43 protein-coding genes and 1 tRNA gene (1 of these 44 running past the window's edge) are annotated in these 44,287 nt (G+C 61.8%); 20 read left to right on the top strand and 24 right to left on the bottom strand.

The genetic code is table 11. The features are described from left to right. Positions 1–340: 340 nt before the first annotated feature. Positions 341–2,284, top strand: coding sequence for a M23 family metallopeptidase (locus tag FAA97_RS14730; RefSeq protein WP_136599291.1), 1,944 nt, complete (start codon positions 341–343; stop codon positions 2,282–2,284). Between the two features lie 138 nt (positions 2,285–2,422). Further along, on the top strand, positions 2,423–2,992 hold the full coding sequence (locus tag FAA97_RS14725; protein WP_246041500.1) for a DUF805 domain-containing protein: 570 nt from the start codon (positions 2,423–2,425) through the stop codon (positions 2,990–2,992). Between the two features lie 99 nt (positions 2,993–3,091). Here FAA97_RS14725 and clpB read toward each other — a convergent pair whose 3' ends face one another. From clpB to FAA97_RS14690, 7 genes are all read right to left on the bottom strand, one after another. Then, positions 3,092–5,695 carry an ATP-dependent chaperone ClpB gene (gene clpB / locus FAA97_RS14720; protein ID WP_136599289.1) on the bottom strand — a complete coding sequence of 868 codons (2,604 nt, stop codon included), beginning with the start codon at positions 5,693–5,695 and terminating at the stop codon, positions 3,092–3,094. Between the two features lie 200 nt (positions 5,696–5,895). Beyond that, complete coding sequence (locus FAA97_RS14715) at positions 5,896–6,498, bottom strand: DUF4167 domain-containing protein (RefSeq protein ID WP_136599288.1); 603 nt, start codon at positions 6,496–6,498, stop codon at positions 5,896–5,898. Between the two features lie 333 nt (positions 6,499–6,831). Then, a complete protein-coding gene (prmC, locus tag FAA97_RS14710; protein WP_136599287.1) occupies positions 6,832–7,701 on the bottom strand; it encodes a peptide chain release factor N(5)-glutamine methyltransferase in 870 nt (289 codons plus the stop codon). Then, the gene (prfA, locus tag FAA97_RS14705) at positions 7,698–8,780 is read right to left on the bottom strand and encodes a peptide chain release factor 1 (protein WP_136599286.1); all 1,083 of its coding nucleotides are present in this window, start codon (positions 8,778–8,780) and stop codon (positions 7,698–7,700) included. The genes prmC and prfA overlap by 4 nt, the downstream gene beginning before the upstream one ends. 26 nt (positions 8,781–8,806) lie before the next feature. Further along, positions 8,807–11,074 carry a phosphoenolpyruvate--protein phosphotransferase gene (gene ptsP, locus FAA97_RS14700; protein ID WP_136599285.1) on the bottom strand — a complete coding sequence of 756 codons (2,268 nt, stop codon included), beginning with the start codon at positions 11,072–11,074 and terminating at the stop codon, positions 8,807–8,809. Positions 11,075–11,162: 88 nt separating this feature from the next. Beyond that, positions 11,163–12,437: an aspartate kinase gene (locus FAA97_RS14695; RefSeq protein WP_136599284.1), complete on the bottom strand. Its 1,275-nt coding sequence runs from the start codon at positions 12,435–12,437 to the stop codon at positions 11,163–11,165. Positions 12,438–12,697: 260 nt separating this feature from the next. Further along, positions 12,698–13,423: an SH3 domain-containing protein gene (locus FAA97_RS14690; RefSeq protein WP_136599283.1), complete on the bottom strand. Its 726-nt coding sequence runs from the start codon at positions 13,421–13,423 to the stop codon at positions 12,698–12,700. A gap of 172 nt (positions 13,424–13,595) precedes the next feature. Between FAA97_RS14690 and ubiG the strand changes: the two genes are divergently transcribed. After that, on the top strand, positions 13,596–14,351 hold the full coding sequence (ubiG, locus tag FAA97_RS14685) for a bifunctional 2-polyprenyl-6-hydroxyphenol methylase/3-demethylubiquinol 3-O-methyltransferase UbiG (protein WP_136599282.1): 756 nt from the start codon (positions 13,596–13,598) through the stop codon (positions 14,349–14,351). Next, complete coding sequence (locus FAA97_RS14680; protein WP_136599281.1) at positions 14,348–14,899, top strand: DUF924 family protein; 552 nt, start codon at positions 14,348–14,350, stop codon at positions 14,897–14,899. Before ubiG ends, FAA97_RS14680 begins: the two co-directional genes overlap by 4 nt. A 5-nt stretch (positions 14,900–14,904) precedes the next feature. Here the strand turns inward: FAA97_RS14680 and FAA97_RS14675 are convergent, their stop codons facing one another. From FAA97_RS14675 to FAA97_RS14655, 5 genes are read right to left on the bottom strand one after another with little or no spacing between them, the layout of a single operon-like run. Further along, the gene (locus FAA97_RS14675; RefSeq protein WP_136599280.1) at positions 14,905–15,486 is read right to left on the bottom strand and encodes a DUF3291 domain-containing protein; all 582 of its coding nucleotides are present in this window, start codon (positions 15,484–15,486) and stop codon (positions 14,905–14,907) included. Continuing rightward, the gene (locus FAA97_RS14670; RefSeq protein WP_136599279.1) at positions 15,486–15,914 is read right to left on the bottom strand and encodes a DUF1178 family protein; all 429 of its coding nucleotides are present in this window, start codon (positions 15,912–15,914) and stop codon (positions 15,486–15,488) included. Before FAA97_RS14670 ends, FAA97_RS14675 begins: the two co-directional genes overlap by 1 nt. Beyond that, positions 15,911–16,768, bottom strand: a complete 858-nt coding sequence (locus tag FAA97_RS14665) for a carbon-nitrogen hydrolase family protein (RefSeq protein WP_136599278.1) — start codon at positions 16,766–16,768, stop codon at positions 15,911–15,913. Before FAA97_RS14665 ends, FAA97_RS14670 begins: the two co-directional genes overlap by 4 nt. 11 nt (positions 16,769–16,779) lie before the next feature. Next, a complete protein-coding gene (grxC, locus tag FAA97_RS14660; protein WP_136599277.1) occupies positions 16,780–17,037 on the bottom strand; it encodes a glutaredoxin 3 in 258 nt (85 codons plus the stop codon). A gap of 46 nt (positions 17,038–17,083) precedes the next feature. Continuing rightward, on the bottom strand, positions 17,084–17,860 hold the full coding sequence (locus FAA97_RS14655; protein WP_136599276.1) for a ComF family protein: 777 nt from the start codon (positions 17,858–17,860) through the stop codon (positions 17,084–17,086). Between the two features lie 58 nt (positions 17,861–17,918). On the opposite strand from FAA97_RS14655, the gene FAA97_RS14650 reads away from it, so the two are divergent. Next, positions 17,919–18,806: a methyltransferase domain-containing protein gene (locus FAA97_RS14650; protein WP_136599275.1), complete on the top strand. Its 888-nt coding sequence runs from the start codon at positions 17,919–17,921 to the stop codon at positions 18,804–18,806. Between the two features lie 6 nt (positions 18,807–18,812). Here the strand turns inward: FAA97_RS14650 and FAA97_RS14645 are convergent, their stop codons facing one another. The 6 genes from FAA97_RS14645 to FAA97_RS14620 all read right to left on the bottom strand — a co-directional run bounded on the left by FAA97_RS14645 (position 18,813) and on the right by FAA97_RS14620 (position 22,840). Beyond that, entirely contained in the window at positions 18,813–18,995 is a 183-nt protein-coding gene (locus FAA97_RS14645) for a Flp family type IVb pilin (RefSeq protein WP_136599274.1), read from the bottom strand. A 57-nt stretch (positions 18,996–19,052) separates the two neighbouring features. Continuing rightward, positions 19,053–19,379 (bottom strand): hypothetical protein, encoded by a 327-nt coding sequence (locus FAA97_RS14640; protein ID WP_246041480.1) that lies wholly within the window; start codon positions 19,377–19,379, stop codon positions 19,053–19,055. Positions 19,380–19,476: 97 nt separating this feature from the next. Next, positions 19,477–19,899: an 8-oxo-dGTP diphosphatase MutT gene (gene mutT / locus FAA97_RS14635; protein ID WP_136599273.1), complete on the bottom strand. Its 423-nt coding sequence runs from the start codon at positions 19,897–19,899 to the stop codon at positions 19,477–19,479. Then, positions 19,899–20,699, bottom strand: coding sequence for a GNAT family N-acetyltransferase (locus tag FAA97_RS14630; protein ID WP_136599272.1), 801 nt, complete (start codon positions 20,697–20,699; stop codon positions 19,899–19,901). The genes mutT and FAA97_RS14630 overlap by 1 nt, the downstream gene beginning before the upstream one ends. After that, positions 20,680–21,921, bottom strand: coding sequence for a bifunctional glutamate N-acetyltransferase/amino-acid acetyltransferase ArgJ (argJ, locus tag FAA97_RS14625; protein ID WP_136599271.1), 1,242 nt, complete (start codon positions 21,919–21,921; stop codon positions 20,680–20,682). Before argJ ends, FAA97_RS14630 begins: the two co-directional genes overlap by 20 nt. A gap of 67 nt (positions 21,922–21,988) precedes the next feature. Then, positions 21,989–22,840, bottom strand: coding sequence for a peptidylprolyl isomerase (locus tag FAA97_RS14620; protein WP_136599270.1), 852 nt, complete (start codon positions 22,838–22,840; stop codon positions 21,989–21,991). 245 nt (positions 22,841–23,085) lie between these two features. Here FAA97_RS14620 and secA point away from each other — a divergent pair, with 245 nt between their 5' ends. The 3 genes from secA (at position 23,086) to FAA97_RS14605 (ending at position 28,517) form a co-directional block, all read left to right on the top strand. Next, positions 23,086–25,767 (top strand): preprotein translocase subunit SecA, encoded by a 2,682-nt coding sequence (gene secA / locus FAA97_RS14615; protein WP_136599328.1) that lies wholly within the window; start codon positions 23,086–23,088, stop codon positions 25,765–25,767. Between the two features lie 108 nt (positions 25,768–25,875). After that, positions 25,876–27,060 (top strand): acyltransferase family protein, encoded by a 1,185-nt coding sequence (locus FAA97_RS14610; protein WP_168801008.1) that lies wholly within the window; start codon positions 25,876–25,878, stop codon positions 27,058–27,060. A gap of 212 nt (positions 27,061–27,272) precedes the next feature. Next, positions 27,273–28,517: a GNAT family N-acetyltransferase gene (locus tag FAA97_RS14605; RefSeq protein ID WP_136599327.1), complete on the top strand. Its 1,245-nt coding sequence runs from the start codon at positions 27,273–27,275 to the stop codon at positions 28,515–28,517. Here the strand turns inward: FAA97_RS14605 and FAA97_RS14600 are convergent, their stop codons facing one another. The 3 genes from FAA97_RS14600 to FAA97_RS14590 form a co-directional block, all read right to left on the bottom strand. Continuing rightward, positions 28,518–30,152 (bottom strand): AMP-binding protein, encoded by a 1,635-nt coding sequence (locus FAA97_RS14600; protein ID WP_136599268.1) that lies wholly within the window; start codon positions 30,150–30,152, stop codon positions 28,518–28,520. Positions 30,153–30,386: 234 nt separating this feature from the next. Further along, positions 30,387–30,827, bottom strand: coding sequence for a hypothetical protein (locus FAA97_RS14595; RefSeq protein ID WP_136599267.1), 441 nt, complete (start codon positions 30,825–30,827; stop codon positions 30,387–30,389). Between the two features lie 25 nt (positions 30,828–30,852). Next, a tRNA-Leu gene (locus FAA97_RS14590) sits at positions 30,853–30,937 on the bottom strand. Between the two features lie 174 nt (positions 30,938–31,111). Between FAA97_RS14590 and FAA97_RS14585 the strand changes: the two genes are divergently transcribed. Together FAA97_RS14585 and FAA97_RS14580 are read left to right on the top strand one after the other, a co-directional pair. Beyond that, positions 31,112–31,693: a YqaA family protein gene (locus FAA97_RS14585; protein ID WP_136599266.1), complete on the top strand. Its 582-nt coding sequence runs from the start codon at positions 31,112–31,114 to the stop codon at positions 31,691–31,693. A gap of 8 nt (positions 31,694–31,701) precedes the next feature. After that, positions 31,702–32,217, top strand: a complete 516-nt coding sequence (locus FAA97_RS14580; protein ID WP_136599265.1) for a disulfide bond formation protein B — start codon at positions 31,702–31,704, stop codon at positions 32,215–32,217. Positions 32,218–32,271: 54 nt separating this feature from the next. Here the strand turns inward: FAA97_RS14580 and FAA97_RS14575 are convergent, their stop codons facing one another. After that, positions 32,272–32,829, bottom strand: a complete 558-nt coding sequence (locus FAA97_RS14575) for an HNH endonuclease (protein ID WP_136599264.1) — start codon at positions 32,827–32,829, stop codon at positions 32,272–32,274. 95 nt (positions 32,830–32,924) lie between these two features. Further along, a complete protein-coding gene (locus FAA97_RS14570; protein WP_136599263.1) occupies positions 32,925–33,566 on the bottom strand; it encodes a DNA-3-methyladenine glycosylase family protein in 642 nt (213 codons plus the stop codon). A 48-nt stretch (positions 33,567–33,614) separates the two neighbouring features. On the opposite strand from FAA97_RS14570, the gene gluQRS reads away from it, so the two are divergent. After that, the gene (gene gluQRS / locus FAA97_RS14565; RefSeq protein ID WP_136599262.1) at positions 33,615–34,508 is read left to right on the top strand and encodes a tRNA glutamyl-Q(34) synthetase GluQRS; all 894 of its coding nucleotides are present in this window, start codon (positions 33,615–33,617) and stop codon (positions 34,506–34,508) included. Here gluQRS and FAA97_RS14560 read toward each other — a convergent pair. After that, the gene (locus FAA97_RS14560; RefSeq protein ID WP_136599261.1) at positions 34,479–35,372 is read right to left on the bottom strand and encodes a YihY/virulence factor BrkB family protein; all 894 of its coding nucleotides are present in this window, start codon (positions 35,370–35,372) and stop codon (positions 34,479–34,481) included. The genes gluQRS and FAA97_RS14560 overlap by 30 nt on opposite strands. A gap of 87 nt (positions 35,373–35,459) precedes the next feature. Between FAA97_RS14560 and FAA97_RS14555 the strand changes: the two genes are divergently transcribed. The 9 genes from FAA97_RS14555 to cysT all read left to right on the top strand — a co-directional run. Beyond that, complete coding sequence (locus FAA97_RS14555) at positions 35,460–36,284, top strand: SDR family oxidoreductase (protein WP_425467423.1); 825 nt, start codon at positions 35,460–35,462, stop codon at positions 36,282–36,284. A gap of 55 nt (positions 36,285–36,339) precedes the next feature. Next, positions 36,340–36,537: a twin transmembrane helix small protein gene (locus FAA97_RS14550; protein ID WP_136599259.1), complete on the top strand. Its 198-nt coding sequence runs from the start codon at positions 36,340–36,342 to the stop codon at positions 36,535–36,537. A 10-nt stretch (positions 36,538–36,547) separates the two neighbouring features. Beyond that, positions 36,548–37,126, top strand: coding sequence for a cob(I)yrinic acid a,c-diamide adenosyltransferase (locus tag FAA97_RS14545; protein ID WP_136599258.1), 579 nt, complete (start codon positions 36,548–36,550; stop codon positions 37,124–37,126). Between the two features lie 1,499 nt (positions 37,127–38,625). Continuing rightward, positions 38,626–39,537 (top strand): rhomboid family intramembrane serine protease, encoded by a 912-nt coding sequence (locus FAA97_RS14540; RefSeq protein ID WP_246041478.1) that lies wholly within the window; start codon positions 38,626–38,628, stop codon positions 39,535–39,537. 219 nt (positions 39,538–39,756) lie between these two features. Next, complete coding sequence (locus tag FAA97_RS14535) at positions 39,757–40,506, top strand: electron transfer flavoprotein subunit beta/FixA family protein (protein WP_136599257.1); 750 nt, start codon at positions 39,757–39,759, stop codon at positions 40,504–40,506. A 148-nt stretch (positions 40,507–40,654) separates the two neighbouring features. Then, on the top strand, positions 40,655–41,584 hold the full coding sequence (locus FAA97_RS14530; protein WP_136599256.1) for an electron transfer flavoprotein subunit alpha/FixB family protein: 930 nt from the start codon (positions 40,655–40,657) through the stop codon (positions 41,582–41,584). A 129-nt stretch (positions 41,585–41,713) separates the two neighbouring features. Beyond that, complete coding sequence (locus FAA97_RS14525; protein WP_136599255.1) at positions 41,714–42,595, top strand: 3-hydroxybutyryl-CoA dehydrogenase; 882 nt, start codon at positions 41,714–41,716, stop codon at positions 42,593–42,595. A 151-nt stretch (positions 42,596–42,746) separates the two neighbouring features. Next, on the top strand, positions 42,747–43,730 hold the full coding sequence (gene cysP, locus FAA97_RS14520; RefSeq protein WP_136599254.1) for a thiosulfate ABC transporter substrate-binding protein CysP: 984 nt from the start codon (positions 42,747–42,749) through the stop codon (positions 43,728–43,730). 69 nt (positions 43,731–43,799) lie between these two features. Next, positions 43,800–44,287 carry the 5' portion of a sulfate ABC transporter permease subunit CysT gene (gene cysT, locus FAA97_RS14515; RefSeq protein ID WP_136599253.1) on the top strand. The gene runs 334 nt beyond the window's last position, so the window shows 488 of its 822 coding nt (coding positions 1–488); its start codon is at positions 43,800–43,802; its stop codon lies beyond the right edge, outside the window.

Below are 44,287 nucleotides of genomic sequence, written 5' to 3'. Positions count from 1 at the left end.
CGCAACCGGCTGAAATTGTTGGGTGTTTTGAGTGGTTCGTGAAAATGCCCAGAAAATGCAGCTGCGAACGTGTTGAGATCGGCGTGCTTTTCCCCTGCCTCTTCAGCCCCTTATTGGCAAAGGCCATAGATGCCCTGCAATCTCCATAATCCGGTGATGTAGGTGACATCCCCTCCATGCCGTCCGGACCATCTCGGCCGGGCACCGATCAGGAGGATGCTTGGGGTCTCCTGCTGTAATCGCGTCAGGTTTGACGAACAGTCGCTGACATGAGACATGAGGGCGGGGGTCCCGACAGGGACAGACTATTGGATTTGAGCCAGGGGGTGGACAGCATTCTATGACGCCGGACCGGAACATGATCCGCTCGCTTGGTAGCGAAGCGCCGATCCTGGCGGATGGCTTTCGCGCCCCTGACCGCCGCGAGATCTCCCTGCGTTGGCTGTCCGGGACCTTTCTTACCGGCATCACCTCCTGCATTCTCATGGGCGTTGCGCTGTTTGCCGCCCTCGATGGCCGCCAGCAGCTCGCCATTCCCGCGGAAGCCTTTGCGGCCCTGCCCGATCAGTCGGAAGCAGACACCAACGAAGAAGCAGTCCGCGGATCGCGCCTTATCGCGCCGAAGATTGCGGCACGTCCCGTCGACAAGGCCATTCTCGACGTGCCCACCGTCTTCAAGGACGGCACCCGGGAAATCGTCAAGAAGCTGCCCTTCGCCCATGTGAAGATGGCGCTTGCCGCGGACTATGCCGTGCAGGAGCGCTATCCCGCCTTTGACCCGATGACCATATTTGCCGTTCCCGAGCAGGAGCAGCAACTCGCGCCGCGGGCGGGCACGCTCTACGGTTCCGACGTCGAGTCCGAGGTTACACTCTCCCTGCGGCCCTTCCCGACAAGTCCCGACAAACCGTTGGTCGGCGACATGAGCTTCGATGAGGTCGAAGAGAATGTACGCTCCAACGGATCGGTTCTGACCTCCGGCGACAACCAGGTCGCGGCCCTCTACTATATCGACCCGCGCCGCTTCGATGCCGACGACAGTGAACTCGGGCTCGATGCCGCCCTCTCGGCGCGCGTCGTCGAGCAGAACATGAGCGTTTCGGAACCGGAAGCCATCACACCCGACACGCCTGAATATGCCGAGGATGTTTTGCCGGTTCGCCAGCAACAGAGCGTATCGGCGCTGATGCTCGCTTCCGGTTATCCGGAATCACGTGCCGAAAGCGTGGAGAGGGCCTTGGCTCCCTATGTTCGCGAGAGCGGTCTGTCTCAGGGCGACGTGCTGCGCATCGGGCTGATCCAACGCGGCGAAGAGGTTCGGCTCGTCCGTTTCTCGCTCTATAGTGGCGCACGCCATGTCGCCTCCATGGCTGTCACAGACAATGGCCGGCTGATCCGTGCCGCCGAGCCGCCCCATCTCGATGCCGTGGCCGGCGCCTTCGATACGGCCCGCCCCATCCTGACCTCCGGACGCGATCTGCCCAAGGTCTATGACGGCATCTACCGCGCAGCACTCTCCTATGGGATGGGACCGGACCTGACCGCGCTCGTGGTTCGGCTATTGGCTGCAAGCGTCGATTTTCAGGCGCAGCTCAAGCCCTCCGATACGCTGGAGGCCTTCTTCTCCGTTGCGGATGAAGAGGGACTTGCGACGGAAAACTCCGAGCTTCTCTATGTCCGGGCGCGCTTCGGCGACACGATCACCCAGTTCTACCGCTTCCAGGATCCGGATGACGGCTCGGTCGACTACTACAACGAAGACGGCAAATCGATCCGGCAATTCCTGCTGCGCAACCCCGTCCCAAGCGGACGCTTCACCTCATCCTTCGGGATGCGCAAACACCCGATCCTTGGCTATTCCCGCATGCATACCGGTGTCGACTGGGCGGCCCCGCGCGGCACACCGATCCTTGCCTCGGGCAATGGTGTGGTCGAAAAGGCCGGATGGGCCTCGGGCTATGGCAATCAGACACTGGTGCGCCATGCCAATGGCTATGTGTCGTCCTACAATCACCAGAGCGCCATCGCCAAGGGCATGAAGCCGGGAGCCAAGGTTTCACAGGGCCAGATCATCGGCTATGTCGGTTCAACCGGTGCATCGACAGGTTCGCACCTGCATTACGAGCTGATCGTCAACGGCACCAAGGTTGATCCGATGAAGGTCCGTCTTCCCGGCGGCAAGGCCCTGGAGGGCCAGTCGCTCGCCAGTTTCCAAACGGAACGCGAGCGCATCGATGCGCTGCTGGAGACAGGCGGCCGACCGGCACAGGTCGCCAGCCGATAAGCAATCGGGACGCGGACGGGCAAATCGGCCCGCCAAAATTGTTCTAATCCGAGCCTTTTGATTTACTCGTTATCATAGGTTGCATGATTTGATCCCTTCAATTGAAAGCGGGGGTGGCTCGTGCTCGAAGCAGTTTTCATGTTCAGGGGCCGTGTGAATCGGCTCCAGTATTTTTTAGCCGGCATTTTCTTTTGTCTTCTGGGCGTCGGGTTGTGGGTTCTTGGTATCCTCGCCATCGACCCAGCTGAGGAGGCCGAAGGCATTCTACCGCTTCTGCTGCTCGGCGTGGTATTGCTCTGGATTGGCCTCAGCCTGCAGGCGGCGCGGATCCGCGACATCGGCCTCAGCCCCCTGCTGGTCATTCTCGGGCTCGGCGTCGCCTATTTCCTGCTCGGTATCGGTGAGCAGGTCGCAGGCGATGCAAGCCTTAAGAGCTTGTTCTCGGCGGGGTCAATCGGATTGCAGATCGTGTCCAGCCTGTTCTTGCTTCTGATGCCCGGGACGGGAACCACCCCTGACGATCCGATGCTGGAGCCCTATGGTCGCGAAGCCCTGAGTTCTCAAACGCGGATGACTCAGATGGATCTACCGGCGCGGTCGAGCCAGAGTGTCACGAGCCAGCGCTACTCACCGCCTCCAGCCTCTGCAGTTGCCAGCGCCAGATCTCAGGCAGGCGCCCGAGCGAGTTTTGGCCGTAGAGGCCTTTGACGGAGATGCTGCTCAGGCAGCGACACGATCGCTCCGCGGCAAAGCAAAAAGGGCGGCTCGGTCAGCCGCCCTTTTCATTTGTCCTCAAAGCCAGCCCTATCAGGCGGCCTGGCTCATCGAAGCATCGGGACCAATCAACAACCGGTCACTGCCCGCCTCAACCTTCACCCGGCTGCCATCCAGCACCTTGCCGGAAAGGATCTGCTCGGCCAGCGGATCCTGAAGGTACTTCTGGATCACCCGCTTCAGCGGCCTTGCGCCATAGACCGGATCATAGCCCTTGTCGGCCAGCCAGTCGCGAGCACCAGCTTCGAGCGAGATGACGATCTTGCGCTCGGCCAGCAGCGATACCAGCCGCTTCATCTGGATATCGACGATCGCCCCCATTTCGCTGCGCTGCAGGCGGTGGAACAGGATGATCTCGTCGACGCGGTTGAGGAATTCCGGCCGGAAGGAGGCCTTTACCACATCCATCACCTGGTCACGAACGCTGTCGGTGTCCTGACCTTCCGGCAGAGCGGTCAGATACTCGGCGCCGAGGTTCGAGGTCATGATGATCATCGTATTGCGGAAGTCGACCGTGCGGCCCTGGCCATCGGTCAACCGTCCGTCGTCGAGCACCTGCAGGAGCACGTTGAACACGTCGGGATGCGCCTTTTCGATCTCGTCGAACAGCACCACCTGGTAGGGCTTGCGCCGCACCGCTTCGGTAAGGGCGCCGCCCTCCTCGTAGCCGACATAGCCCGGAGGTGCGCCGATCAGACGCGCGACCGAATGCTTCTCCATGTATTCCGACATGTCGAGGCGCACCATGGCCGTTTCGTCGTCGAACAGGAAGCGGGCAAGCGACTTGGTAAGCTCCGTCTTGCCCACACCTGTCGGCCCGAGGAAGATGAACGAGCCGATCGGCCGGTTCGGATCCTGCAGGCCAGCGCGTGCCCGGCGGACGGCGCGCGACACGGCCTGAACTGCATCACCCTGCCCGACCACGGACTTGGCCAGCTCGTCGTCCATCCGCAGCAGCTTTTCGCGCTCGCCTTCCAGCATCTTGTCAACCGGGATCCCGGTCCAGCGGGAAACGACATGCGCGATATTGTCCGGCGTCACGACCTCCTGCACCATGCTGTCAGCACCGCTGCCATCCTGGGCTTCGGCATTTGCAAGCTGCTTTTCCAGATCCGGGATCACCCCATAGGTCAGCTCGCCGGCCCGCTGGAATTCGCCCTTGCGCTGGGCGATGGCCAATTCGTTGCGCGCATCATCGAGCTGCTTCTTGAGATCAGCGGCCAGGCCCAGTTTCTGCTTTTCCGCCTGCCAGCGCGCCGTCAGCGCATCGGCCTGCTCTTCCAGCGACGTCACCTCTGTTTCCAGGCGCAGGAGACGATCAGCGGAGGCCGCGTCTGTTTCCTTCTTCAAGGCCTCGCGCTCGATCTTCAGCTGCATGATCCGGCGATCGAGTTCATCGAGCTCTTCCGGTTTGGAATCCACCTGCATCCTCAGGCGCGAGGCGGCTTCGTCCATCAGGTCAATGGCCTTGTCCGGCAGGAACCGGTCGGTGATATAGCGGTTGGACAGGGTCGCGGCGGCAACCAGGGCCGAGTCGGAGATCCGCACCTTGTGATGCTGCTCGTATTTCTCCTTGAGGCCGCGCAGGATCGAGATGGTGTCCTCGACCGTCGGTTCGTCGACCATGACGGGCTGGAAACGCCGGGCAAGGGCCGCATCCTTCTCGACATGCTTGCGATACTCGTCGAGCGTGGTTGCACCCACGCAATGCAGCTCGCCGCGGGCCAGTGCCGGCTTCAACAGGTTGGAGGCGTCCATGGCGCCATCGGCCTTGCCGGCCCCGACCAGCGTGTGCATCTCGTCGATGAACAGGATGATTTCACCATTCTCAGACTGCACCTCGTTGAGCACGGCTTTCAACCGCTCCTCAAACTCGCCGCGATATTTGGCACCTGCAATCAAAGCGCCCATGTCGAGCGCCATCAGGCGCTTGTCTTTGAGGCTTTCCGGCACGTCGCCATTGACGATACGCAGTGCCAGGCCCTCGGCAATCGCTGTCTTGCCGACGCCGGGTTCGCCGATCAGCACGGGATTGTTCTTGGTTCGGCGCGACAGCACCTGGATCGTGCGGCGAATTTCGTCGTCGCGACCAATAACAGGGTCAAGCTTGCCTTCGCGGGCATCAGCCGTCAGGTCACGCGCATATTTCTTCAGCGCATCGAAGCCCTGTTCGGCATTGGCGCTGTCGGCTGTGCGGCCCTTGCGCACCTCATTGATCACCTGATTAAGCGCATTGGTGGTGACGCCGCCCTTCTTGAGGGAAGCTGAGGTCGAGGCCGAACTTTCGATGGCCAGTGCCAGCAAAAGCCGCTCGACGGTCACGAAGCTGTCGCCGGCCTTCTTGGCAGCCTCTTCGGCGGTAGAAAAGACCTTGGCCAGCGGCTGCGCCAGATAGACCTGGCCATTGCCTCCCGAAACCTTGGGCAGCTTGGCAAGCGCCACATCATTGGCGAGACGCACTTCCTTCGGGTCGCCACCCGCACGGCTGATCAGCGAAGACGCCATGCCCTGCTCATCATCAAGCAGCACCTTCAAGACGTGCTCGGGCGTGAACTGCTGGTGCCCCTCCGAAAGGGCATGGGTCTGCGCAGACTGCAGAAAACCGCGCACGCGTTCGGAATATTTCTCGATATTCATGGTCACTCTCCTTGGCCCCGGCCCGCCCGCATTCGGCACAGCCCGGTTGGTTGGATCGGCCCCCATATGGCAGGCCCGGAGCGATGAACTCGCTCCCTCGACAGAGATATGGGAGCGGATTTTTGCCCTTTAAAGAGGCAGATAAACGAAAAACTCCGGGACGCGGCCCGGAGTTTTCAAATGTCAAATCTGCAGACCGATTACTCGGAAACGGCCTCGGCGAGGACGGGGGCTTCCCCACCTTCGCCGCCCTCTGCCTCCGCGTTGCGACGGGGCTGACGGCGCGGACGGTTCCCGGCATTGCGGCGGCGAGGCTGACGCTCGGCGCCGGCCTCGGCTCCGCTCTCGGCAGCAGCGGCCACCACTTCGGCCGGCATGTCTTCGATGACCGGCTGCGGACCGGAGCCAGCAATCTCCTGCGGCTGGTTTACGGCTGGAACCTGTTCGTCCTGTCCGTCCATGTCATCGCTGTCGCGATCATTGTAGTCGTTGCGGTCGTCGCGCTGCACGCGTTCCTGCAACTGCGCCTGAGCGGCGGCAATGATGCGGTTATAGTGCTCTGCATGCTGGAGATAGTTCTCCGCCATGACGCGATCGCCAGAGCTCTGGGCATCGCGCGCCAGGGCACCATATTTTTCAGCAATGTGCTGCGCAGTGCCGCGGATCTTCACATCCGGACCTGAACTGTCATAGGTCCGGGTCAGCGGGTTCTGGCCCTTGCGGTTGAAGTTGCCGCCACCGCCATTGTTGTTATTGTTGTTGTTACGCCCCCGACCACGCTTGTTCTGCTGTCCTGGCCTCATAGATAATTCACCTGAATGTCTGTGTTTGCTGATGAAAGGGCAACGCTATTTTCTCGGGTCATGACTGACCGGGTCTCAGCGTGCCGTCGGCAGACCGCGCCCTCGCCTTGCTTGCCGCTGGTGAAAGTCGAGTTTCCTGAGTTACGCACCGGCTGCTCGAGCTTGGCAGACGTCATGGCCGAACCAGTTACGAAGCCGGTCGGGACCCGAACGAATCCTCGTTCTTTCTCCGCCTTCCGTTGCGTGACCGCAAACTAGCCCGCTTCATCAGGAAAACCAAGCGTTTTTCTTCAAGATCAGGAAATATCCTTAGCACACGCAACAAATGCCTTATCAAGTGCCCGCTACAAAGAGCAGCACCCTGTCGCGCCCACCAAGATCGCAGCGCGCTTCGACGAGAGAAAACCCTTTTTCCTCAAAGATTTGCGTCACGGTCTGCTGCTGATCGTAGCCGATTTCCAGCCCGATGAGACCGCCGTCTGCGAGATGTTGCCCCGCATCCTTTGCGATTGCCCGATAGGCATCGAGACCATCGGCACCGCCATCCAGTGCTTTCGGCGGATCATGCTTCAGCACCTCGGGCTCCAACGTTTCCATGACCGAGCTTGGAATGTAGGGCGGGTTTGAGACAATCAGGTGGTATTTGCCCTGCACCGCAGCGAACCAGGAGCCGAGACGCGTTTCGAAGCGATCGGATAGCCCGTTTTCGCTGGCATTGCTGAGCGCGGTCTGCAGCGCATCCGCGGACACGTCGACCCCGACAGCACGGGTCTGTTTTGTCTGCTCAAGCAGCGCCAGCGCAATCGCGCCCGTCCCCGTTCCAAGATCGAGAATGCTGACCGGACCATTCTTTTGCTCCAGCGCCTGCAGATGCGGCAGCACCGCATCGACCAGAATTTCCGTATCCGGCCGTGGCTCCAGCGTCTCGGCAGAAAGGGCAAGGGTCAACCCGTAGAAGGCACGTCGGCCGATGATGCGGAATACCGGCTCGCGGTCGAGCCGCTGCTGCACCGCCCGCTCGATCGCCTGCAGAATATCTGACGGAAGATCCGCATCGCCATCTGTCACCAGCTGCGTCGTGGTGAGCTCTGCAAAATGACAGACCAGGAGACGCGCATCGGCAGCTGCATCGACAAGACCCGCCGCTTCAAACCGCTTCCGGGCGTCCGCAATCACGGCGCAGGGGCTTGAAGGTTTGCTCATCCTTGCACGTCGCCGAGCTGCGCCAGCTGGCCAGCCTGGTAGTCGGCAATCAGCGCATCGACCATTTCGTCGATTTCGCCCTCGATCATCCGGTCGAGCTTGTAGAGCGTCAGGTTGATCCGGTGATCCGTCACCCGCCCCTGCGGAAAATTGTAGGTCCGGATGCGCTCGGAGCGGTCGCCCGATCCGACCTGGCTCTTGCGGCTGGCGGAGCGTTCGCTGTCGGCCTTCTGCCGCTCGATGTCGTAGAGCCGGGAGCGCAACACCTGCATGGCCTTGGCGCGGTTCTGATGCTGCGATTTCTCCGAGGACGTAACGATCAGCCCGGTCGGCAGGTGCGTGATGCGTACGGCGGAATCGGTGGTGTTCACGTGCTGCCCGCCGGCTCCCGACGAGCGCATGGTATCGACGCGAATATCTTCCGGCCGGATCTCGATGTCGATCTCTTCGGCCTCGGGCAAAACGGCAACCGTCGCAGCAGACGTATGGATGCGCCCGCTCGCTTCCGTTTCCGGCACCCGCTGCACGCGGTGCACACCGCTTTCGAACTTCAGCTTGGAAAACACGCCGCGTCCGCTGATCGTCGCGATGATTTCCTTGTAGCCGCCGGCTTCACCCTCGCTTGCCGAGAGAACTTCGACCTTCCAGCCCTTGGTGGAGGCGAAGCGCTCATACATGCGGAAGAGGTCACCGGCAAAGAGTGCAGCCTCGGAGCCCCCCGTGCCGGCCCGGATTTCGAGGATCGCGCTCTTTTCGTCGGCTGCATCTTTCGGCAGGAGAAGGATCTGGATCTCGTCCTCGAGCGCTTCGATGCGCGCGTCCACCTCCGGCAGCTCCATTTCCGCGAGATCGCGCATCTCGCGGTCCGTTGCTTTGTCGGCGAGCATGGCCTTGAGATCGGCTGCTTCCGCAGTTGCCGCCTCGTAGGCGCGGATCTGCTTAACCACCGGTTCCAGCTCGGAATACTCCGAGGCGAGCTTCACATAGACATCCGCCGCCGGTCCTGCCGACATCCGCGCCTCGATTTCGCCGAAACGGCGTTCAAGTTCGCGCATTTTCTCGACAGGAAGCTTGGCCACCCACGTCTCCAGAGGTTGAGATCGGTTCAGACGGAAATATCGTTGGTCTCGGCATAACGCACGAGCCAGTCGCGCACTGACACGCCCGGCGTGTCGTCGTCAAGCACCGCGTTGAGCTCGGCGGAGAGATGCGTCACATCGGTGCCGAGCAGCATGGCCTTGACCGGGCCGATGGCCGTCGGCGACATCGAGATCGAGCGGAAGCCGATGCCGAGCAGCGCCAGCGCCGAGAGCGGCTTGCCCGCCATTTCCCCGCACAATGTCAGCGACGTCTTGTTGCGGTCAGCCGCCCGGACGATATCGCGCAGAATGCGCAGGAAAGGCCGGCCGAGATTGTCGAACCGATCCGAGACCCGCGCATTGCCGCGATCCACCGCCATGGAAAACTGGAAAAGGTCGTTCGACCCGACCGAAACGAAATCGACTTCGGCCATCAGCTCGTCCATCTGCCAAAGCAGGGCTGGCACTTCGAGCATGGCGCCAAACTGCAGCTTCTTCGGCAATTGGTGGCTGAACTTCGACAGGTGCTGGACCTCCCGCTGCATCAACTCACGAACGGCACGGATCTCCGAAACCTCGGTCACCATCGGCAGCATGATCTTAAGCTCTGCTCCGGAGCAGGCCTTCAACAATGCGCGCAGCTGCGTCCGCAGCAGTCCGGGCCGGTCGAGCGAAAGCCGGATGGCGCGCCATCCGAGAGCTGGATTTTCCTCTTCCTGGGCACGGAAATAGGAGACGACCTTGTCGCCGCCGATATCGAGCGTCCGAAAGGTCACCGGCTTGCCGTTCGCTTGGCGCAAGACGCTCCGATAGAAGCTCTCCTGCTCCTCGCCCTTCGGCATGGTCGAGGCGATCATGAACTGCAGCTCGGTCCGGAACAGGCCAATGCCATCGGCACCGGAATCGGCCAGTTGCGGCAGATCGACCAGAAGACCCGCATTCATCTGCAGGGTGATGCGCTTCCCGTCCTTGGTCAAAGGCTCAACGTCGCGCAGGGCGCGGAACTGCTCCTGCCGGCGGGCGCGCAGCCGCACCTTTTCTTCATAGGCCTTCTGCATTTCGCTGACAGGCCGGACGTATACCTTGCCGTCGTCGCCATCGATGATGACAGGGTCGCCGTTTTCGGCAAGCGCCACGGCGCCTGCGGCCTGCCCGACGACAGCGATGCCCATGGCCCGCGCCACGATCACCACATGGCTGGTAACTGCCCCTTCCTCCAGCACCAGACCGCGCAGGTTCTCGCGCGGATAGTCAAGCAGTTCCGCCGCCCCCATCGCGCGGGCAAAGACGATCGCGTCATTGGGGAAACCGTTGACGGCGCTGCGCGGCGAAAAGCCGGTCAATTGCCTGAGAAGGCGGTTCGCCAGATCGTCAAAGTCGTGCATGCGCTCGCGCAGATAAGGATCGGTCAGGCGCATCATCCGCGCCTTGGTATCGCTCTGCACCTTTTCGACCGCGGCTTCGGCCGTCAGGCCGTTGTGGATCGCCTCTTCCATGCGCCGCACCCAGCCCTGGTCATGGGCAAACATGCGGTAGGTTTCGAGCACCTCGCGATGCTCGCCCTCCATGGAAACCTCACGGCGCGACAGCATGTCGTCGATCGAAAGCCTCAGCGAGCCGATCGCTTCGGCCAATCGGCGGATTTCCGTCTCGCTGTCTTCGTTGAGCAGGTTGGTGACGACGACGCGCGGCTCGTGCAGCACCACGTAGCCGAGCCCGATCCCTTCGGAATAGCTATCGCCCTCGATCTCGACCGGCCGGGTCAGATCCAGCTCCAGTCCGGGGCGGGTAATCTTCTTCAGTTCGCCGGTGGCGATCATCTCAGCCAGCACCATTGCCGTGGTTTCGAGCGCTTCCAGCTCGTCTTCACGGTAGTTGCGCTGCGCCTTGTTCTGCACGACGAGAACGCCCAAACTGCGGCCAGCCCTAAGGATCGGCACGCCGAGGAAGGAATGGTAGATCTCTTCGCCCGTCTCCGGCAGATAGCGGAACGCCGGATGCGCCTGGGCATCGGAAAGATTGAGGGATTGGGCGGAGGCTGCGATGGTACCGACGAGACCCTGACCCATCTTCAGCTGGGCAAGGTGAACGGCATCCTTGTTCAGACCTTCGGTAGCGTAAAGCTCAAGCACGCTGTCGGATCGCAGCACATAGACGGAGCAGACCTCAGCGACCATATTGCTCGCGATCTGGCGAACGATCCGGTCCAGGCGCTCCTGCGGCTCAAGCGGCTCTGCCATCAATTCGCGCAGCCGCTTAAGCAGGACGCGAGGACCCGCTGAAAGGTCTCTCATCGCGTATTCGCTCCACTTCCCATTTGGTCAGCGGATCTTTTTCCCGGCCATCGGCGATGGCTGGGAATTTTTTGTCCGCTCTATGGAATCAATTCTTATCCAGACCGTAGCAGGAATGCAAAGTGCGAACCGCAAGCTCGGCATAGGGGCCGTCGATCAGGATCGAAATCTTGATCTCGGAGGTGGTGATCGCCTTGATGTTGATGCCCTTCTCGGCGAGCGCCTTGAAAGCGGTTGCGGCAACGCCCGCATGGCTGCGCATGCCGATCCCGATGACCGACACTTTCACCAGACCCTTTTCGCTCTGCAGAACGTCGAAGCCGATCTTGTCCTTGTTCGAGTTGAGAACGGCAAGCGCCTTGTCGACATCGCCCGACGGCACGGTGAAGGTCATGTCGGTCTTCGAACCATCTTCCGAGATGTTCTGAACGATCATGTCGACATTGATGTGGGATTCAGCAAGCGGTCCGAAGATCGCCGCGGAAACGCCCGGCCTGTCGGCGAGACGCCGGAGCGAAATCTGGGCTTCATCCTTGGCGTAGGCAATACCGGTGACGACTTCCTGTTCCACGATCTCTTCCTCGTCGCAAATCAATGTACCGGGCGGGTTCATCAGATCGCCCATGCCCGGCGCATCGGGATCTTCAAAGCTGGAGCGCACGAAGGTGCGGACCTTATGCACCATGGCGAGTTCAACGGAGCGCACCTGCAAGACCTTGGCACCGAGCGATGCCATCTCGAGCATTTCCTCGAACGCGATCTTCTTCAGGCGACGCGCCTTCGGCTCGATGCGTGGGTCGGTGGTGTAGACGCCATCGACATCCGTATAGATGTCGCAGCGATCCGCCTTCACGCCGGCAGCAATTGCCACAGCAGAGGTGTCGGAGCCGCCACGACCGAGCGTTGCGATGCGATTGTCCGGGCCGATACCCTGGAAACCGGCGACAACAGCCACCTGGCCCTCGCCCATGCGGCGAATGATATCGGTGCCGTCAATCTCCTGGATGCGCGCGGCGCCATGGGCATTGTCGGTCTTGATCGGAATCTGCCAGCCCTGCCAGGAGCGCGCATTGACGCCGAGCGACTGCAGCGCGATCGCCAGAAGGCCCGATGTCACCTGCTCGCCGGATGCGACAATTGCATCGTATTCGCGCGCGTCATAAAAGGGTGAATCGGCGCCGGCGACCTTGGGCATGTTTTGCACCCAGTCGACAAGTTCGTTGGTTTTGCCGGACATGGCGGACACGACGACGGCCACTTCATGGCCGGCATCGACCTCGCGTTTCACATGGCGCGCGACATTGTGAATGCGTTCGAGATTGGCGACGGATGTTCCGCCGAACTTCATGACGATGCGAGCCATAGATTTGAACCGTATGCCCTAGGATTAAGCCGGTCACACCGGCACAGAAATACCGGCCTGCGCTCAGTCCCGCAGGTTGCGGGGCTTTTAGTCCATATGTTCCTGGCACGCAACGGTCACATGACCTGCAAACGGTACGGCGTCGGAAGGATTTTCACTTTGGTGCGATCAGGAACCTATGCGCGAGCCGCTTGCCGGCGCGGCGAAACAAAAAGGGGGGCGCAAGCCCCCCTGTCGATAAGTGTGTGCTCCGTTGCGACTTAGCGGCAACGTTCTGGCTGCTCCGCGCAAATCTGTTCGCGTTTTTCCCGCAGTCGACGGATCGGGTGGTTGTCGCGGTCGTCATTGCCGCGAGCCTGGTCTGCCTGCGGACGGCGATATTCCTCAGGCCGGCGGTTTTCGCCCGAATCGCGGTCACGGTCGCGCCAATCCCGATCCCGATCCCGATCCCGATCCCGATCCCGATCACGATCACGATCACGGTCGCGATCCCGGCCATCATTGTCGCCGCGCCAATCGCGGTCACGGTCGCGGTCACGCCAATCCCGGTCACGATCGCGTCTGTCGCGGTCATCCCGCCAGTCCGGGCCGCGGCTCCAGCGGTCGCGCTCGCGATAGAAGGAGCGCCCGCGATAATGGTCGTCCCAGTAGCGACCGACACTGAACGTCACTGTCGGAATGCCAAGCGGGCGGTAGTATTCCGGCTCAACATAAACGCGGCGCTGCGAATAGGTCGTCTGCAAGTAGGAGCCGGAGATCCAACCGCGATACCCGGCAACCGATACGTCGCACCAGTTGGCACTCGACAAGCAGCCGCGAATGTCGACGCGGCTCCCGGCAGGGACGACGAAAACCGCAGGGTAGCGGGTGCTTGGGCCAGACCGCATGTTGACATTGGCTGTCGCAACGGCAGGCGCCGCCTCGGCCAGCGCGGGCCCTGCCACGGACGCCACGGCAGCCAGGGCCATGAACCAGTATTTACGCATGAAGTTTTCTCCTGCTGATGGAATAAGCGCAGTGTCGCTCGGGCTTGAAACGTAAAGCGGCAGCCTGCGGTTCCGTGTCACTCGGAATGCCGCGACCTGCGACCTCCCTTGCCCTTGACTTCGCAAGCTATTGGGACGACTTGAAGGCCAAGGTAGAGCAGGAGTAAGATGCATGAGTGCAGAGCCACGCACCACCATTGATCAGGCGGAAGTCGACCGTTTCTCGGCCATGGCAGCCGAATGGTGGGATCCGACCGGCAAGTTCAAGCCGCTCCACAAGATCAACCCTGTGCGCCTTGCCTATATCCGCGACAAGGTTTCGACACATTTCGGTCGAGACCCCAAGGGCCATCGTCCGCTGGAAGGCCTGCGTATCCTCGACATCGGCTGTGGCGGCGGACTGCTCTCCGAGCCGGTGGCCCGGATGGGCGGCGAGGTCCTCGGTGCCGACGCCTCCGAGAAAAACATCAAGATTGCCATGACCCATTCCGCCCAGAGCGGCGTTCCCGTCGATTACCGGGCCGTCACCGCGGAGGCCCTGGCAGAGGCCGGAGAAACCTTTGACGTGATCCTCAATATGGAAGTTGTCGAACACGTCGCCGATGTGGATTTCTTCCTCTCCACCTGCGCCTCGATGGTCCGCCCCGGCGGCCTGATGCTGGTATCCACCATCAACCGCACCATGAAGGCCGCAGCACTCGCCATCGTTGGCGCGGAATATGTACTGCGCTGGCTGCCGCGCGGCACCCACCAGTATGAAAAGCTGGTTCGCCCGGAGGAGATCGAAGGCCCGCTCGCCAGAAGCGGCATGCAGGTTCTGGAAATGAAGGGGGTCTTCTTCAACCCGCTGCAGAACCAATGGAATTTGTCGAGCGACATCGACGTCAACTACATGGCGCTTGCCTGCCGCCCTGGACAGCCGTCATGACCGCCGCTCGTGACGTCGTCGACTTCTGGCAGAAGGCAGGCCGCGAAAAATGGTTCGCCAAGGACGATGCCTTTGATGCCGCCATTCGCGAAAACTTTCTCGATCTGCATTTCAAAGCTGCGCGCAATGAAGTGTCGGACTGGATGGAAACGGCGGAAGGGGCGCTTGCCCTGATGATCCTGCTGGACCAGTTCCCCCGCAACCTCTTCCGCAATTCCGGCCATGCCTTTGCCACTGATCCGTTGGCATTGTCACTGGCGAAGAAGTCGATCGAGCTCGGTCACGACACAGCGACCGAACCGGATCTTGCCGGCTTCTTCTATCTGCCCTTTGAACATGCCGAGGATCTGGCAGAACAGGAACGCTGCATCGCACTGTTCACGGCACTGACAGACCGCGGCGGACCAAAGGATTATCTCGACTACGCGGTCATCCATCGCGACGTCATCGTCCGTTTCGGCCGCTTCCCCCACCGCAATCCGGCGCTTGGGCGCACGACGACGGCAGATGAGCAGGTCTTTCTGAACGAGGGCGGCTTCAAGGGCTGAAGGGGTCAGACCGGCAGATTGAGCACAGTCTCGAGCAGATCACCTTGCACGGCCGCATTCGCGGCCGCGCGCTCCTTTACCAGTGATCGATCGATAACTGCGGGAGCGCCATCAGGGCTATAGGCCTGCTTGAAGGTGAAACACTGAGGCCCACACCCCTGGTCGACAAGCATTTCGAAGCGCGCGACGCCTTCCTGCCAATCGGGTCGATGGCCCGCTGCCACCCAGAACATCACCAGCGGCGGCCAGTCCTGAACGACATTCCAGCGCCGTGCGTACTTCAGCGCATTCGCGTGCACGCCGGTATACGCAAAGGCCATCAGACTTTCGATATCGCGCCAGAGCGACAGCGAAGACACCGCGGCGCCACCTCCCCGCTCAGCAAGAAAACGCGGAAAAACCTGCGGTCCCCAGCTTGGCGGCCCCGGTTCCCCGTCATAGCCTGACCTTGCGATGAAACCTGGCGCGCGCTCCGCCGCTTTAAAATTGGCCGGCTCTCTGAGGCTGAAGCCCTGCACCGCTTCGCTGCCGAATTCATCGACATGAATGCCAAAATTGTAAATCGCCAGATGCGCGCTGGCTGCCATCAGTTCACGTCATCCGGCAGAACCGGCAGTGGTGCGACGGCAATCCCCTCCTCGATCAGGGACTTGACCTCGACAGGCGAAGCCTCGCCGATAATGCCGCGCGCTTCCGTTTCACCGTAATGGATCTTGCGCGCCTCTTCCGGGAACCGGCGGCCCACATCCTCGCTGCTGTCGCGGATCTCGCGCATGGCCTGCTTGATCTTCTCGAATGCCTGCTTCTGCACGTCAGAAACGGCCAAGGCCTGCGTCGCTTCCTTGGCTCGAGCAGTGGAGACCGACGGCGCCATCAGGGCCTTGGAAACCTCGCCCGATCCACAGATCGGACACGTCAGAAAGCCACTTGCCTTCTGACGGTCGAATTCGGCGCTGCCTGCAAACCAGCCCTCGAATTCATGGGCCTGATCACAACAGAGAGTGTAGCGGATCAAACCGTGACGCCTCCCTTCGCCAGAACGGGCGCAGCCTCCAGCGAGAACTCACGGCCGTTCTTCAGGTTCGGGACTTTTGCCCGGCAAGCCTTCACCGCCTGAATATCGATCTCGGCGATGACGACGGCCTCGCCGGTTCCGCCGGCAGCAGCCAGGATCTTGCCCCAGGGGCCAACGATCATCGAATGACCGAAGGTCTCGCGACCATCTTCATGCACGCCGGCCTGCGCGGCGGAAATGACGAAGGCACCGTTCTCGATGGCCCGTGCGCGCAAAAGGATTTCCCAATGCGCCTCGCCCGTCTGCTTGGTGAAGGCTGCTGGCGTCGTCAGGATCTCCGCGCCCGCCATGGCCTCGGCCCGGAACAGATGCGGGAAACGCACGTCGTAACAAATGCCGAAACCAAGCTTGCCGAATGGCAGATCGGCAACGACGGCCCACTCGCCCGGGCGATAGACGGCGCTTTCCCGCCAGCTCTCGCCATTGTCGAGATCGACATCGAACATGTGGATCTTGTCGTAGCTGGTGATCTTTTCGCCCTTCGGCCCGAACAGGAAGGCACGATTGGCAATCCTGCCATCGTCAAGCTTGATGGCAGTGGAGCCGATATGCAGGTGGATGCCAAGCTCGCGCGCAAGATCGGCAGCGGCCTTGACGACCAGGTCGCTCTCCTCGTCGCGCAGGACGGCCATCAGGCCTGGACGATCCTTCTGCACGGCACCGGTCATCTCCGGCGTCTGCACATAGATCGCGCCGCGCGCGGCGGCATCGCGCACCAGCCGGGTCATGCTCTCCACGTTGCGCGCCGGATCCACACCCGAACACATTTGAATGGCGGCAGCCTTGAAGACCATCGTTGCTCTCCTCAATGGTGCAGCAGGGGATCGAGCTTACCTGCCCGATCCAGCGCATAAAGGTCGTCACAACCACCGACATGGGTTTCGCCGATGAAGATCTGCGGAAAGGTGGTCCGACCATGCGCCCTATCGAGCATCTGCTGGCGCAGATCGGCATTGCCGGTCGCGTCGTGCTCCGTGAACGCCACCCCCTTTTGCTCAAGCAGCATCTTGGCTCGAGTGCAGTAACCGCATCCCTGCCGGGTATAGATTGTCACATTCACCATCTGCAACTCCGCTTTGCCGCTGCTTTACGCTGCTCTATCAAGTACTTCATATAGGCTGAGCCAGAGCCCTTGCAAAGGTCAAAACAGTCACATCCGCGACCCCCGCCCGTTTGAGCGCGGTGACCGCAGCGCCGACCGTCGCCCCCGTCGTGTAGACATCGTCAATTAGAATCAGCCGGCGCCCGAGCACCAGATCCACCGTCTCGTCCGGCACGGCAAAAGCACCCCGGACATTGAGAAGCCGCTGATTGGCAGTGAGCCCGACCTGCTGCGTCGTCCGCTTCTTTCGGATCAGCGCCTGCGGCAGGAATGGCTTGCCCGCCTGGCGCGCCAGATGCCGTGCCAGTTCGGCGGACTGATTGAACATCCGTCCCATCAGACGCATCCGGTGCAGCGGCACGCTGACCACAGCATCCGAGGCCGCGATTTCCGCGCTCGCCGCCCGCATCATCCAGGCCGCCATCATCGGCGCAAGATCCAACCGGTCGCGATATTTGAGGTCCTGCACAAGCTGGCGCGCCACACCCTCGTACAGCGCAACCGAACGCAACCGATCAAAGACCGGCGGGTTGGCGATCGCTTCGGGCGAGATGGCGCCTTCTCCCGGATCATACGCAAAGGGAGACCCGAGGATTTCGCAGAAGGGCCGCTCGATCAGCCGCAAGCTTGCCCAGCAGTCCACGCACAGTGCCTGATGCCGCACCGTCAGCATCCCACAGCCAGCGCATACCGGCGGATGGACATAGGAAAGCACAGCGCGCAGGACAGCCCCGGCCTGGACCCGGCTGACCCTGGCCGATTTCTGCACTATGTCCTTGAGCATGACTTGACTTTACGCCCAAGCCCGCGCCTTTGCCAAGGCACAGGCAGGAAGACACGAGATGAATGCAATTTTCGACGAAGCCCTGATTGCCAGAAATCGCGAGAAAGCGATCCAGCGATTTTCTCCAGGCAGTGATTTCCTGCTTTCGATCGCGGCTGAGGAATTCGGCGAGCGGCTCTCCCTCACCGAACGCCGCTTCGAAGAGGCCGTCGAATTGTTCGGCGCAACAGGGCTTGCCGCAAAAGCAGCGCTTGCGACCGGCAAGGTCGACCACATGCGCCGCATCGAGACGACACCGGCTTTTGCCGGCTCTAACGGTCCCATCGAGCCGACTGCCTTCGAAACTGTGCCGCTCGCGCCTGAGAGCACCAATCTGATCCTTGCTCCGCTTTCGCTGCACCTGACCAACGACACCCCCGGCATGCTGATCCAGATGCGCCGGGCGCTGAAGCCCGATGGCCTGCTGCTTGCTGCGATCCCCGGCTCGGGAACCCTGTCGGAACTGCGTGAGGTGCTCCTTGCGACCGAAACAGAGCTTTATGGCGGCGCCAGCCCGCGCGTCATCCCCTTTGCCGACATCCGCGACATCGGCGGCCTCCTGCAGCGGGCAGGCTTTGCGCTTCCGGTCATCGACGAGGAAATTTATACGGTCCGCTACGACCACATTTTTGCACTGATGCGGGATCTCAAGGCCATGGGCATGGCCAACCCGCTGCTCGGTCGCAGCCGCCGTCCGGTCTCGCGCCGTTTCTTCCTGCGTGCCGCCGAACTTTACGCAGAGCGCTTTGCCGATCCGGACGGTCGCATCCGGGCAAGCTTTTCGGTTGTCTATCTCTCAGGCTGGGCGCCGCACGAGAGCCAGCAGAAGCCGCTCAAGCCAGGATCGGCGAAAATGCGTCTTGCAGACGCGCTGGATCCAACCAGGCGCCTCGACGGTCAGGACTGACCCTCTTCAATCCATCTTGGCGTTGGCGTCAGCGATGTTCGTATTGATGGTGTTGAACGTGCCCATCAGCGAATTTGTAAAGGCGCCGTAACCGCTGATCAGCGCCACGCTCATGATCGCGGCGATCAGACCGTATTCAATGGCGGTCGCAGCCTTCACGTCTGCCAGGAAGAGTTGAAACAAGCGCATTGAAAACTCCAGATACAAATTGGACGCCGCCGCTTCTATCGGCTGCCGGTAAAAGCTTTAGCAGGCGGAACCCATCTCCGGTCCGTAGCCGTTGACAATGCAGACGGATCCAGGGGTCTTCTGAAGCACGCTGCGCCGAATGGTATAGCGCTTGCCGTTGTCGGATTTCGGAATCGAGCCGGTCGACATCATGTCGATTTCATCAGGCTGGAAAGCCAATGTCTCTCGCTCGACTGAGCCGGACACCATGGGGGTCACGACCAGCGAAAACGCGATGGCTGCAGTGGCAAACAAAAGTGCAATATTCAGCACGCCGATCTGCCCGCCCCTCAACAAGGACCGGACCTTCGGTTCTTCCGCCTTCCGCAATGACTCATTGACCATAACACGCTCCGCACACGATTCTCACGCATGAACAGCGCCATTTTGGCCCGGCGGGTATAAACTTTTGATTAAGATGCGATGGCGAATTGAGCCATTATTAAAGCAGATCCTGAAGAAATGGGATCAATGGCTCGTCGGCGGGCGGCATGGGGTAGTCGCGTAGCGCTTTTGCGCTCACCCACTTCAGAGCCTGCCCTTCGCGGCCTCGGGCGATGCCCTCGTAGCGCCGGCAGATATAGAGCGGCATCAGCAGATGAAAGGTCTCATAGGTGTGGCTGGCAAAGGTCAACGGCGCAAGGCAGGCGATCTTGGTCTGGATCCCGAGCTCCTCTTCCAACTCCCGCACCAGCGTCTCCTCGGGCGTCTCGCCCGCCTCAACCTTGCCGCCGGGAAACTCCCAGAGGCCGGCCAGCGATTTGCCTTCCGGGCGCTGCGCCAAAAGGATGCGGTTGTCGGCATCAACTAGCGCGCAGGCAGCCACAAGCAGGATCGGCCGGGGTGAGGAGGAAGCGTCGCTCATCAGGCGCCCTTTCGCCAATAGGCATAGCGATAGGCTTCGGTGAAGCCCATCTTTGCGTAAAGCGCAAGAGCCGCCTTGTTATCGGCCACCACCTGCAGCCAGGCGGCGCGCGCACCGCGCATCCGCGCCCAGCGCAGCGCCGAGGTCAGAAGCTCGACGCCAAGTCCCTGACGCCGGCGATCTGCCCGTACGGCAAGCGACATGAGGCCGGCCAGATCATTGTCCTGCACGCAAAGCGTTGCGGCCAGCGGCCCGTCCTCGGCATCCTCGATGACGAAGAGGCCGGTCGGAGGTTGAATGGCACTGACGATTTCAGCCAGCGCCGGCTTGCCGGCGGGATCGGCCCCGTGCACGGCGATATCGGCATCGACATAACGTCCGACATCCTGCGTCGGCAGATAATCGAGCCCATCCGGCAGCTCGATTGTCGTCAGATCCGCGGTCAAGGTGACCACCTCTTCGAAACGCTCCCAGCCATTTTGCGCAAGATAATCGAGCAGCGGACGCGGAGACAGCGGCGTCTCGCGCACGAGCAAGGGCCGCCCGTGTGCTGCGAACTTGCGCTCGGCCTTCTCGATACGGAGCGGAATATCGCGCACGTCAGAAGGGTCGAGCGCCACAAGGCAGTTCAGCCGCTTCGATGGATGGCTGCCTGTCAGGCGGATCTGCCAGCTGCCGTCATAAGCAACGCTGCTTGCTGGCCAGGCACGAAAACCGACCGCTTCCAGGCGCCGGACAAGCGGCAGATTTTCGTCATGTATCATCTCATGCATTCCGGGATCAGCTGCGATAGTCGCCATTAATGGCAACATATTCCTTCGTCAGATCGCAGGTCCAGACAGTCGCCTTGCCGGAACCGAGCCCGAGATCGACCCGCACTGGGATATCCTGCTTTTTCATCACGGCGCTTGCCGCCTCTTCGGAATAGCCCTGATCGCGTTCGCCGTTGACGGCGACGCGCACATCGCCGAACCAGATGGCGAGCCTGTCGCGATCGGCGGCCTCTCCGGCCTTGCCCACCGCCATGACGATACGACCCCAGTTGGCGTCTTCGCCGGCGGCAGCCGTCTTGACCAGCGGCGAATTGGCAATCGACAGCGCAATCGTCTTGGCGGCAGCATCGCTTTCCGCGCCTGTCACGGTGATTTCGAGCATCTTGGTGGCACCCTCGCCGTCCCGCGCCACCTGGATCGCCAGATCCTTCAGAAGCGCGTTCAACGCCACCTTGAAGCCGTCTAGCGCGGGGTCGTTCGCGTCGGCAATCTCTGCCTGTCCGTCGGCCGCAGCGGCACCCGTGGCAAACAGCATGAGCGTGTCGGAGGTCGATGTATCACTATCGACCGTCATCGAATTGAAGCTCGGCTCCACCCCGGCAGAGAGCATTGCCTGCAAAGCCTGAGACGCAATCGCGGCATCCGTGACGACGAAGGACAGCATCGTGGCCATATCGGGCGCGATCATGCCGGCCCCCTTGGCGATACCGTTGATGGTGACAGGCACGCCGCCGATGTCGGCGCTGCGCGTGGCGACCTTCGGATAGGTATCCGTCGTCATGATCGCCTTTGCAGCCTCAAACCAGAAGTCACCGGTTGCCCGGCTGGCCATATCGTCGAGAACGCCAGAAAACTTGGTCGCGTCAAGCGGTTCGCCGATGACGCCGGTCGAAGCAAGATAGATCTCGTTCTCGCCACAGCCGAGCGCAGCGGCCGCCGAATTTGCTGTCAGATCCGTGGCCGCTCTGCCCTTGACGCCGGTAAAGGCGTTGGCATTTCCAGAATTGACCACCACACCGCGCGCCTTGCCGTGGCTCAGGTTCTTCCGGCAAAAGTCCACCGGAGCCGACGGGCATTTCGACTTGGTGAAAACGCCAGCAACGGAGGCCGGCTGATCGAAAACCATCAGCAGCACGTCAGTGCGGTTCTTGTATTTGATCCCGGCTTCGGCAGTGGCCATGCGCACGCCGCGAAGAACGGGCATCTCTGCATAGGATTTCGGGGCGAGCGGCGAAACTTTGGTGGTCATGGTGTGGCCCGTAATGGAAGGCCCGCAATCTGCGGGCCCTGAAACAACGTCTCTGAAACGGAAAAGCTTACTGCTGTGCCTGCTGCTTGTTGGCTTCGTCGTAGCCCTTGCGCAGCGCCTCGTCGAGGATCTCGACCGTCTGCTCAGCCTTCGCCTTTTCGATCAGCGCCAGATACTTGTCGCGCATCACCAGCTGGCGAACCTGCTGGGCAACGTCGTCAAAGGCCGGCGGCGGCGCATCGCGCTTGTCTTCCATCTTGATGACATGGAAGCCGAACTGCGTCTTGACCGGGGTCTTCGAATACGAACCCTTTTCCATGGCAAAGACGGCTTCTTCAAATTCCGGAACCATGCGGCCCTTGGAGAAGTAGCCGAGATCGCCGCCTTCGGTCTTGTTCGGGTCGGTCGACTTTTCCTTGGCCAGTTCGACGAAATCCTTGCCGGCATCGAGATCGGCAATGATGGCCTTGGCTTCGTCCTCGGTCTTCACCAGGATATGGCGTGCACGCACTTCTTCCTGCTTCGGAAGCTCTGCGATTTCCTTGTCGTAGCGCGCCTTGACCTCGTCATCCGTCACAGCATCGACAACGTTTTTCTTGAAATAAATGTTGTGCAGCTCGCGATCGGCGATGAATTCCATGCGGCGCTTGTATTCCGCGTCGTCCTTCAGACCGGCAGCCGTCGCGTCGCTTGCGAGAAGCTTGACATCGATCGCGCCAGAGAGAGCGGCAACCTTCTTCTGCTCGTCTGGCAGCTGCTGAAGCTGCGGATCGAGGTTGGAAATGGCCAGATCCAGCTCGGATTGCGTGATTTCAAGGTCACCGACCTTGGCCACCACGGCGTCGTCGGCAAACGCAGGAGCAGTCAATGTCAGAAGGGATACACCGGCTGCAGCGAGAAGTTTATTAAGGCGAAGCATGAAATACCTTTCGGATGGTGAACCGTTTCAAGACCGCTCGAATCGGGCAAAAAATTGTCCGATGCCCGGCAACTGCGGGGGTTTGGCACCAGCCTGCGCCGTTGACATCATTCGACCCCCCTCTTATCTGTCACGCAACCTCGCGTCCAGAGTAGTTTCAGGACGAATTTGTGCTGAGCAATCGCAATACATTGTGATCTGCTGGGTGCGTCAACGATATGACGAAGGTCAGAAAGGACCATTTCATGGTCAGTCTCGGTGGTCTTGCGCGCAAGATTTTCGGCTCGTCGAACGAGCGCCGCGTGCGTTCCTATAACCCGAACGTCGCAGCGATTGGCGCCCTCGAAGAGCAGATGAAGGCCCTGTCTGATGCCGAACTGGCAGGGAAGACGGAAGAATTCAAGCAGGCGCTCGCCTCCGGCAAGACGCTTGAAGACATTCTCGTGCCGGCCTTTGCGGTTGCTCGGGAAGGTTCGCGCCGCGCGCTTGGCATGCGACCTTTTGACGTGCAGCTGATCGGCGGCATGATCCTCAACGACAATGCGATTGCCGAAATGAAGACCGGTGAAGGCAAGACGCTGGTCGCAACGCTTGCCGTCTATCTCAACGCGCTCTCCGGCAAGGGCGTGCATGTCGTCACCGTCAACGACTACCTCGCCCGCCGCGATGCCACCACCATGAGCAAGCTCTACGGCTTCCTCGGCCTGTCCACCGGCATCATCGTGCACGGCATGTCCGACGACGAGCGCCGCGCGGCTTACGCTTGCGACATCACCTACGCGACAAACAACGAACTCGGCTTCGACTATCTGCGCGACAACATGAAGTATGAGCGCGCCCAGATGGTGCAGCGCGGGCACAACTTCGCGATCGTCGACGAAGTGGACTCGATCCTTGTTGACGAAGCGCGCACGCCGCTGATCATTTCCGGTCCGCTTGATGACCGCTCGGATCTCTACAACACGATCGACGCCTTCATCCCACTCCTCACCGAGGAAGACTATGAAATCGACGAGAAGCAGCGCTCGGCAAACTTCTCCGAAGTCGGCACCGAGAAGCTCGAGAACCTGCTTCGCCAGGCGGGCCTCCTGAAGGGCGAGAGCCTCTACGACGTCGAAAACGTCGCGATCGTCCACCACATCAACAACGCGCTGAAGGCCCACAAGCTCTTCACCCGCGACAAGGACTACATCGTCCGCAACGACGAAATCGTCATCATCGACGAATTCACCGGCCGCATGATGCCGGGCCGCCGTTACTCGGAAGGCCAGCACCAGGCGCTCGAAGCCAAGGAAAAGGTCACGATCCAGCCGGAAAACCAGACGCTGGCCTCGATCACCTTCCAGAACTATTTCCGCATGTACAAGAAGCTGGCCGGCATGACCGGTACGGCTGCGACCGAAGCCGAGGAATTCGGCAACATCTACGGCCTGGAAGTCGTGGAAGTGCCGACCAACCTGCCGATCCAGCGTATCGACGAGGACGACGAGGTCTATCGGACCGTCGAGGAAAAGTTCAAGGCGATCATCGAAGAGATCAAGGTCGCGAGCGAACGCAACCAGCCGGTTCTGGTCGGCACGACCTCCATCGAAAAGTCCGAGCTTCTGGCAAACATGCTGAGCCAGTCCGGCTTCAAGGACTTCAAGGTCCTGAACGCCCGCTATCACGAGCAGGAAGCCTATATCGTGTCGCAGGCCGGCGTCCCCGGCGCCGTCACCATCGCCACCAACATGGCTGGCCGCGGCACCGACATCCAGCTCGGCGGCAATCTCGACATGCGCATCGAGCACGAACTGGCCGAGGTTGAACCAGGCCCTGAGCGCGACGCCAAGGTCGAAGCCATCAAGGCGGACATTGCCACCCTGAAGCAGAAGGCGCTGGAAGCCGGTGGCCTTTACGTCATCGCCACCGAACGCCACGAAAGCCGCCGTATCGACAACCAGCTGCGCGGCCGTTCCGGCCGTCAGGGCGACCCGGGCCGCTCCAAGTTCTACCTGTCGCTGCAGGACGACCTGATGCGCATCTTCGGCTCCGACCGCATGGACGGCATGCTGCAGAAGCTCGGCCTGAAGGATGGCGAGGCCATCGTTCACCCGTGGATCAACAAGGCTCTGGAACGCGCGCAGAAGAAGGTCGAAGCCCGCAACTTCGACATCCGGAAGAACCTCCTGAAGTATGACGACGTCATCAACGACCAGCGCAAGGTGATCTTCGAGCAGCGCATCGAGCTGATGGATGCCGAGGATGTCTCGACCACGGTCACCGACATGCGCCACGAGGTCATCGAGACCATGGTTGCCATCCACATTCCGGCCAATGCCTATGCGGAGCAATGGGACGCGGCAGGCTTGAAGCAGAAGGTCGCGGCAACCCTCAATCTCGATCTGCCGATCGAAGCCTGGGTGCAGGAAGAAGGCATTGCCGAAGACGATATCTACAACCGCCTGGTCGAGGCGGCAGACAAGGCCTTCGCCGAAAAGGCAGAGCGCTTCGGCCCCGAACTCATGGCCTATGTCGAACGCTCCGTCCTCTTGCAGACCATCGACATGCTGTGGCGCGAGCACATCGTCAACCTCGACCACCTGCGCTCGGTCGTCGGCTTCCGCGGCTACGCCCAGCGCGATCCGCTGCAGGAATACAAGGCTGAAGCCTTCGAACTCTTCCAGGCCCTGCTCGCCAACCTGCGCGACACCGTCACCACACAGATGGCCCGTGTCGAGCTGGTGCGCGAAGCCCAGCAGCCGGCACCGGAATTGCCAGCAATGCAGCTTCATCACATCGATGCTGCAACGGGCGAAGACGAGGTTGCCGCCGCAGACCGCGACCCGAATGATCCCTCAACATGGGGACTGGTCGGTCGCAACGAGCCCTGCCCCTGCGGCTCTGGCAAGAAGTACAAGCACTGCCACGGCGTGCTCGAAGCGTGATCGGTGCATGCCTTAGGACTTGAAGCTTTTTCAATCTTTGGCTGATATAGCATGATGAAACGGGAACCGGAGCTCCGCGCCGGTTCCTTTTTTATGTGCGAGGACGGGATGGCAGACAGTGTCGGGCGGCAGCATTACTGGGACGCCCTCAGGGCCTTCCTGATGCTGCTCGGCATCCCCTATCACGCTGCCATGGTCTACGACGTGAGAGTAATCTGGGACATCCAGTCTCCCACCGGCAGCCCGTTTCTGACGCTCCTTGCCGGCGCGCTCGTCACATTTCGCATGCCAGCCTTCTTCATCGTTGCCGGCTTTTTCGCCGCCATGCTCTTGTCGCGACGTCCGCCGGCGGTCTGGCTGCGCGGGCGCATGATCCGCCTTGGCCTTCCTTTCCTGACCGGTCTTCTGCTGCTGGCACCCCTTCAGGTCGCCGTCATCGATCTTGCCGATGCCGTGAAGGGCGTGACCAGCATGACCGACGTCGTGGCGCGCACCACCCGTGACATCACCCATCCCGGCGCCCACTGGATCATGCATCTGTGGTTCCTGCCCGCCCTGATGATCTACAGCAGCCTGCTTGCCGCATTCTGGCACCCGCTGCACCGATGGCAGCATGGTCTGGCAAGGCTTGCCAGCGCCTCACCCTGGATTCTGGTTGTCGGAACGCTTGTTCTCGCAGCACTCGTCGTCGACCTGGCAGTCCCTCTGCTTGCCGCCATGCCGGGCCCGCTGCCAGATCTCTTGCGCCACGGCGTCGATCCCTATCTGCGCTACCTTCCCTACTTCGCCCTCGGGGTCGTGTTTTTCATGCACCCTACCACAAAAGCATCCCTGGTCTGGAAGGGTGGCCTGACCTTGCCGCTTCTGGCGTCGGCCAGCAGCCTTGCCGCATCGATGCTGCGCGGTCGGCCAGAGCTCTTGCTACCCCATTCTGTCATCGATGCGCTTGCAGCCGTGCTGATGAGCCTCTGGCTGATCGGGCTCGCCGAACGCTATTTCACCCGCGCAAATTCCCGCATCGACGCGCTCGTTGATGCCTCTTTCACGATCTACCTCTTCCACCATCCGCTGATCTTCGCGTTCGCAACCGCCTTTCTGCTGGTCTCCTGGCCACCCGTGATCGAGTTCGCCCTGATTGCCACCGCGAGCTTTGTCTTGTCCTACGCGATCCATCAGGTGTTGCGGCGTCTTCCGCTCGGCCTGCTTTTCTTCAACGGCGTCGTTCCATCCACAGGAAAACCCGGGGATCGCGTTGCCGCGAGCGCAGATCGCTCAAACGGCACACTTCGTTAACCCTGTTCTGGCATCACTGATGCAAGAACATTCCAAGTGAAAAGTATTGCGTTTGTCACGATGACCGTTCCGTCAGCCGCCGACATCAGAATGCCCGCAGCGAGAAGGTGGCCATATGGCCTGCCGTCCCGCTCTGCGCGCACGGCTGAAAAGTGCTGCCCTGCGCCAACAGGGGGGGCTTCCGCGTGAGCGACGGTTTCTACGACGAGAGCATGAACAGCGGCGCCAATCGCCTGATCGGCAGCCTTGCGGGCAGGCAGACCCGCGCCGGCGCAGAAGCGGATATTCCCATTGGTCGACCCGGCCGTCAGCTCAGCCTCTATCCAAGCCAGATGGGCTATGAGCTGCAAGACGAACTCGACTACCTCACCTACCGGGTGATGGAAGCCAATATCTTCTTTGCGCCCCGCTTTCTCGCACCCGCCATGCCGCGGCTTGAGGAACGCCAGGTGCATTTCGCCGTCATCCGCGACGAGGACCGCAATCGCTCACGCCTGCGTTTGCTCTTCCCCTATTCGGTGGAAAAGCCCGGCTTCTCCGTCGGCCCGTCGATCATCCGCGTCTGGTCGAACCCTTTCGGCCCACTCGGCACCCCCCTGGTTGATGCAGAGGGTGCTGCCGAAACCATCGACAATCTGCTGGAAGCTCTGGCCCGCCCGGAAGCGCGCCTGCCAGGCGTGCTCGTCTTGCCGGATCTGCGCCTCGAGGGTCGCTTTGCCCAGCTTGCCCGTGCCGTTGCGATTTCGAGAGATCTGCCGCTGACGCTCACCACCACCTACGAGCGCCCCGTTCTGGAAAGCGACGAAGATGCGCTGGTCTATCTTTCGGGCACAGTCGCGAAAGAACATCTGCGGGAAATGCGCCGCCAGACCCGCCTGCTGGGTGAAATCGGCGAACTGACCTACAACGTCGCCCGCCAGCCCGAGGAAATCCGCCATCGCATGGAGGAGTTCCTGGCGCTTGAGGCGAGCGGCTGGAAGGGACGCAAGCGCTCCGCCATGGTCAACGACCGGCTGCGCGCCGCCTTTGCCCGGGAAGCCATCACCAATCTCGCCGAAACAGACGCGGTGCGCATCCATACGCTCGATCTGGATGGCAAGGCCATCGCCTCCCTCGTCGTCTTCATCATGGCCGGCGAGGCCTATACCTGGAAGACCGCGTTCGACGAGAGCTTCGCCCGCTTCTCGCCCGGCAAGCTGCTCGTCGCCAACCTCACCGAATGGCACCTGGACGACCCGAACATCCAGCGCACCGACAGCTGCGGCGCACCCGACCATCCGATCATGAGCCGCTTCTGGGCCGAACGCGAACCGATGGGCACGCTTGTCATCGGCCTGCGCGCCAATGCCGACCGCGACGTGCGCCAGGTGGGTGCGCAGCTGCACATGTATCGCAACACCCGCAACATCGCCCGCATCCTGCGCGACAAGGTGCTCAACCGACGTTTCGGTGGTTGATCAGCCAGCCCTGGCGATTTCCTCATCGCGCAGCAGGCGACGGATCACCTTGCCGCTGGTGGTCAGCGGCAACTCGTCGACAAAGGCCACCTCGCGGGGATATTCGTGCATCGATAGCCGATGCTTCACCCAGTCGCGGATCTCGGCCGCCAGCGCCTCACCCGGCGCAAACCCTGCCTGCAGCACGATGAACGCCTTGACGATTTCGGTGCGCAGCGGATCCGGCTTGCCGATGACAGCCGCCAGCCGCACCGCCGGATGGCCGGTGAGACAATCCTCGATTTCCGCCGGCCCAATGCGATAGCCGGACGAGGTGATCACATCGTCATCGCGGCCGAAGAACTGCACATAGCCCTCGGCATCCATCATGCCGAGATCGCCCGTCGTCATCCAGTCACCGATGAATTTTTTCTCGGTCGCCTCGGCATTGTTCCAATAGCCGAGAAACATCACCGGATCGGGCTGGCGGATGGCGATCTGCCCCGTCTCACCTGCCGGCAGAACCTGCCCGGCATCATCGATGATCGCCACCTCATGCCCCGGCACGGCCCTGCCGATGAAGCCGGGTTTCGTCACACCCAGATGCGCAGCAGAGGAGAGGACGAAATTGCACTCGGTCTGGCCGTAGAACTCATTGGGGGTGAGCCCGAGTTTGTCCTTCACCCATTCATAGGTTTCCCGCCCGAGCGATTCACCCGCCGAACCGATCGACCTCAGGACAAGCGCATAGTCCTCTCGCGGATTTTCGACCGCTTTCAGCAGGCGAAGCGCCGTCGGCGGAATGAACGCGTTCCTGACCTCCATCGCCGCCATGATGCGGAAGGCCATGTGGGGATCGAACTTCTGCGCCGGCGACGAGACCACTGGCACGCCGAGCATCAGCGCCGGCAGAAGCGCGTTCAACAGTCCGCCCGCCCAGGCCCAGTCCGCCGGTGTCCAGACCTTGTCGCCCGCCTGCGGCAGAAAGCCGTGCGCCAGCTGGAAGCCCGGAATATGGCCGGCGAGAACCCGGTGCCCGTGCAGCGCCCCCTTCGGCGCGCCCGTTGTGCCGGAGGTGTAGATCATCAGCGCCGGCGTATCGGGGCCGGACGGATGAATGTCGAAATGGCTGTCCTGTCCTTCGAGCAGATCGGCAAAGGCGAGAACCCGCTTGCCCGCCCCGTCTGTGGACACCACGTGCTCAAGTGACGGCAGGCGGTCGCGGATCAGCGAGAGCCGCGCCAGGCCGAAACCGTTGGTCACCACCAGCCGGGCGCCGGCATCCTTGAGCCGGTATTCCAGCGCTTCCTCGCCGAAGAGGAGCGCCAGCGGCAGCGCGATGGCGCCGAGCTTATACAGCGCGACATGGGCGATCACCGTCTCGAAACACTGCGGCAAAAGCAGCGCCACCCGATCGCCGGGAACGATCCCAAGCGCCTTCACCCCGTGGGCAAGCGCCGAGGATTGCGCGGCAAGCTCGGCATAGGTCATGGCGCGATGCTCACCCCTGGCCGAAAAATGCTGAAGGCAGACGCGATCCGGCGCTCGCGCTGCCCAATCATCGGCCACCGCCCGGCCAATGTTGAAATCCGCGGGGATCGCCCAGTGAAAATCGCGGTTGAGCGCGTCGAGGCTATCGCGAGGCGAGAGCAGCATGGCAGTGGTTCCGGAGCGTCATGCGCGAAGTGCTAGCACCCATTTCGCAGATGCACAATAAACCAGGCATGGCAGGCGATCAGGCATGGCAGGCAACCGGGCATGGCGAGCAACCGCCCCCGGGCGGGCAATGAGGCACGACGGTCAATCCCGCGCCGTGCACGCCGGATGGCCACTCGTCTTCAATCTGTCTGGAAACAAGCAGCGGCGATCTGGTCTCGCCACCACACCGTGTCAGGCTTTTGTCGCCTGCGCCTGGGAAGCCTCTGCCTTCATGAAGGCAAGCAGGGTCTTGAGTTCACCGGCCCGCACCATCTGGGCGGGTGTGCGCCCGTTGAAAGCCTCCACGCGCTGGCCGCGATACCAAGCTTCGGCGGCCTCCTTTGACCCGACACGACGCATGGCAAGCGTCAGAACCAGCGACTTGGCATCGGCGGCGGAAACCGTGCCCGCTTCGACAGCCGCCTCGATCTTGTCTACGGCAGCCTTGACCGACTGCTGGCGGATCTTCTGGCGAACCGCCGCGACCTTCTGGCCGACGGGCGCGACGATATTGACCTTGGCCTCTCCCGCCGCAGCCACGCTTGCACCAACACCGCTCTTCGGCAGGATCGACGCATCGACGGTGACCTGCTTGACCGGCTGGGAAATGCGGATCTTGCCTGTCTTGCTCATCGCGAGTGCCTTCTACAAGAAATGGTGGTGCCCCATGCCGGAATCGAACCAGCACTCCTTTCGGAACTCGATTTTGAGTCGAGCGCGTCTACCAGTTCCGCCAATGGGGCACATGAGCGTCAGATGGACTGCGCCGGACTATACGAAGCAGGACCAACCGGTCAACGTCTTTTTCGCACAGCGCTCACGGGAATGTTTACAAAGCCTTGGCTTTGCAGGACCGGAGCCGTTTACAGCCCCCGCCGGCTCGCATAAAACGCCGTGACATCATAGTTGGAACTTTCATGTTACGCCGCACTTACGCTTGGACCATGTCGCTGGCTGGCACCCGTCATGCCGACAAGGCGCTCGCGGGTGTTTCCTTTATCGAAAGCTCTTTCTTCCCAATCCCGCCGGATGTGCTGCTAATACCGATGGTGATTGCGCGGCGCTTGGACTGGTTGCGTCTGGCGCTTGTCTGCACCATCGCCTCGGTGCTGGGCGCGATCCTCGGCTATGCCATCGGCATGTTCCTGTTTGACATTGTCGGTCGGCCCATTCTTGCCTTCTACGGCAAGGAGGATGCCTTTGAGCAGGTTGCCGGCTGGTATAACACCTGGGGCGGCTGGGGCGTGCTCTTTGCCGCGATCACGCCATTTCCCTACAAGGTGCTGACAATCTTCTCCGGTGCAACCGGGCTCGACTTCGTTGTCTTCATCCTGGTGAGCATCATCGGGCGTGCCACCCGCTTCTTTCTGGTGGCATTTCTCCTGAAGCGCTATGGTGAACCAATCCGGATCTTCGTTGAGAAATATCTCGGCCTTCTTTTCACCCTGTTCATGGTACTGCTGCTTGGCGGCTTCTATCTGGTGAAGGTCATTCTTTGAGGCATTATATGAAAGCGCTTCTGTCTCCCCTGACGTCCGACACGGCCCTCGCCGCGTTCCTCACCCTCGGCATGGCGATCGTCGTCGGCTCGGCGCTCGGCTTTGAGCATATTGGGGGCTATATCCCCTGCGCGCTCTGCCTGATGCAGCGCAATCCCTATTACATCGGCATTGGCGTTGGTTTCCTTGCCGTGCTCTCCGCTGCCTTCCGCATGCCACCCGTCGTCACAAAGACGCTTCTGATCGCGATTGCCGTGCTGATGCTCGTCGGCATGGGGCTTGGCATCTACCATTCCGGCGTCGAGTGGCAGTTCTGGGCGGGCCCTGCGAGCTGCACCATCGGCGCAACAGGTGGCGATGCGCCGGTCAACGTGCTGGAGGCGCTGAATGCCACCAAGGCGCCCTCCTGCACTGAAGCGACCCTTCGCGTTCTGGGCCTTTCCTTTGCCGGCTGGAATGTGCTGACGAGTGCCGCCCTCGCCGCCATCGCGCTCTGGGGTGCGCTGCGCAAGCCGGCCATCTGAGATGGCAGTGGCTGTGCGAGAAAGCGCAGCTGCAAGCTTGTGCGCTGCGGTCCCTCAGGGCTGCAGCTCGGTATCCCAGTAGAGATAATCCATCCAGCTTTCATGCAGGTAGTTGGGCGGGAACAGCCGGCCATTGTTGTGCAGGTCCTGCACGGTGGGCCGGTACGGCGCCTGATGCGGGTGCATGCCCGCCTGTTTCGGCAGCTTCGAGCCCTTGCGCAGATTGCAGGGCGAGCAGGCAGCCACCACGTTTTCCCAGGTGGTTTCGCCACCATGGGCGCGGGGAATGACATGGTCGAAGGTCAGATCGTCGGGCGAGCCGCAATACTGGCATTCGAACTTGTCGCGCAGGAACACGTTGAAACGGGTGAAGGCGGGATTGCGTGTCGGCTGGATATAGGTCTTCAGGCTGACCACGCTCGGCAACTTCATCGAAAAGCTCGGCGAACAGACCGAGTGCTCGTATTCCGCGATGATGTTCACACGGTCGAGGAAGACCGCCTTGATCGCGTCCTGCCAGGACCATAGCGACAAGGGATAGTAACTCAGTGGCCTGTAGTCGGCGTTCAGGACGAGCGCCGGCAGGGCCTGGGGCGAAACTGCAATCGTCAAGGCGTGCTCCTGATCGATTCGGCATCTGCCCTTCTATATTAGGTCTCTTGTTACAGCATTGTGAAGCCTGAATCTTCAGCCTGCGACCAAGAGGCTCAACGCGGCAGGGCAACGCGGCCCGTAATGCGGGCATAATGGGCCCAGAACAGCCTTGCCGCGACCGAGCGCACCGGCGCCCAGGCCTGCGCGCAAGCCTCCACCGCCTCCGGTGTCGGGCGCTCCCCGGCAAAAAAGACATCGCCCACTGAGATCCGGAGCGCCACGTCGCCAACGGGGAATATGTCGGGATGGCCGCCGCAGAACATCAGGTAGACCTCCGCTGTCCAGGGGCCGATGCCCTTGAGGCTGGTCAGGGCCGCAATCGCCTGCTGCCCCGGCATCAACGCCACCTCGTCCAGCCGGTAGGCGCCGCCCAGATCCTCCTTTGCCGCAGCTTCGAGGGCGAGCGCCTTGCCCCTTGAAAGCCCGAAGGTCAAAACCACTTCCGGCGGCAGCGAGAGGTAATCCTCCGCCGTCGGACGATGGCCGAGCACCGCCGTCATCCGACGCCAGATCGCCTCGGCACTGGCGCGCGACACCATCTGCGAGACGATGATCGAGGCAAGGCCGGCGAACCCCGGCGGCGAAAGCCGGAGCGGCAGCGGACCGCACGCCCCGGCAATGGCTTCAAGCCTTGGATCCCGCTCCAGCAATGTGGCAAGCCCCAATTTCAGATCTGCCTCGTCGCGGATGATCATCCGTCGCTCGCCCCTTTTCCTGATCTTTGTCCCGTGCGAAGGAAAACCATGAGCGACACGATCCGTCAAACCGGAGAGAGCCAACCGACCTTCCGTTTTGCGCCGAGCCCCAACGGCCGGCTGCATCTGGGTCATGCGCTCTCCGCCCTCCTCAACGCCGAGATGGCGCGCACAAGCGGCGGGCGCCTGCTGCTGCGGCTCGAAGATATCGATGTCACCCGCTGCACCACCGAATTCGAGGCCGCGATCCTTGCTGATCTCGACTGGCTCGGCATCCGCCACGAAGAGCCGGTGCGCCGCCAGTCCGAGCATTTCGGCTTCTACCGTCAGGCCCTCGATCGCCTGATCGAGCGCGAGCTCGTCTACCCCTCCTTTCTCACCCGCGGCGAGGTCAAGGCGCGGGTTCAGGCCTATGAGCGGGAAGCCGGCCCCTGGCCGCGTGATCCTGACGGCGCACCGCTCTATCCCACCGAGGAGCGGCATCTTGAGGCCGGTGAACGCGATCGCCGCCTGGCGACCACGGAGCGTTTTGCCTATCGCCTCGACATGGAAAAAGCCTTGGCGGCGATACCCTTACCGCTCACCTGGCGGGACACCGGCGATGGAGCAACGGGGCTGATCCTGGCAGACCCGGCCGCCTGGGGCGATGTCGTGCTCTGGCGCTCGGATGCGCCGGCAAGCTATCATCTGGCGGTCACCCTCGATGATGCGCTGCAAGGTGTCACGCATGTGGTGCGCGGTCTTGACCTCTTTCATGCAACGGCCGTCCACCGGCTGCTGCAGGTCCTCCTCGACCTGTCCGAGCCGATCTACCATCACCATCGCCTCATCCTCGCCGAAGATGGGCGCAAGCTTTCTAAAAGCAGCGGCGACACGGCCCTTTCAGCGCTGCGGGAGCGCGGCCTTACGCCCTCAGATATCCGCCGCCTGGTCGGGATTTGAGATGCCGATATCCGGCGCACCCTTGACCGGCACGACCCGGAACTTCAACAGCGCGGCGTTGAATTCGGCCCCGATGATGAAGATGGCGCTGATCATGTAGAGAAAGACCAGCACCACCATGACCGAGGCAAGACCGGCATAGGTTGCCGCGTAGTTGGCGAAGGTGCCGATATAATAGGCAAAGACCAGCGCGCCGACGAGCCAGAGCATCAAGGTCAGGAGCACGCCCGGCAGAACGTCGATCACCCGCCGCCGGCCGGCCGGCAGGGCGAGGTGAAACACCATCAGCCCGACGATGAGGAAGGCGACGGTGCCCCAGATGCGCCAGTTGGCGACCGTCAGGAGCGCGTCCTTCAGCAGCGGAAAATAGCGCTCGGCAAAGGCAAGCGCCACGGGCACGGCGACAAGCAGCGTGCTGATCAGCGCCAGCACGATGACCGCGCCCAGCATGAAACCGAGGCTGACCAGGCGCGTGATGTACCATGGCCGCGTTTCAACGACCCGGTAGGCGCGGTTCAGCGAAACGCGCAGCGCCTCGACGCCGTTCGAGGCGAAATAGGCTGCCGCCAGCACCGAAACGGTGAGGAGGCCGCCACGCGGCGTGGTCAGAACGGCGATCACCTGCTCGGCGAGCGGCTGGGCAATTGATTCCGGCCAGGTGTCGAAGATCAGATGCACAGCGGTATCGGCGAACTGATCCGCTCCGAGAAAGCTCGCCAGGACCGTGCCGAAGATCAGGAAGGGAAAGAGCGCCAGGAGTGCCGAAAGAGCCACATGGCTTGCCATGGCCCAACCGTCATCCTCGGAGAAATGCCAGAGCGCATCGAAGGCGACCTTGTAAAGCATTTTGAGGAATGTCGGCATCCGGTCTCCTTGTGGCCCTGCCAATTGTCACACGGCGCCGAATATGGGAAACCCATGCCGATTTGTACAGGAACGGCGGGAAAGAGCGTGCGCAGCATTATCGTTACCGGGTGCTCTACGGGCATCGGCGCCTATTGCGCAAGGGCTTTGAAGCGCGATGGCTGGCAGGTTTTCGCCACGGTCCGGAAAACCGAGGACGGCGATGCGCTGAAATCCGAGGGGATCGACGTCTTCCTCATGGATTATACCGATCCCGCCAGCATCGAAGCACTGGTAGCGTCGGTTTTCGAGCGCACCGACGGTCGTCTTGATGCCCTGTTCAACAACGGCGCCTATGGCCAGCCGGGCGCGGTGGAGGATTTGCCGACCGATGCGCTCCGAGCGCAATTCGAGACCAATCTCTTCGGCTGGCATGATCTGACGCGCCGGGTGATCCCGACCATGCGGGCGCAAGGTTCAGGCCGGATCGTCCAGTGTTCCTCGATCCTCGGGCTTTTGCCCTATCGCTGGCGCGGCGCCTATACCGCCTCAAAATATGCGCTCGAAGGCCTTTCGCTGACGCTCCGGATGGAGCTTGAAGGCTCCGGCGTGCAGGTGAGCCTGATCGAACCCGGCCCGATCGAAAGCCGCTTCACCGCCAATGCGCTTACTCATATCCGCCAGGCGATCGACCTGGAAGGCTCCGTGCATGCCGAAGATTACCGTCGTCAGCTGGCGCGTCTTCAAGGCACCGGCCCGATCAACCGCAGCAAGCTCGGCCCCGAGGCTGTCTACGACGTTCTGACGCATGCCTTGACCGCCCGTCGCGCCCGCCCACATTATCTGGTAACGAAGCCGGCAAAACAGGGCGCCCTGCTCAAGCGCCTGCTGCCCGCCGACCTCTTCTATCGACTGATGCGCTCGCTGGACTGACCTGCCAACGGACTTGGCACCGCCACGGGCGCGCGAACAAAGGCACAGCCACTTCATGTCTACATTTCTCACCACGCTTACCCTGATCGTCATGGGCCTCGTTGCCATGGTTCTGTTGCGCGGCCTCTTCGTCATGATGAAGGGCGGCAGCGGCAATACCTCCAACAAACTGATGCAGGCCCGCATCGTGCTGCAGGCGGTGGCGATCATCCTGATCATGCTGACGCTCTGGGTCACAGGCGGCGGTCGCTGAGGAGGCGTCGATGGTCAAGCTCAACAAGATCTACACCCGCACCGGCGATGATGGCACGACGGCTCTGGTGACGGGGCCGCGGCGGCTGAAGCACGATCTGCGCGTCGACGCCTATGGCACGATCGACGAGACCAATTCGGCGATCGGCATCGCGCGCCTTCATACAGCCAACATGGCCGATCTCGATGCGATGCTGATGCGCATCCAGAACGATCTCTTCGATCTCGGCGCCGATCTGGCCGCCCCTGAGACCGGCGAGGTTCTGTCCTACGAGCCGCTGCGGGTGATAGAGGCCCAGGTGGACCGGATCGAAAAGGAAATCGACCAGCTGAATGCCAATCTCGATCCGCTGAAATCCTTCATCCTGCCTGGCGGCACCCCGGCTGCGGCCTATCTGCATCTCGCCCGCACCACAACGCGCCGGGCCGAGCGCATCATGGTCGAGCTTTCCCGCTTCGACGGCGAGGCTGTGGGCGAACCGGCGCTGAAATACGTCAACCGCCTCTCCGACTTCCTCTTCGTCGCCGCCCGCCACGCCAATGATGGCGGCAAGGCGGATATTCTGTGGGTGCCGGGGAAGAACAGGTAGGGCTGAGCGTCTTGCGCGGCTCCCAACTCCCCCTTGGTGGGGAGGACCTGTTTGTCGGGAAGGCCTGAGCAGGACGTCGCGCGGAGGCGACGAGAGGGCTTAACCTTCGATTTTCCTTCCTCCCCCAGAGCGGGAGAGGAAGGGTGTCGCGCTCGTCTCGTCCTCCGGTCGTTGGTTGGGCCGGGGGATTGGCCGAACGAACCACTCGCTATCACCGTCACCCCCGCTGCTGGCGCTGGCAGATCCTCGGGACAAGCCCGAGGATGACGGCGGGTGTGGGGTGGAGGGTATTCTCCGCTACCGCTTCTTATCGTTGACTCCAGAGGATTGTGATTGGGCCGCCTTCAGCGGAACGTCATCCTCGGGCTTGTCCCGAGGATCTGCCGAGGCATCCCCAGCAACGACCTTTCGGGGAGCTACGCCTAAACAAATTGTCAAAAAACCCAAGCTTCGCCACCGGGCGGACTGAGCATCCTCCGGGTGTGCCTGAAACTTGTCTCGGACGGGGCGCCAGAAGCAGCCTGTCTAAGTGGTAGTATGTGGCTCCTTCCGGCGCCCCGTTCGGCGTTTTTTCCCGTTCGCATGCGTCTCTCTGGCAAGGCGGCGATGGTCTTCGGGTTGCCCCAAAGATTGACCGGGCGAGGGTCCGGCTTGGCAGAGTCCTCCCGAAGGTGGTTCTGCTTAAGCCTGGCCGGTGGCCCGGGAGGTTCCCGCCGGATGGTGCACCATTCCGACCGGGACCCTCGCCCGGGGGATGGGGTCTTTGCCATTGCTGGCATTGCCACCATCCCCGCCGTTTGTTTCGCCCCGCCGTCTGGAGTGTTCGCGACAGCGCGGGCGCCTTGTCTGTGTGCCTCTGAGGCACGCCCTTCCGATCAGGGTATCCAGGTTTTGGAGACATCCGACCCCATCACCCTCGTCCAGCCCTTCGTCAGGAGGGAGACCGTTGCAAGCGGGCCGGGGTTTTGTGCCTGCGACAGCACATCGCCCCGGCGCCGATCCCGCCTCGCCTGACATCGCATCGTCAGGTGTATCCGAGGGCGGGACAGCACCGAGTATGGGGCATGTGCGGAATACGGGGATGATTTTTTGGGTGGGGTGTTGATTTTGTTACGGAATGCCTGGACGGCGTCCCCGGTTTTGGCGTGGTGTGACCTGGCATTGCCGGTTGACCTCGGAGGCCTTGCCCAATCAGTGCCAAGCCTTGAGATTTAGCAGCGATTATGAGTGTGCCCCTGCGGCAACAATCTCCTCACCAGCAAAATCTGAAGTTTAGCTCTAATGGCCCTCAAGCCTTCTCATTACCCTCGCGCGGCGACGCGCTCAGGCCTTCGTTCGCTGAAATCGATTCACTGGATCGATTTCTGACCTTAGGCCAACGCTCCGAAGCCTCTCCCACAGGGAAAGAGGCGGAGCCATCCCCGAACACCATCCCCCTGTCCCCACGCAGTATGATAGGCTAGCATCCGCCCACAACCGGCCAAACCCGACGAGGCGCAATGTTCATTCCACTCCATGACCGTAATGCGCTGAAGCATATCCGCCGACAGTATGTGACACTTGGGCTGATAGCCGCCAATGTCATCACCTATGCCGTCTCCACCCTGCTGCCCGATGCCGCCTATGAGCTTGGCGTCTATGGCCTGGGCTTCATTCCGGCCATTCTTCTAGGCGGCGCGACGCTCGATCCGTCGCTGGTGCTGGTGCCGGACAATGCGACCTATGTGACCTATTCCTTCCTGCATGGCAGCTGGCTGCATCTCGGCTCCAACATGCTGTTCCTCTGGGTCTTCGGCGACAATGTCGAGGACGCCATGGGGCACTTCAAATTCCTGTTCTTCTATCTCGCCTGCGCGGCCGCCGGCGCACTCATGCATGGGCTGGTGATGCCGACGAGCCAGGCGCCCCTGATCGGGGCCTCGGGTGCCGTCGCCGGTGTCGTTGCGGCTTATCTCATGCTGCACCCCAAGGTTCGGGTCTGGGTGCTCGTCTTCATGCGCTTTCCGCTGCCGCTGCCGGCCTTCGTGCCGCTGCTGCTCTGGGTGGGACAGCAATTCGTCATGCTGCTGATCGACGGCGACAGCAATGTTTCCTGGGGCGCCCATGTTGGCGGAATTCTCGCCGGCGCGGGCCTGGTGCTCGTGCTGCGGCGACCCGGCGTGCCGCTGTTCGACCGGGCAATCGTGACGCCGCGGGCGGTCGAGACGGTGGGTGGCCCGCGCGACCGAAGCGGCGCAAGCGCACCGACCTCCCTTTCCGCGCGCGGCGCAGGCGCGCCCGCCGGTCTCTCGGGACCCTGGGGACAGCAGCCGGTGTCGCGCCCGGGGCGTCTCCCCGAAACCGAGCTGCCGCAGACCCCGCAGACGGATACACCACGGCCCGCAAAGCAGACGCCACACTGGGGGCGGTGACATCGCTGGTGGCCAGTGACAACGAGGGGACGGTGACATCGGGTTGCGTCAGCGTCGTATTGACGTGCACGTCAACGTCAATTATCACCGATGTCAGGCTGTAGCATTCGCGTCCGAGCGTTGTGTTTGGGCAAAAAATGCGTATCGATGTCGCCCATCGACACACGGCGGATCGCAGTTCGGCGCATTTTCCGGCGGAAGCTTTGAAGGAAGGAACCCATGAAGATACTCGTCCCAGTCAAGCGGGTTGTGGATTACAACGTCAAGATCCGCGTCAAACCGGATGGTTCCGGTGTTGAGCTTGCAAACGTCAAGATGTCGATGAATCCCTTCGACGAAATCTCGGTGGAAGAGGCCCTGCGCCTCAAGGAAGCCGGCAAGGCGGAAGAGATCGTCATCGTCTCGATCGGCCCGGCCAAGGCCGAGGAAACCATCCGCACCGCGCTCGCCATGGGCGCTGACCGCGGCATCCTGATCGAAACCGACGAGGCGGTCGAGCCGCTCGCCGTCGCCAAGCTCCTGAAGGGCGTGGTCGAGGCGGAAGGCCCAAGCCTCGTCATCGTCGGCAAGCAGGCGATCGACGACGATTCGAACCAGACCGGCCAGATGCTGGCCGCCCTCCTCGGCTGGGGCCAGGCGACCTTTGCCTCCAAGCTCGAACTTTCCGCCGACAAGGCGACCGTGACGCGTGAAGTCGACGGCGGTCTGCAGACCATCGACGTCAAGCTGCCGGCGATCGTCACCACCGACCTGCGTCTGAACGAGCCGCGCTACGCCTCGCTGCCGAACATCATGAAGGCGAAGAAGAAGCCGCTCGACAAGAAGAGCCCGGCCGATTTCGGCGTCGATGTCGCCGCACGCCTCAAGGTGTTGAAGACCGAGGAGCCGGAAGGCCGCAAGGCCGGCATCAAGGTCAAGAGCGTCGCCGAACTGGTGGACAAGCTTAAGAACGAAGCCGGCGTGCTTTAATGAAACCCGTGAGGCCCGCCTGCAAAGGGCGGGTCGCTGCGCTTCCGGTGCTCACGTACGTGAAGTACGCGTCCCTCCGGTTCTCGCACCCCACGCTTTTCGGCTGGGCCTGACGGATTTCCACGGAAACCTATTCGAGGATTGAACCATGGCTATTCTTCTTCTCGCAGAACACGACAATGCGACCGTATCCGACCAGACGGCAAAGGCGCTGACGGCGGCAACCGCAATCGGTGGTGACGTGCATGTGCTGGTGGCAGGTGCCGGCGCCAAGGCTGCCGCGGATGCCGCAGCCAAGCTCTCCGGCGTCTCCAAGGTGCTCGTCGCTGACGATGCATCGCTCGGCCACAATTTGGCAGAGCCGCTGGCAGCGCTCATCGTTTCGCTTGCCGGTTCCTACGATACGATCATCACGGCAGCGACCTCGGTCGGCAAGAACGTCATGCCGCGCGTGGCGGCCCTGCTCGACGTGATGCAGATCTCGGAAATCACAGAGGTCGTCTCGGCCGACACCTTCAAGCGTCCGATCTATGCCGGCAACGCCATCCAGACCGTGCAGTCGACCGATGCCAAAAAGGTGATCACCGTGCGCACCGCCTCCTTTGCCGCCGCTGGAGAAGGTGGTTCGGCTGCGGTTGAAAGCGTTTCGGCCGCCGCCGATCCCGGCGTTTCGAGCCACGTCTCCGACGCCCTGTCCTCGTCCGACCGTCCGGAACTGGCCTCGGCCAAGATCATCATCTCCGGCGGTCGCGCGCTGGGCTCCTCGGAAAAGTTCCAGGAAGTCATCCTGCCGGTGGCCGACAAGCTGGGTGCGGCCGTGGGCGCCTCGCGCGCGGCTGTTGACGCCGGTTACGCGCCAAACGACTGGCAGGTTGGCCAGACCGGCAAGGTGGTGGCCCCGCAGCTCTACATCGCCTGCGGCATCTCCGGCGCCATCCAGCATCTGGCCGGCATGAAGGATTCGAAGGTCATCGTCGCGATCAACAAGGACGAGGAAGCACCGATCTTCCAGGTCGCCGATTACGGCCTCGTCGCCGACATTTTCGAGGCCTTGCCGGAGCTCGAGAAGGCGCTCTGAGCGCCATCTCGCACCTGCGAAAGGACTGGTCAAACGTCCCTTTGCGGTCTATCAATCAGCCGGGCCCGCGCGATGCGGACCCGGCGTTTTTGTTTGGCATGACGCCGACAACAGGTGAGGAGGTTGAGGATGACGGACAAGATCGTGAATGTCGGTGTGGTGGGTGCGGGCCAGATGGGCTGCGGCATTGCCCAGGTCTCGGCGATCTCCGGCTACAAGGTCACCGTCTACGACCTTTCCAAGGACCGCATCGAAGCCGGCCTCGCGACCATCAACGGCAATCTCGCCCGGCAGGTGACAAACGGCAAGATCACCGACGAGCAGCGCAAGGCAGCGCTTGCCTTGATCTCCGGCTCTGCCGACATCAACGACCTTGCGCCGTGCGATCTGGTCATCGAGGCTGCGACCGAAGACGAGACGATCAAGCGCAAGATCTTCGCGACGCTCTGCCCGGTGCTGAAACCCGAGGCCCTGATTGCGACCAATACCTCCTCCCTTTCCATCACGCGGCTTGCCTCGGCCACCGACCGGCCGGAACGCTTCATGGGCATCCACTTCATGAACCCGGTGCCGGTGATGAAACTCGTCGAACTCGTGCGCGGCATCGCCACCGACGAGACGACCTTCGCCACGGCCAAGGACTTCGTCGCCTCGCTCGACAAGACGATCACGGTGGCGGAAGACTTCCCGGCCTTCATCGTCAACCGCATCCTTTTGCCGATGATCAACGAGGCGATCTACACGCTCTATGAAGGCGTCGGCTCGGTGGAAGCCATCGATACCGCGATGAAGCTCGGCGCCAACCACCCGATGGGCCCGCTGCAGCTGGCCGATTTCATCGGCCTCGATACGTGCCTCTCGATCATGCAGGTGCTGCATGACGGCCTGGCGGACTCGAAATATCGCCCCTGCCCGCTGCTGGTGAAATATGTCGAGGCCGGCTGGCTCGGCCGCAAATCCGGCCGTGGCTTCTACGACTATCGCGGCGAAGTGCCGGTTCCGACGCGCTGAAGCGCTCCGCGCCATTCTCGGCAGGACCGTGATGACGGAAAACTATTTGCCCTCGTCCGGGATCATTGGTCGCCCATACCTCGGAATGGCACGGCAGAGGCTCTAGCTTGCGAAGACTATTTTTAGAATTCGCATTCCGGAGACCTCCCCCATGAAACGCCTCCTTCTCGTCAGCGCTGCCCTCCTGTCGCTCTCCGCCCCTTATGCCGCCCAGGCAGCAGACAAGCTGCTCAACGCCTCCTACGACATCGCGCGCGAAATCTTTGCGGCCGAGAACGAGGCCTTCATCAAGGCCAATCCCGGCGTGACGATCGACCAGTCGCATGGCGGCACCTCGCGCCAGGCGCGTGCCATCGTCGAGGGTCTCGAGGCTGACGTCGTGACCTTCAATCAGGTGACCGATGTCGAGTTTCTGGTGAAGAACGGCTTCATCAACGAAGGCTGGCAGTCGGAATTCCCCAACAACGCATCGCCCTTCTACTCCTTCCCCTCCTTCCTGGTGCGCGCCGGCAATCCGAAGGGGATCAAGGACTGGGACGATCTCGCCCGTGACGACGTGAAGGTGATCTTCCCCAACCCGAAGACCTCGGGCAATGCCCGCTACACCTATCTGGCCGCAACCGCTTACGCCAAGGAGAAGTTTGCCGGCGACGAGGCGAAGGTGACCGAGTTCATCGACAAGATCTTCGACAACGTGCCGGTCTTCGACACAGGCGGCCGCGCAGCGACAACCACCTTTGTCGAACGCGAGATCGGCGACGTGATCATCACTTTCGAGGCCGAGACCAAGTCGATCGCCAAGCAGTACGGCGAGGACAAGTTCCAGCAGGTCGTGCCCTCGGTCAGCCTGCTTGCCGAATTCCCGGTCGCGATCGTCGACAAGGTGGCCGACAAGAAGGGCAGCCAGGAGCTCTCCAAGAAATATCTCGATTTCCTCTACTCGCCGGAGGGCCAGAAGGTTGCGGCCGACTTCGGCCACCGCGTGCATGACGAGAAGGTTGCGGCCGAATACAAGGAACAGTTTCCCGAAATCCGCCTGGTGACCGTCGAGGACGTATTCGGCGGCTGGGCCAAGGTTTCGGAAGAGCATTTTGCCGAGGGCGCCATCCTTGACGGCATCTACGGCAGCCGCTGATCGCACCCTGCACGAACTCGCAAGACCGGCGGCCCTGCCCGCCGGTTTTCGGATGAAAGGACCCCTCCTTTGACACGGCGCGTACTGCCCGGCTTCCGGCTTTCCCTCGGGATAACGCTGGTCTATGCCGCGATCATCATCATGCTGCCGCTGGCTGCCCTGATCTTCAAGGCGGCAAGCCTTGGGCCATCAGACTACTGGCGCATCGTTTCCTCGGAGCGCGCAGTCGCAAGCTACATGGTGACGGTCGGCTCGGCGCTCATTGCCACGCTGTTCAACCTCGTCTTCGGCCTGGCCCTTGCCTGGGTTCTGGTGCGCTACCGCTTTCCCGGCCGTCGCATCATCGATGCACTGGTGGACCTGCCCTTTGCGCTGCCGACAGCCGTTGCCGGCATTTCGCTGACCACGCTCTTTGCCGCGAACGGCTGGTTCGGTGCAGCTCTTTCCGAGATCGGCATCAAGGTTGCCTACACGCCGCTCGGCATCATGATTGCCATGGCGTTTACCAGCCTGCCCTTCATTGTGCGCACGGTGCAGCCGGTGCTGGAAGAGCTTGA

Source organism: Peteryoungia ipomoeae (genome assembly GCF_004912165.1).
GTDB lineage: Bacteria > Pseudomonadota > Alphaproteobacteria > Rhizobiales > Rhizobiaceae > Allorhizobium > Allorhizobium ipomoeae.
The sequence above is the reverse complement of the archived record's forward strand: the minus strand, read 5'-3'. Positions and strand labels throughout refer to the sequence as shown.

Coding starts and splice junctions, on each gene's coding strand:
- FAA97_RS14730 (WP_136599291.1), top strand. CDS start 341: ATGACGCCGGACCGGAACATGATCCGCTCGCTTGGTAGCGAAGCGCCG.
- FAA97_RS14725 (WP_246041500.1), top strand. CDS start 2,423: ATGTTCAGGGGCCGTGTGAATCGGCTCCAGTATTTTTTAGCCGGCATT.
- clpB (WP_136599289.1), bottom strand. CDS start 5,695: ATGAATATCGAGAAATATTCCGAACGCGTGCGCGGTTTTCTGCAGTCT.
- FAA97_RS14715 (WP_136599288.1), bottom strand. CDS start 6,498: ATGAGGCCAGGACAGCAGAACAAGCGTGGTCGGGGGCGTAACAACAAC.
- prmC (WP_136599287.1), bottom strand. CDS start 7,701: ATGAGCAAACCTTCAAGCCCCTGCGCCGTGATTGCGGACGCCCGGAAG.
- ptsP (WP_136599285.1), bottom strand. CDS start 11,074: ATGAGAGACCTTTCAGCGGGTCCTCGCGTCCTGCTTAAGCGGCTGCGC.
- FAA97_RS14695 (WP_136599284.1), bottom strand. CDS start 12,437: ATGGCTCGCATCGTCATGAAGTTCGGCGGAACATCCGTCGCCAATCTC.
- FAA97_RS14690 (WP_136599283.1), bottom strand. CDS start 13,423: ATGCGTAAATACTGGTTCATGGCCCTGGCTGCCGTGGCGTCCGTGGCA.
- ubiG (WP_136599282.1), top strand. CDS start 13,596: ATGAGTGCAGAGCCACGCACCACCATTGATCAGGCGGAAGTCGACCGT.
- FAA97_RS14680 (WP_136599281.1), top strand. CDS start 14,348: ATGACCGCCGCTCGTGACGTCGTCGACTTCTGGCAGAAGGCAGGCCGC.
- FAA97_RS14675 (WP_136599280.1), bottom strand. CDS start 15,486: ATGGCAGCCAGCGCGCATCTGGCGATTTACAATTTTGGCATTCATGTC.
- FAA97_RS14665 (WP_136599278.1), bottom strand. CDS start 16,768: ATGGTCTTCAAGGCTGCCGCCATTCAAATGTGTTCGGGTGTGGATCCG.
- grxC (WP_136599277.1), bottom strand. CDS start 17,037: ATGGTGAATGTGACAATCTATACCCGGCAGGGATGCGGTTACTGCACT.
- FAA97_RS14655 (WP_136599276.1), bottom strand. CDS start 17,860: ATGCTCAAGGACATAGTGCAGAAATCGGCCAGGGTCAGCCGGGTCCAG.
- FAA97_RS14650 (WP_136599275.1), top strand. CDS start 17,919: ATGAATGCAATTTTCGACGAAGCCCTGATTGCCAGAAATCGCGAGAAA.
- FAA97_RS14645 (WP_136599274.1), bottom strand. CDS start 18,995: ATGCGCTTGTTTCAACTCTTCCTGGCAGACGTGAAGGCTGCGACCGCC.
- FAA97_RS14640 (WP_246041480.1), bottom strand. CDS start 19,379: ATGGTCAATGAGTCATTGCGGAAGGCGGAAGAACCGAAGGTCCGGTCC.
- mutT (WP_136599273.1), bottom strand. CDS start 19,899: ATGAGCGACGCTTCCTCCTCACCCCGGCCGATCCTGCTTGTGGCTGCC.
- FAA97_RS14630 (WP_136599272.1), bottom strand. CDS start 20,699: ATGGCGACTATCGCAGCTGATCCCGGAATGCATGAGATGATACATGAC.
- argJ (WP_136599271.1), bottom strand. CDS start 21,921: ATGACCACCAAAGTTTCGCCGCTCGCCCCGAAATCCTATGCAGAGATG.
- FAA97_RS14620 (WP_136599270.1), bottom strand. CDS start 22,840: ATGCTTCGCCTTAATAAACTTCTCGCTGCAGCCGGTGTATCCCTTCTG.
- secA (WP_136599328.1), top strand. CDS start 23,086: ATGGTCAGTCTCGGTGGTCTTGCGCGCAAGATTTTCGGCTCGTCGAAC.
- FAA97_RS14610 (WP_168801008.1), top strand. CDS start 25,876: ATGGCAGACAGTGTCGGGCGGCAGCATTACTGGGACGCCCTCAGGGCC.
- FAA97_RS14605 (WP_136599327.1), top strand. CDS start 27,273: ATGAACAGCGGCGCCAATCGCCTGATCGGCAGCCTTGCGGGCAGGCAG.
- FAA97_RS14600 (WP_136599268.1), bottom strand. CDS start 30,152: ATGCTGCTCTCGCCTCGCGATAGCCTCGACGCGCTCAACCGCGATTTT.
- FAA97_RS14595 (WP_136599267.1), bottom strand. CDS start 30,827: ATGAGCAAGACAGGCAAGATCCGCATTTCCCAGCCGGTCAAGCAGGTC.
- FAA97_RS14585 (WP_136599266.1), top strand. CDS start 31,112: ATGTTACGCCGCACTTACGCTTGGACCATGTCGCTGGCTGGCACCCGT.
- FAA97_RS14580 (WP_136599265.1), top strand. CDS start 31,702: ATGAAAGCGCTTCTGTCTCCCCTGACGTCCGACACGGCCCTCGCCGCG.
- FAA97_RS14570 (WP_136599263.1), bottom strand. CDS start 33,566: ATGATCATCCGCGACGAGGCAGATCTGAAATTGGGGCTTGCCACATTG.
- gluQRS (WP_136599262.1), top strand. CDS start 33,615: ATGAGCGACACGATCCGTCAAACCGGAGAGAGCCAACCGACCTTCCGT.
- FAA97_RS14560 (WP_136599261.1), bottom strand. CDS start 35,372: ATGCCGACATTCCTCAAAATGCTTTACAAGGTCGCCTTCGATGCGCTC.
- FAA97_RS14550 (WP_136599259.1), top strand. CDS start 36,340: ATGTCTACATTTCTCACCACGCTTACCCTGATCGTCATGGGCCTCGTT.
- FAA97_RS14545 (WP_136599258.1), top strand. CDS start 36,548: ATGGTCAAGCTCAACAAGATCTACACCCGCACCGGCGATGATGGCACG.
- FAA97_RS14540 (WP_246041478.1), top strand. CDS start 38,626: ATGTTCATTCCACTCCATGACCGTAATGCGCTGAAGCATATCCGCCGA.
- FAA97_RS14535 (WP_136599257.1), top strand. CDS start 39,757: ATGAAGATACTCGTCCCAGTCAAGCGGGTTGTGGATTACAACGTCAAG.
- FAA97_RS14530 (WP_136599256.1), top strand. CDS start 40,655: ATGGCTATTCTTCTTCTCGCAGAACACGACAATGCGACCGTATCCGAC.
- FAA97_RS14525 (WP_136599255.1), top strand. CDS start 41,714: ATGACGGACAAGATCGTGAATGTCGGTGTGGTGGGTGCGGGCCAGATG.
- cysP (WP_136599254.1), top strand. CDS start 42,747: ATGAAACGCCTCCTTCTCGTCAGCGCTGCCCTCCTGTCGCTCTCCGCC.